The 57,671-nt window shown below is 58.3% G+C and carries 52 protein-coding genes (1 of these 52 running past the window's edge); 27 read left to right on the top strand and 25 right to left on the bottom strand.

The annotated features are described in order from the left end of the window. The 5 genes from ACWKWM_RS27270 to ACWKWM_RS27250 form a co-directional block, all read left to right on the top strand. Positions 1-1,326, top strand: the 3' portion of a protein-coding gene (locus ACWKWM_RS27270) for a sensor histidine kinase (RefSeq protein WP_483849078.1). The gene continues 165 nt to the left of window position 1, outside the view; the window shows 1,326 of its 1,491 coding nt (coding positions 166-1,491); its start codon lies beyond the left edge, outside the window; its stop codon occupies positions 1,324-1,326. After that, positions 1,323-1,940 carry a response regulator transcription factor gene (locus tag ACWKWM_RS27265; RefSeq protein WP_483849077.1) on the top strand — a complete coding sequence of 206 codons (618 nt, stop codon included), beginning with the start codon at positions 1,323-1,325 and terminating at the stop codon, positions 1,938-1,940. The genes ACWKWM_RS27270 and ACWKWM_RS27265 overlap by 4 nt, the downstream gene beginning before the upstream one ends. A gap of 654 nt (positions 1,941-2,594) precedes the next feature. Beyond that, entirely contained in the window at positions 2,595-2,960 is a 366-nt protein-coding gene (locus ACWKWM_RS27260) for a response regulator transcription factor (RefSeq protein WP_483849076.1), read from the top strand. 751 nt (positions 2,961-3,711) lie between these two features. Further along, the gene (locus ACWKWM_RS27255; RefSeq protein ID WP_483849075.1) at positions 3,712-4,725 is read left to right on the top strand and encodes a response regulator; all 1,014 of its coding nucleotides are present in this window, start codon (positions 3,712-3,714) and stop codon (positions 4,723-4,725) included. A 3-nt stretch (positions 4,726-4,728) separates the two neighbouring features. Beyond that, complete coding sequence (locus ACWKWM_RS27250) at positions 4,729-5,688, top strand: GGDEF domain-containing protein (RefSeq protein WP_483849074.1); 960 nt, start codon at positions 4,729-4,731, stop codon at positions 5,686-5,688. Between the two features lie 132 nt (positions 5,689-5,820). On the opposite strand, the gene ACWKWM_RS27245 is transcribed toward ACWKWM_RS27250, so the two are convergent. The 8 genes from ACWKWM_RS27245 to ACWKWM_RS27210 all read right to left on the bottom strand — a co-directional run bounded on the left by ACWKWM_RS27245 (position 5,821) and on the right by ACWKWM_RS27210 (position 13,873). Continuing rightward, positions 5,821-6,636, bottom strand: a complete 816-nt coding sequence (locus tag ACWKWM_RS27245) for an ABC transporter ATP-binding protein (protein WP_483849073.1) — start codon at positions 6,634-6,636, stop codon at positions 5,821-5,823. A gap of 24 nt (positions 6,637-6,660) precedes the next feature. Beyond that, positions 6,661-7,449 (bottom strand): ABC transporter permease, encoded by a 789-nt coding sequence (locus ACWKWM_RS27240; protein WP_483849072.1) that lies wholly within the window; start codon positions 7,447-7,449, stop codon positions 6,661-6,663. Continuing rightward, a complete protein-coding gene (locus tag ACWKWM_RS27235) occupies positions 7,446-8,357 on the bottom strand; it encodes an ABC transporter permease (RefSeq protein ID WP_483849071.1) in 912 nt (303 codons plus the stop codon). The genes ACWKWM_RS27240 and ACWKWM_RS27235 overlap by 4 nt, the downstream gene beginning before the upstream one ends. Positions 8,358-8,361: 4 nt before the next feature. Further along, positions 8,362-9,489 (bottom strand): ABC transporter substrate-binding protein, encoded by a 1,128-nt coding sequence (locus ACWKWM_RS27230; protein ID WP_483849070.1) that lies wholly within the window; start codon positions 9,487-9,489, stop codon positions 8,362-8,364. Between the two features lie 33 nt (positions 9,490-9,522). After that, positions 9,523-10,434, bottom strand: a complete 912-nt coding sequence (locus ACWKWM_RS27225; protein WP_483849069.1) for a TauD/TfdA dioxygenase family protein — start codon at positions 10,432-10,434, stop codon at positions 9,523-9,525. A gap of 245 nt (positions 10,435-10,679) precedes the next feature. After that, complete coding sequence (locus ACWKWM_RS27220; RefSeq protein WP_483849068.1) at positions 10,680-11,441, bottom strand: hypothetical protein; 762 nt, start codon at positions 11,439-11,441, stop codon at positions 10,680-10,682. A 646-nt stretch (positions 11,442-12,087) separates the two neighbouring features. Next, entirely contained in the window at positions 12,088-12,975 is an 888-nt protein-coding gene (locus ACWKWM_RS27215) for an SMP-30/gluconolactonase/LRE family protein (protein WP_483849067.1), read from the bottom strand. Between the two features lie 70 nt (positions 12,976-13,045). Then, positions 13,046-13,873, bottom strand: a complete 828-nt coding sequence (locus ACWKWM_RS27210; RefSeq protein ID WP_483849066.1) for an NAD-dependent epimerase/dehydratase family protein — start codon at positions 13,871-13,873, stop codon at positions 13,046-13,048. Positions 13,874-14,230: 357 nt separating this feature from the next. Between ACWKWM_RS27210 and ACWKWM_RS27205 the strand changes: the two genes are divergently transcribed. From ACWKWM_RS27205 to ACWKWM_RS27180, 6 genes are all read left to right on the top strand, one after another. Further along, positions 14,231-15,178: a substrate-binding domain-containing protein gene (locus tag ACWKWM_RS27205; protein WP_483849065.1), complete on the top strand. Its 948-nt coding sequence runs from the start codon at positions 14,231-14,233 to the stop codon at positions 15,176-15,178. A gap of 83 nt (positions 15,179-15,261) precedes the next feature. Next, a complete protein-coding gene (locus tag ACWKWM_RS27200) occupies positions 15,262-16,773 on the top strand; it encodes a sugar ABC transporter ATP-binding protein (RefSeq protein ID WP_483849064.1) in 1,512 nt (503 codons plus the stop codon). 4 nt (positions 16,774-16,777) lie between these two features. Then, positions 16,778-17,737 carry an ABC transporter permease gene (locus ACWKWM_RS27195; RefSeq protein WP_483849088.1) on the top strand — a complete coding sequence of 320 codons (960 nt, stop codon included), beginning with the start codon at positions 16,778-16,780 and terminating at the stop codon, positions 17,735-17,737. A 193-nt stretch (positions 17,738-17,930) separates the two neighbouring features. Beyond that, positions 17,931-19,022, top strand: a complete 1,092-nt coding sequence (locus ACWKWM_RS27190) for an alcohol dehydrogenase catalytic domain-containing protein (RefSeq protein WP_483839069.1) — start codon at positions 17,931-17,933, stop codon at positions 19,020-19,022. 149 nt (positions 19,023-19,171) lie between these two features. Next, complete coding sequence (locus ACWKWM_RS27185; protein WP_483849063.1) at positions 19,172-20,710, top strand: FGGY-family carbohydrate kinase; 1,539 nt, start codon at positions 19,172-19,174, stop codon at positions 20,708-20,710. Next, complete coding sequence (locus tag ACWKWM_RS27180) at positions 20,707-21,459, top strand: SDR family oxidoreductase (RefSeq protein WP_483849062.1); 753 nt, start codon at positions 20,707-20,709, stop codon at positions 21,457-21,459. The genes ACWKWM_RS27185 and ACWKWM_RS27180 overlap by 4 nt, the downstream gene beginning before the upstream one ends. A 119-nt stretch (positions 21,460-21,578) precedes the next feature. Here ACWKWM_RS27180 and ACWKWM_RS27175 read toward each other — a convergent pair whose 3' ends face one another. Continuing rightward, positions 21,579-22,448: an oxygenase MpaB family protein gene (locus ACWKWM_RS27175; RefSeq protein ID WP_483849061.1), complete on the bottom strand. Its 870-nt coding sequence runs from the start codon at positions 22,446-22,448 to the stop codon at positions 21,579-21,581. A gap of 142 nt (positions 22,449-22,590) precedes the next feature. Next, the gene (gene acs / locus ACWKWM_RS27170; RefSeq protein WP_483849060.1) at positions 22,591-24,528 is read right to left on the bottom strand and encodes an acetate--CoA ligase; all 1,938 of its coding nucleotides are present in this window, start codon (positions 24,526-24,528) and stop codon (positions 22,591-22,593) included. Between the two features lie 224 nt (positions 24,529-24,752). Between acs and ACWKWM_RS27165 the strand changes: the two genes are divergently transcribed. Further along, a complete protein-coding gene (locus ACWKWM_RS27165) occupies positions 24,753-25,325 on the top strand; it encodes a hypothetical protein (RefSeq protein WP_483849059.1) in 573 nt (190 codons plus the stop codon). A 77-nt stretch (positions 25,326-25,402) separates the two neighbouring features. Here the strand turns inward: ACWKWM_RS27165 and pgi are convergent, their stop codons facing one another. The 10 genes from pgi to dksA all read right to left on the bottom strand — a co-directional run bounded on the left by pgi (position 25,403) and on the right by dksA (position 38,156). Continuing rightward, entirely contained in the window at positions 25,403-27,067 is a 1,665-nt protein-coding gene (gene pgi, locus ACWKWM_RS27160) for a glucose-6-phosphate isomerase (protein ID WP_483849058.1), read from the bottom strand. Between the two features lie 277 nt (positions 27,068-27,344). Further along, positions 27,345-28,196, bottom strand: coding sequence for a pantoate--beta-alanine ligase (gene panC / locus ACWKWM_RS27155; protein ID WP_483849057.1), 852 nt, complete (start codon positions 28,194-28,196; stop codon positions 27,345-27,347). Further along, positions 28,193-28,993 carry a 3-methyl-2-oxobutanoate hydroxymethyltransferase gene (gene panB / locus ACWKWM_RS27150; RefSeq protein ID WP_483849056.1) on the bottom strand — a complete coding sequence of 267 codons (801 nt, stop codon included), beginning with the start codon at positions 28,991-28,993 and terminating at the stop codon, positions 28,193-28,195. Before panB ends, panC begins: the two co-directional genes overlap by 4 nt. A gap of 324 nt (positions 28,994-29,317) precedes the next feature. Further along, a complete protein-coding gene (gene folK / locus ACWKWM_RS27145; protein WP_483849087.1) occupies positions 29,318-29,806 on the bottom strand; it encodes a 2-amino-4-hydroxy-6-hydroxymethyldihydropteridine diphosphokinase in 489 nt (162 codons plus the stop codon). Between the two features lie 14 nt (positions 29,807-29,820). Then, the gene (locus ACWKWM_RS27140) at positions 29,821-31,227 is read right to left on the bottom strand and encodes a polynucleotide adenylyltransferase PcnB (RefSeq protein WP_483849055.1); all 1,407 of its coding nucleotides are present in this window, start codon (positions 31,225-31,227) and stop codon (positions 29,821-29,823) included. Positions 31,228-31,964: 737 nt separating this feature from the next. Next, positions 31,965-33,401 carry a sigma-54-dependent transcriptional regulator gene (locus tag ACWKWM_RS27135; protein ID WP_483849054.1) on the bottom strand — a complete coding sequence of 479 codons (1,437 nt, stop codon included), beginning with the start codon at positions 33,399-33,401 and terminating at the stop codon, positions 31,965-31,967. 22 nt (positions 33,402-33,423) lie between these two features. Then, on the bottom strand, positions 33,424-36,378 hold the full coding sequence (locus ACWKWM_RS27130; protein WP_483849053.1) for a sensor histidine kinase: 2,955 nt from the start codon (positions 36,376-36,378) through the stop codon (positions 33,424-33,426). Beyond that, positions 36,362-36,538 (bottom strand): hypothetical protein, encoded by a 177-nt coding sequence (locus tag ACWKWM_RS27125; protein ID WP_002552060.1) that lies wholly within the window; start codon positions 36,536-36,538, stop codon positions 36,362-36,364. The genes ACWKWM_RS27130 and ACWKWM_RS27125 overlap by 17 nt, the downstream gene beginning before the upstream one ends. Positions 36,539-36,664: 126 nt before the next feature. Next, the gene (gluQRS, locus tag ACWKWM_RS27120) at positions 36,665-37,552 is read right to left on the bottom strand and encodes a tRNA glutamyl-Q(34) synthetase GluQRS (RefSeq protein ID WP_483849052.1); all 888 of its coding nucleotides are present in this window, start codon (positions 37,550-37,552) and stop codon (positions 36,665-36,667) included. 160 nt (positions 37,553-37,712) lie between these two features. After that, positions 37,713-38,156, bottom strand: coding sequence for an RNA polymerase-binding protein DksA (dksA, locus tag ACWKWM_RS27115; protein WP_483839057.1), 444 nt, complete (start codon positions 38,154-38,156; stop codon positions 37,713-37,715). Between the two features lie 345 nt (positions 38,157-38,501). Here dksA and ACWKWM_RS27110 point away from each other — a divergent pair, with 345 nt between their 5' ends. Further along, positions 38,502-39,674, top strand: a complete 1,173-nt coding sequence (locus tag ACWKWM_RS27110; protein WP_483849051.1) for a pyridoxal phosphate-dependent aminotransferase — start codon at positions 38,502-38,504, stop codon at positions 39,672-39,674. Continuing rightward, on the top strand, positions 39,674-40,417 hold the full coding sequence (gene sfsA, locus ACWKWM_RS27105; protein WP_483849050.1) for a DNA/RNA nuclease SfsA: 744 nt from the start codon (positions 39,674-39,676) through the stop codon (positions 40,415-40,417). Before ACWKWM_RS27110 ends, sfsA begins: the two co-directional genes overlap by 1 nt. Here the strand turns inward: sfsA and ACWKWM_RS27100 are convergent. Beyond that, the gene (locus ACWKWM_RS27100) at positions 40,395-40,724 is read right to left on the bottom strand and encodes a Rieske (2Fe-2S) protein (RefSeq protein ID WP_483849086.1); all 330 of its coding nucleotides are present in this window, start codon (positions 40,722-40,724) and stop codon (positions 40,395-40,397) included. The two genes, sfsA and ACWKWM_RS27100, sit on opposite strands and share 23 nt — an antisense overlap. Positions 40,725-40,885: 161 nt before the next feature. Between ACWKWM_RS27100 and ACWKWM_RS27095 the strand changes: the two genes are divergently transcribed. From ACWKWM_RS27095 to deoC, 4 genes are all read left to right on the top strand, one after another. After that, entirely contained in the window at positions 40,886-41,785 is a 900-nt protein-coding gene (locus ACWKWM_RS27095) for a heme/hemin ABC transporter substrate-binding protein (protein ID WP_483849049.1), read from the top strand. Then, complete coding sequence (locus ACWKWM_RS27090; RefSeq protein WP_483849048.1) at positions 41,782-42,819, top strand: FecCD family ABC transporter permease; 1,038 nt, start codon at positions 41,782-41,784, stop codon at positions 42,817-42,819. The genes ACWKWM_RS27095 and ACWKWM_RS27090 overlap by 4 nt, the downstream gene beginning before the upstream one ends. Further along, complete coding sequence (locus tag ACWKWM_RS27085) at positions 42,702-43,580, top strand: heme ABC transporter ATP-binding protein (RefSeq protein WP_483849047.1); 879 nt, start codon at positions 42,702-42,704, stop codon at positions 43,578-43,580. Before ACWKWM_RS27090 ends, ACWKWM_RS27085 begins: the two co-directional genes overlap by 118 nt. A gap of 163 nt (positions 43,581-43,743) precedes the next feature. Then, on the top strand, positions 43,744-44,496 hold the full coding sequence (gene deoC / locus ACWKWM_RS27080; protein WP_483849046.1) for a deoxyribose-phosphate aldolase: 753 nt from the start codon (positions 43,744-43,746) through the stop codon (positions 44,494-44,496). Between the two features lie 242 nt (positions 44,497-44,738). Here deoC and ACWKWM_RS27075 read toward each other — a convergent pair whose 3' ends face one another. The 3 genes from ACWKWM_RS27075 to ACWKWM_RS27065 form a co-directional block, all read right to left on the bottom strand. Beyond that, entirely contained in the window at positions 44,739-44,990 is a 252-nt protein-coding gene (locus tag ACWKWM_RS27075; protein WP_483849045.1) for a TfoX/Sxy family protein, read from the bottom strand. Positions 44,991-45,203: 213 nt separating this feature from the next. Then, a complete protein-coding gene (locus tag ACWKWM_RS27070) occupies positions 45,204-45,548 on the bottom strand; it encodes a pentapeptide repeat-containing protein (RefSeq protein ID WP_483849044.1) in 345 nt (114 codons plus the stop codon). A gap of 101 nt (positions 45,549-45,649) precedes the next feature. Next, positions 45,650-47,185, bottom strand: a complete 1,536-nt coding sequence (locus tag ACWKWM_RS27065; protein ID WP_483849043.1) for a bifunctional aminoglycoside phosphotransferase/ATP-binding protein — start codon at positions 47,183-47,185, stop codon at positions 45,650-45,652. A gap of 135 nt (positions 47,186-47,320) precedes the next feature. On the opposite strand from ACWKWM_RS27065, the gene mrcB reads away from it, so the two are divergent. Genes mrcB through ACWKWM_RS27050 form a run of 3 tightly spaced genes read left to right on the top strand, consistent with a single transcriptional unit; the run spans position 47,321 to position 50,746 of the window. Beyond that, positions 47,321-49,639 carry a penicillin-binding protein 1B gene (gene mrcB, locus ACWKWM_RS27060; RefSeq protein ID WP_483849042.1) on the top strand — a complete coding sequence of 773 codons (2,319 nt, stop codon included), beginning with the start codon at positions 47,321-47,323 and terminating at the stop codon, positions 49,637-49,639. 16 nt (positions 49,640-49,655) lie between these two features. Next, positions 49,656-50,417 carry a tetratricopeptide repeat protein gene (locus ACWKWM_RS27055; RefSeq protein ID WP_483849041.1) on the top strand — a complete coding sequence of 254 codons (762 nt, stop codon included), beginning with the start codon at positions 49,656-49,658 and terminating at the stop codon, positions 50,415-50,417. Next, on the top strand, positions 50,417-50,746 hold the full coding sequence (locus ACWKWM_RS27050) for a YqcC family protein (protein ID WP_483849040.1): 330 nt from the start codon (positions 50,417-50,419) through the stop codon (positions 50,744-50,746). Before ACWKWM_RS27055 ends, ACWKWM_RS27050 begins: the two co-directional genes overlap by 1 nt. A 3-nt stretch (positions 50,747-50,749) precedes the next feature. Here ACWKWM_RS27050 and ACWKWM_RS27045 read toward each other — a convergent pair whose 3' ends face one another. Next, positions 50,750-51,175, bottom strand: coding sequence for a DUF4124 domain-containing protein (locus ACWKWM_RS27045; protein WP_483849039.1), 426 nt, complete (start codon positions 51,173-51,175; stop codon positions 50,750-50,752). 416 nt (positions 51,176-51,591) lie between these two features. Between ACWKWM_RS27045 and ACWKWM_RS27040 the strand changes: the two genes are divergently transcribed. From ACWKWM_RS27040 to msrQ, 6 genes are all read left to right on the top strand, one after another. Beyond that, entirely contained in the window at positions 51,592-53,316 is a 1,725-nt protein-coding gene (locus ACWKWM_RS27040) for an acetolactate synthase 3 large subunit (RefSeq protein WP_483849038.1), read from the top strand. Between the two features lie 2 nt (positions 53,317-53,318). After that, positions 53,319-53,810: an acetolactate synthase small subunit gene (gene ilvN / locus ACWKWM_RS27035; protein WP_032625001.1), complete on the top strand. Its 492-nt coding sequence runs from the start codon at positions 53,319-53,321 to the stop codon at positions 53,808-53,810. A 48-nt stretch (positions 53,811-53,858) separates the two neighbouring features. After that, the gene (ilvC, locus tag ACWKWM_RS27030; protein ID WP_483849037.1) at positions 53,859-54,875 is read left to right on the top strand and encodes a ketol-acid reductoisomerase; all 1,017 of its coding nucleotides are present in this window, start codon (positions 53,859-53,861) and stop codon (positions 54,873-54,875) included. Positions 54,876-55,034: 159 nt separating this feature from the next. Continuing rightward, complete coding sequence (gene pssA, locus ACWKWM_RS27025; protein WP_483849036.1) at positions 55,035-55,883, top strand: CDP-diacylglycerol--serine O-phosphatidyltransferase; 849 nt, start codon at positions 55,035-55,037, stop codon at positions 55,881-55,883. Positions 55,884-55,955: 72 nt separating this feature from the next. After that, a complete protein-coding gene (gene msrP / locus ACWKWM_RS27020) occupies positions 55,956-56,969 on the top strand; it encodes a protein-methionine-sulfoxide reductase catalytic subunit MsrP (protein WP_483849035.1) in 1,014 nt (337 codons plus the stop codon). Then, positions 56,969-57,589, top strand: coding sequence for a protein-methionine-sulfoxide reductase heme-binding subunit MsrQ (msrQ, locus tag ACWKWM_RS27015; protein ID WP_483849034.1), 621 nt, complete (start codon positions 56,969-56,971; stop codon positions 57,587-57,589). Before msrP ends, msrQ begins: the two co-directional genes overlap by 1 nt. Positions 57,590-57,671 lie beyond the last annotated feature (82 nt).

Below are 57,671 nucleotides of genomic sequence, written 5' to 3'. Positions count from 1 at the left end.
CTGATCTCCGGCGACCTGTTCACGCGCAAGGGCCTACTGGCGGTTTCGCTGACCTGTGGACTCCTGACATTGGCGGCGTACCTGCTGTCCCATGGCACGCAGTGGCTTACGCCAGCTTTTGCCCGCTGCATAGTCAGCCTGGCAGCCATCGCGATTACCTCGTATCTGGCGCTGAAGAATAAAGACGCGAAAGACGCTTTGCAGGCGCAGGTCCACCTGCTGCATCGCAGCGAAGCGTTTCTGGCCGAAGCGCAGCGATTGAGCCTGACCGGCAGCATCGGCCTGAAAATGCCCAGCGCCGATATGTATTGGTCAGACGAGGCCAAGCGGATTTTTGAATTCGAGCATTTGCATCCAACGCTTGAATGCGTAATCGGTCGCACGCACCCCGAAGACGTCGGCGCGCTCAAGTCATTCATCGAGATGGCGTATGCCGGGCACGCCAGCCTGGAAACCGAATTTCGCCTGTTGATGCCGGATGGCAGCGTCAAGTGCCTGCGCATGCTCGCCTGTCAGGTGCGCGATGCGAACGGTGAGTGCGAGTATATCGGTGCGCTGATGGACGTGACGGCGACCAAAAATGCCGAGGAAGCGCTGCATCGATCGCAGATGCAGCTGGCCCACATCACTCGGATTACGACCCTGGGTGAATTGGCGGCGTCCATTGCCCATGAGGTCAATCAACCGCTTGCAGCCATCACCACCAACGCCGAGGCCGGTTTGCGCTGGCTGAATCGTCCGGTGCCCGATCTGGATGAAGTGCGCAGCGCTACTGAGCGCATCATGAGTGAGGCGCATCGTGCCAGCGAAGTCATCCGCCGGATACGCGCGCTTTCGCGCAAGACCATCCCCCAGCACGTCCAGGTTGATCTGCGGCAAGTGCTGCAAGAGTCAGTTGAACTGGTCCGGCGGGAGATCCAGCGTCATCGCGTGACACTTGAGTTAAAGGTGGGTGATCGGGCGTTGTACGCCGATGGCGATCGCATTCAGTTGCAACAGGTGATCATCAATCTGCTGATCAATGCCATGCAGGCGATGTCGGGCATGCAGGCTAAAAGCCGAAAGTTGACAGTGCGCCTGTCTGTGCCGCCAGCCGGAGGCGTGCAGCTTGGCGTTCAGGACAATGGGCCGGGAGTGGCTGCGCAGAATCTGCCCAGCCTGTTCAACCCGTTTTTTACCACCAAGCCAGAGGGGATGGGCATGGGGCTATCGATTTGCCGTTCGATTATCGAGGCCCATGGCGGGCGCATCTGGGCGGAAAGTGAGTTGGGGCACGGTGCATTGTTGAGCTTCTCGCTCCCGGCCTGCGCGGAGGTTCAGCCATGACCGCTCCAGCACTGATTCCGACGGTGTTTGTGGTCGATGACGACCCGGCGCTGCGTACTGCACTCAATAGCCTGCTGCGTTCGGTGGGCATGCAAGTGTTCACCTACGCCTCGGGCGCTGAGTTTTTGCAGCATTCTTTTGACGACGCCCCGGCGTGTCTGATTCTGGACGTGCGGCTGCAGGGTGAGAGCGGGCTGGATTTCCAAGTGCGCCTGACCGAACAGAAGATCTGGATGCCGATCATTTTCGTCAGCGGCCACGGCGACATCGCCATGTCAGTCAAAGCCATGAAGGCTGGTGCGCTGGATTTCCTGGTCAAGCCGTTCCGCGATCAAGACCTGCTTGATGCGGTGTCGATGGCGCTGCAGCAGGACAGCAAGCGCCGAGAGACCGGCAAGTCCGCCGCCAACCTGCAAGCGCGCTACCAGACCCTGACCCCTCGGGAGCAGGAAGTCATGGCTTTTGCTGTGACCGGTCTGATGAACAAGCAAATCGCATCAGAAATGGGCCTCAGCGAAATCACCGTCAAGATCCACCGCGGCCATGCGATGAAGAAGATGCAAGCCAAGACCTTTGCTGATCTGGTGAAGATGTCGCAGGCGTTGGGAAGTTGAGCGTTGCCAATTTCGCGGGCGAGTCGCAATGCTGCCCACTCGCCCCAACGGCTTTCGGCCAGCATCAAAAACTGACGGGCGCAGCCTGAATATCTTTGCGCGACACACAACCCAGTAGGAGCTGACGAGCAGCGCGAGGCTGCGATGCGGTGTGTCTGATGAACCGCAATCGCAGCCTCGCGTTGCTCGTCAGCGCCTACGCCCTCCGGGCAGAAGCGCAAATGCGGGAATGTCGCGCTGTTGGTCCAGGAAGCACATCATTCGTTGGAGCGAGATTTGCCCGCGAAGCTTTTGATCCTGGCCGCAGGCCGTGGGAGCGGACCTGTCCGCGAAGAAGTTGGACAATCCTCCATGTGGTGCCTGGGCCACCGCATTCGCGGACAGGTCCGCTCCCACAGTCATTTGTGCAGCCCTCGCGTTTTTGTAGCAGCTGACGATCTGACAGGCGCTCCACCGGCCTTCGGCCAGAATCGAGTGAATGGTTGGCTTTGCTGAGCTGTCCATTCGGTCAGGAAACGCGCCGTTGGTCGCTAATGGCATTTAGTCATACACCTGTATAGTTCTTTGTTGGTGGTCAGCCCGGTACGGTGTCGGCAGCAGTCGTGTGCATCCGTGCACATGTTTCTTTTGCCTGTAACGCTCAAGGTGTTCCGCTTGCCCAGACTTCCCCTGATCGCAGTTGTCGACGACGACACTGCGGTGCGCGCCAGTATCGATAGCCTGATCCGTTCGCTGGGTTTCGTTGCTTGCCTGTTTGGCTCTGCGGAGGACTTTCTGCTGTCCGAGGATCGTGATCACGCCGATTGCCTGATCACTGACGTGCAGATGCCGAACATGAGCGGTGTGGAGTTGCATGAACAGCTGACGGCTCGTGGATACCAGATTCCGACCATCTTCATCACCGCCTTCCCGGAGGACGCCATTCGCAAACGCGCGATGACGGGCAGTGCAGTGTGTTTTCTCGGCAAACCTTTTCAGGGACAGGCGCTGATCGATTGCATCCAGTCCACACTTAGCTGATCCGCGCGGCCCTTGCGCGTTGCTCGTCCAACAGCAGCTGCAATCGCTGAATCAGCAATATGTCGGTGATCGTGGACATCGCAATTATTTGTGCTGATTAAACATACAGATCAGTACGGATCGGATATGGCCTGGCTCTGGCTTATATGCGCTCCTTGATAGCCAATGCCGTGAGCACCGTATTGGTCCATTCGGCTGATAATGCGCTAGGGCAGCTGCACTTTTTTATGGCTGCACATGGCGGTACATCTTCCTTTTACCCCCGTGGGCATTGATCCGACTTAGGTGCTTGAAACAGTAAATCAGAGCGAGCGATCTCACGCTTACAGTAATACCCCGCAGTACTGCTTGGGTTTGGCCGTTTAATATTTGTTTATATCCAGCCGCTCTTCCCGTGTCTGTTGGGCAAGACGAGGCAGCAAATTAAAAAACAGGATTTCAGACCAAACTCGCATGCCGACAACGAGATAACTTTTGACGCCATAAAACAGTCAGTTCCCGGCGCGAGGGTCTTGATAGTCGTCATCATCAAGATGCAGGTATGCCCTTAAGAATGCGGTCATCCCTGAGCACAGATATTGCATACAGCGCTGCATCGATACATTGAGGGGAAGAAACGACTCAATGCGGTGGGTTGATATAGATCTGAAAGATTTGTCTGCGATGATCGTTCGATGTTTGTCGCATCTTTATGAGTTAAACCGATACGCCGGGCTCTGCCTGAAACTCTTTTGCAGTGAGAAAGAAAGCAATGCCCATGATTCCCCTGTTGATTTGCGACGACTCCAATATGGCGCGCAAACAGCTGATACGGGCTTTACCCGCAGATTGGGGCGTGTCAGTCACCACCGCAACCAACGGCCGCGAAGGGCTTGAAGCTATTCGCCAAGGGTTGGGCCGAGTCGTGCTGTTGGACCTGACCATGCCCGACATGGACGGTTATCAGGCCTTGGCGGCGATGCGCGCCGAAAACCTGCAGGCCAGCGTCATCGTGGTCTCAGGCGATGTGCAGGAAGAGGCTGTGCGCCGGGTCATGGAACTGGGCGCGCTGGCGTTTCTCAAAAAACCGGCCGATCCCCTTGAGCTGCAACAGACCCTGGAGCGCCTGGGGTTACTTGGCGAGCCCAGCAAGGGCGTCGCCGTGGCGCCGAACGTTGCGCACGCTGCCATTACGTTTCAGGACGCCTTTCGCGAAACGGTCAACGTTGCCATGGGCCGGGCTGCGGCATTGCTGGCGCGCGTGCTTGGCGTGTTTGTGCAGTTGCCGGTGCCCAACGTCAACATGCTGGAAGTGGGCGAGTTGCACATGGCGCTGGCCGATGCCCAGAGCAGTGATCGTCTGACGGCGGTGTGTCAGGGTTATATCGGCGGTGGTATCGCGGGCGAGGCGCTGCTGCTGTTTCATGATTCCGAAATCGCCGACATGGCGCAGTTGATGAAGCTTGATTCCTCTGGCGAGTCGGCAGATGAAAGCTCCGACATGGAGATGCTGCTGGACCTCTCGTCGATCCTGATCGGTGCTTGCCTGAGTGGCATCGCTGAGCAAATCGATATCGCGTTCTCGCAAAGCCATCCGCAAGTGCTTGGCACGCAGGGCGGCATTGATGAACTGATCCGCATCAACGAGCAGCGCTGGAAGAAAACCCTCGCCGTGGAGATCAGCTACAGCCTGGAAGGCCACAATATTCACTTCGATCTGCTGCTGTTGTTCACCGAAGATTCGGTCGAGCGGCTGTCGCGCAAACTCGCCTACCTGATGAGCTGATGGATGAACGATCGAATTGATGTGCGCGAACTGCATTGGCTGCTGACCATCACTCAAAGCATTGATGTGGGCGTGGTGGTGGTGGACCAGCAATATTGCGTGCAGGTCTGGAACACCTTTATGGAAAACCGTTCTGGCGTGCTGCCGTACGAGGCGGCAAACCAGTCGTTTTTCGAGCTGTTCCCCGAGGTCAATCGGCAGTGGCTCAAGAGGAAAATCGACAACGTCATCACCCTTGGCACTCCCGCATTTACGATCTGGGAGCAACGGCCTTATCTGGTGCGGTTCAAGAGCTATCAGCCGATCACAGGGCTTGAAGACTTTATGTACCAGAACACCACGATGTTCCCGTTGCGCTCCACCAACGGCGAGGTCACGCATGTGTGTCTGGTGATCTATGACGTTACCGATGTGGCGACCAACCGCCTGCAATTGCAGGCCGCCAACCTGCAATTGCAGAAGCTCTCCAGCACCGATCGGCTGACCGGGTTGTACAACCGCGGGCATTGGGAAGAGGCGTTGCGCCTGGAGTACGCGCGGCATGTCCGCTACGGCACCTCGGCGGCGCTGGTGATGTTCGACATCGATCACTTCAAGCGGGTCAACGATTCGTACGGTCACCAATGCGGTGATCGGGTTATCCAGCGCGTGGCGGATGTGGTGCGCGAGCATATTCGGGATTCGGACATTGCCGGTCGCTATGGCGGCGAAGAGTTCGCCATCCTGCTGCCCGATACCGATAAATACGGCGCGGGGGTTTTCGCCGAACGTCTTCGCATCGCGATCCAAGCCCAGGAAGTCCCCCATGAAGGCCAGGCGATCCGCTGCACTGTCAGCCTGGGCGTCGCCGACCTGACCCTGCCGCTGGATGATCACAAAACCCTGATCGAATGGGCTGACCAGGCGTTGTATGCGTCGAAGAAGAACGGGCGTAATCAGGTGTCGGTGTATGAGCCCAATTGAAGTTCTGTTGGAGCGAGGCTTGCCCGCGAAGTTAGCGCCTCGGTATTACCTGACACTTCGCATAGTTAGCTTCGCGGGCAAGCCTCGCTCCAACGGCCTTCGGCCAGAATCAAAAGACCGTGGATATCTTTTTTAAGACAACTCCGCAAAATCACTCAGCACATCATCGCGCAGCGCAATGAAACGAGCATCGCTGCGGTTTCTCGGGCGGGGCAGGTCGATGTCGACGATGCGCCGGATCCGCCCAGGATTGGGCTGCATCACCACCACCCGATCACCCAGATACACCGCTTCATCCACATCGTGAGTCACGTGCACCATGGTGATTTTTTCGTGCTGCCAGATGTGTTGCAGCTCGCGTTGCAGACGGGTGCGAGTCAAGGCATCGAGCGCGCCAAAAGGCTCATCGAGCAGCAACACGCTGGGCCGATTCACCAGCCCGCGCGCGATAGCGACACGCTGTGCCATGCCGCCTGAGATCTGATGCGGGTAGGACGCGACAAAGTCCTGCAGCCCCACCAACTTGATGTGTTCGGTCACGGCTTCGCGTTTCTGTGCGGCGCTCAAGGGGGCGTTCTTCAAACCCACAGCGACGTTCTGCTCCACGGTCAACCACGGGAATAACCGGTGATCCTGAAACACAATGCCGCGCTCAAGCCCCGTGCCATGAATGGGCGTTTCGCCCAGCAATATCCGGCCGTCGTAGTCCTCGTCCAGCCCAAGGATCAGCCGCAGCAATGTCGATTTTCCGCAGCCGCTGGCGCCGACGATGGTGATGAACTCACCGGGTTCGATATCCAGCTGAACGTTGTCGAGCACCTGCAATTGCGTGTCGTCGCCCGTCGTCGACTGAAAGCGCTTGCTGATGTTTTCCAGTCGAAGGCCGTTCTTATTAGGTGAAGAGTTGTTGGATGAAGAGCCGGGCGAGAGATTAAGTGCATTGGACATATTGTCGATCCTGTCTGAAAACGATTAGCGCGGCGTGATGCCGTAGAGGCGCTGAATGCGACGTTCGACCTTGCGTGCCAGTGTGTTCAACGCCCAACCCACCAAGCCGATGACCACCATCCCGAACAACACCAGGTCCATCATGAAATGCTCGCTGCCGTCGATGAGCGTATTGCCGATGCCGTCGCCGGAGACCAGTAGATATTCCGCGCCAATGGTCGCCAGCCACGAATACACCAGCCCCAGATAAATGCCGGTAAAGATGGAGGGCAGTGCGGCGGGCAACATCACCCCGACCACCGTTTGCCAGCGCGTGAAGCGATACACCCGCGCGACTTCCAACAAATTGTCCGGCACGTTACGGATGCCGTCGCAGGTGTTGACCACCACCGGGACCAATGCCGCCAGCGACAGGAACACCACTTTGGCGACGTCACCCAGGCCGAACCACACCGAAATGAGCGGAATCCACGCAAACAGAGAGATCTGTTTGAAGGTATTGAAACTCGGCTCGACCAAGCGCTCGAACAGCCGGGAGAAACCCAGCAGACAGCCCAGCACCAGGCCCAATCCTGTACCGATGAAAAAGCCGCTGAGATTGCGCACCAGACTCGCCGAAATCGCTCGCCAGAATTGGCCGGAAGCCACTTGCGACCAGGCGGTTTCAGCGACCTTCTGCGGCGAAACCAACAGGCCTGAAGTGCTCCAGCCTTGATTCGCCGCCAGCCACCAGACCGCCAGCCCGAGAGTCGGCAGCACCCAGCCGCGATAGCGCTTATTGCCCTCTTTATAAGTCGAAGCGAAGGCGTTCATTGCAGCCTCCCGATTGTCAACGCACGGCCTTTGTTCAACCGTCGCTCCACGGCCTCAAAACCGCGATCAATCAGCAAGCCGACTGCGCCGACCACCACGACGGCAGCCATCACCAGGTCCAGCTGAAACAGCTGGCGTCCGTAGGCGATCAGGTAACCCAGGCCCTCGCTCGATGCCAGCAACTCGACCACCACCAACGACAACCAGGCTTTGGTGAAGCCCAGGCGCAGGCCGGTAAAAATAGGAGGGATGGCGGAGGGGATTACGATGTCAGTGACGATCTGCCGGCGGCTGAAACCGTAAGCAGCACCCACTTCCAGCAACCCTTTGGGCGCCTGTCGAAACGCTTGCAGCGTGCACAGCGTTACCGGGATCAATGCGGCATGGGCGATCAGCACATATTTGAGCGGCTCACCGATGCCAAACAGCAGCAGCGCGAACGGCAGCCACCCCAACACCGGAATCTGTACCAGCGCGTTGAACGTGGGAAACAGATAATCCTCGATGGTTTTTGACAGCCCCATCGCCAAGCCCAATGCCATGCCTAAACCCGCACCGAGCACAAACCCCACCAGCACCCGTTGCAGGCTGGCCGAGGCGTTCAGCCACAGGTCGCCGCTGGTGATCAGATCGGTGAGGGTCTGATAGACGAAGGCCGGGGGTGGCAGCACTTGCTCTGATAGCCAGCCACGTTCGGTGCCCACGTACCACAAGCCCAGCAGCGTGAGCGGCAGCAACCACGGCAGCGCGCTGTTGCTCAGCCTTGCGCGCCATTTGCCAGCTGTGTTTGGTCTCTCTTTAACGCGACGCGCTGGCCGGGCAGGGAAGGCGGGCAAGCGCTCGATGGATGCGCTCGATTGCGGCACATCATGATTCAGTTGGCGGGCAGAGGCGTGGGCGCGGGACATCGTCTCAGCCTCCGCTTTTTGCTGGCGTCGCCGATGGCTTGGTCGACGCCGTGGCGGTGTTAGCCGGTTGCTTGCCATCGGGGCCATACGGCGTCCAATAGTGCTCAAGGCCTTTGTTCTTCAGCGCCGTTTCCAGATAGCGGGTTTCAAACCAGCCGTCGACCGACACCGGGCGACGAATCATTTTCTCCTCCTTGGCCTGATCGGCGACCGCTTGATAGCGCGAGCGCAAAAACTCGTCCACCAGCGGCGAGGCGCTGTCGCGCAATGTCAGGTTGGCGAAGTCGGCTTTCAGAGAGTCCAGTGGCTCGTTGGTCTTGGCCCATTCGTTCAGCACCGCGTCGCGGTTGTGATCATCGGACTCCCACTTGGCCGCATCGACCAGTGTGTCGACCACCTTTTGCACGTTGTCCGGATGTTCTTGCTCGTACGGCCCGCGCACCACCAGCGCCAATTGGCGGGTGTAGCGCACATCGTTGGTCGGGTTGTCGAAAATGATGTCGATCAGGCCCTGATCACGCAGTTTGAACAGCTCGCGGCCGCCGAACGCTGCATCGACACCCTTGGACGCCAGCGCCGCCTGACTGCTGCCGCTGTCCAGATTGATCACTTTCAGATCACGCTCGCTCAGCCCGTGGTCAGCCAGCAGGTTGATCGAAACCAGGTGAGCGTTGGTGCCGCGGAAGACCGCGACTTTCTTGCCCTTCAGGTCCTCGATGCTTTTGATGTCCGAGCCCTTGGGCACCGCCAGATAAACGTTGGCGCGCACGCCGATGGCCGCGAGCAGCTTGGTGTCCAGCCCATTGGAACGGGCAACCACTTGCGGCAAATCACCTTCGTAGGCGAAGTCCAGTTGCTGATTGGAAAGGGCCTCATTCACCGCTGGCCCTGCGCCTTTGAAGAAGAACCACTGCACCTCGGTGCCGGTACCCGCGAAGGCTTTTTCCAGCAGTTGCTGGTTGCGCACGATGCTCAGTGGCGAACCGCTGAACGTGACTGGGTCGCCACCGCCTGCGTTCGCCACGCCGATGCGCAAGACGTCGGCTTGGGCCAAGGGAGTCATCAGCAGCGCCGCCAGTGCGGTAGCTACGCTTTTATTGCTGAACAACGATTTTCGCTTGGCCTGTGCCATGACGGTTCCATCCTGTGAAAGTGAAAAAGAGGTTCAGGCAGCCAAGTGTTTCTTGTCGGCTTCGGTCTTGGGCGACAGCGTTTCAGGGGAGGGTTTGATCGCCTGGCTCAAGCGCCCGTCGACGCCGTAAGGCACATCGCCTGCGACAGTGGTGCGACGCACGATGCGTTCGGCATCGCCGTAATCGTTGATGGCGATATGTTGAGTGGCGCGGTTGTCCCAGATCACCACATCACCAGCCTGCCAGCGCCAGCGCACGGTGTTGTCAACGTGAGTGATTCGCTCATGGAACAGGCGAATCAGCTGTTTTGAATCGTTGCTGCTGACGCCCTGAATCTGTTTGACGAAGTGCCCGAGCAGCAGAGTGCGCTCCCCGGTTTCAGGGTGAACCCGCACCAATGGATGTTCGGTTTCGTAGACTTCGGCGGTGAACTGCTCGCGGTAGCGTTTCAGGCCGGCGTCGCTGGTGTTGCGCGGTGCGGCGTAGTCATAAAGATTGGTGTGCAGCGCGCGCAGATTGTCAGCCAGCTGTTTGAGCGGCTCAGGCAAATCGGTGTAGGCGGTGGCGGTATTGGCCCAGACCGTGTCGCCCCCGTAGGGAGGAATGACCACGCCGCGCAGGATGGAAAGCTTGGGGTAGTTGGCGACGAAGGTGACGTCGGTGTGCCAGGAATTGGCGCGGGTTTCCTTGGCATCGAGGTGCAGGATGGCGTTGCTTTGTTCAGCTGAACGGACGGTGGGGTGCGGCACTTGATCGCCGAATCGGCGAGAGAAACTCTCATGCTGCTCGTCGCTGAGATACTGCTCGCGAAAGAACAGCACTTTGTATTTCAGCAGCGCTGAGTTGATGAAATCGAACTCTTGGGCAGAAATGTCACCGGACAATTGAACGCCACTCAATTGAGCGCCGATCCTGCCAGCCACAGGGTTGATCTGAATCGCCATGTCTGAATTCCTGTTTCAGGGTTGTTGTGGCTCAGATCATAAGGATATAAATACGGGTTTAGATAATCACATTTAGTTCTAAATATAGAAGCGTCTGTATGCCGAGGATTTATGAAGATAACCGCGGGATATAAGGTTATTCGTAAAACCTGTAGGAGCGAATTCATTCGCGAGACGGCTGCGAGTCGAGTGCTTTGGAAGGGCACTCTCGCGGATGAATTCGCTCCTACAGGACTTTGCCCGCCTCAGGTATGGGTTGCATCTGCCGGTGTCTGGGTTGGCTTGAACCCGTTCAACGAACGTCTTACCCGGCTGGCCAGCGAGCTGCTGCCGTGCACGTTGTGATAATGGAACACCGCAGTGGCGCGCAATGCGTCCGGGGCGACAGGCAGATTGGTATGCAGCGAGCGGTAGCCCCAGAACAAATACAGATTGCCGGGAAGCATGCGGATACGCGTAAACGCTTCGGCTTTTTTGGCGAAGCGCTTCGCCAGGCGGCGCTGCATCCAGCGGTTATCCACCAATAATTTGTCCAGCAGGTTCAAGGCGTAGTTGCGACGCAGCGGTCGACGACTGGGCAACATCAGCAGATCGCCGCTTTCGCCTTCATCGGGCATGCAAACCGGCATGATTGTCGTCAGCGCAAATGAGTCGTAATGGAAGATCAGCGATTCACGGCGGCCACCATCACCTGTCAGGCAGCGCAGGGTTTGTTGCAATCCCGAATCTCTGGATTCCTGCCCGGTTGCGCCAACAACGATGCGCCGACACAAATCGATGAACTCCCGCGAGTTGCCCCATTCCTGAAGCGGAGTTCCGGCAACCGCCTCGTTGCCCGCCAGCGCCACGTAATTATTGCCTGCCGCCGCCACCGCGCCGACGACGAGGTCCTGCAACTGCGCGAGTTGCTCGCTGTTCGCCCAGTCGGGAAGAACTGCGTAGCCGCAATGGTCAATGGTCTCGATCAGACTCTTGATCTGTGCCTCGGAAAAAGTCGTGTAAGGCATAGCGCCTCCTCGGTAAAACCACTGGACAAGCATCCTTGCATTCAGATTTGGTTAGCCCGGTACGACAGCGCCTGCATGCAGCGGCCCAGAGAGGTGGGACAGTGCTTACAACGGCAAATGCCGGGGATGTAATCGATGTCATTCAAGAAATATTCAACGGGGAATTGGCCGTCCCGTTGTTGTCCTGTTTCACAGACAACCGCTCAGGTAGCGGTGGAAAACCGGACCGTCCCGATCACCCGTCGCGGCCGGCGACGGAGCTTCAGATCGGAAGACTTCACTGTGATTGCCCCCAGGAAACGTCTCTTGTTACAGACTGTTTCAGCAGCGGCAAGGCGAGATACTAGCAGCTAGCACAGCGTTCGCTCGTTGCTGAATGAAAATATTTCAAACTATTTCTTTTTAGGCGTTTAACTGAAAAAAGTGTCCGTTTTTGATACAGATTGAGCGTTTTTCGCAGCGTATTCGGGGGGCGCTTCTGTACCAATTATGTGTCACTATTTATTGCGAAGGGTGCGGAGAGAGGTCGAAGGCGGGGTGACTGTCGGGGGCTGGCGCGGGATAAAAGCGCTTCTGCCCATCAGGATTGGAGTCAGCGCGGACAGGGCCGCGCTTCTGCCATGAAATGCCTGTGCAGCTGTTCAAATCAGCTTCCGAATGCGGGTTCTTGAAGCCCTTTGACCCCCGGTTGCAGCGCGAACACCCCGCCCGCAAGGGGCTGGTCGCTGATGTCGCCGTCAGGACGTATTGAGGTCACAAACAGGGTGTCCAGGTCCTTGCCGCCAAACGCGCACATGGCAGGCTTTTTCACCGGGACGGCCAAGGATTTATCCAGCTTGCCCGCAGGCGTGAAGCGATGAATCAGCCCCGCATCGTTGCCGCATATCCAATAGCAACCGTCGGCATCGACCGCTCCGCCATCGGGGCGTCCGGGGAACTGATTCATGTCGACGAAGAGACGGCGGTTGTGGGGCGTGCCGCTGTCGGTGTCGTAATCGAAAGCCCAGATTTTCTGAACGGTGGGGTGTGAATCGGAGAGGTACATGATCGTGCCGTCCGGACTGAAGCCCAAGCCGTTGGGTACGATAAAGTCGGTCAGTTGCGGTTGCAGCGGGGTGGGTTGCCCGGCGCTGTAGCGGTACATCGAGCCCACCACTGCGTTGGCCGCCATGTCCATGAACATGGTTCCTGCCCAGAAGCGTCCTTGGCGATCACAGCGGCCGTCGTTGAAGCGCATGTTACTGCGAGGATGATCAACGCCGATCAGAGGTGTGGTCGTGAGTGTCCCGTCATCGTTTGGACTGACGCGAAACAGGCCGCTTTGCATCCCGGCGATCCAGCTGCCATCCCCATAGCGGGCGATACAGGCGATCATTTCCGGCGCTTCCCAACTTTGCGTCAGGTTGTCTTGCGGGCTCCAGCGGTGCAGACGCCGCGCCGGGATATCGACCCAGTACAGCGCTTGTTCTTGTGGGTCCCACACAGGGCTTTCACCGGTGGCATTGCGTGCGTCGAGTATCAATTGGGCAGACATGGCGAATCATTCCGTCGTTTTCAGTTCGCCGACTGCTTCAGCCGGCGTTCCCGCTAGGCCCACTGCCGACTCACTCGTCGCCGAATGGCCCGGACTCAACAAACGCGCCGCCTTGATAGACCATCGCCGGGTCATTGGCGGCTGGCATCGGCTGAGCCTCCACCTTGGCGCGGAAGCGTTCGGAGCTGTCTTTCGGGGTGTAACCCAAGTGATTGGCCAGACGGTTATCCCACCACACATCCCGGTTGGCGGAAGCGCCATACACCACGGTATGTCCGACATTCGGCGTGGTCAGCCCTTTGTAGATCAGCTGCGTGAGGTCGTCGTAGCTGAGCCAGGTGCTGAGCATCCGGCGGTTTTGCGGTTCAGGGAACGAGGAGCCGATGCGTATGCTCACGGTCTCGATGCCATAGCGATCGAAGTAGAAACTGGCCATGTCTTCGCCATAAGACTTGGACAAACCGTAATAGCTGTCCGGACGGCGCGCGGCGCTGGCGTCGATGGTTTCGTCCTGGCGATAGAAGCCGATGACGTGGTTGGAGCTGGCGAAGATCACACGCTTGACGCCATGGCGACGCGCGGCTTCGTAGATGTGAAAGATACCGCTGATGTTCGCGCCGAGAATCTCTTCGAACGGCCGCTCAACCGACACCCCACCGAAATGCACGATGGCGTCCACGCCTTCCACCAATTGGTGAACAGCGTGTTTGTCGGATAGATCGCACGTCTGGATTTCTTCGTGGCTACCAGCAGCCGGGGCCATTTCCGAGATATCGGACAGACGAAGAATATTGGCGTAGGGGCGAAGGCTTTCGCGCAAGACTTTGCCCAAGCCACCTGCTGCGCCGGTGAGCAGCAGCCGATTGAAAGGAGTCTGGGCAGGCGTGGTATTGGTCATGGGGGGCCCTGGTCTGGATGTTGTTGTTATGAAGGTCGCTGGTTGTACGACAACTTGGAATTATCGGCAGGGGTTACAAAGTTTGTCAACGCGGGTGATGCCCGACCCGTATTGCCAGTGAGCCTGTAGGGGGGAGCTTGCTCGCGATAGGGGAGGTCAGACACTTTGTGATTGCTGGCACGCCTCCAATCGCGAGCGAGCTCAGTCCTACACTTCGACCGCTGGGCAGTTGGCACTGAATCAAATGATATCCGGCAGTCGGACGGCCTGTTGCACACCCCAATAATCTCTGCTAATTTCAAAAATGTTAACGATGACATTTCCGCTTTAAAAATAAAAACAACGGGATTTTTCGCCATGACAACTCGCCCCAAGAAAGGCTTCTCTTTAGGTCTGTGCTCGCTCGCTTTTGCCATCGCCTGCGGCAGTGCCGTGACCGTTCAAGCAGCTGATGCAGCCAAGACAGGCCCGCTGAAAATCGGCGCCTCGTTTCAGGAAATCAACAACCCCTATTTCGTGACCATGAAGGCCGCCCTAGAGGACGCCACCAAAAGCATTGGTGCGACCTTGCTGGTCACCGACGCCCGTCACGATGTCTCCAAGCAGCTCAGCGATATCGAAGACATGCTGCAAAAGGGCATCGATATCCTGATCATCAACCCGACCGACTCGGTGGGTGTGCAGTCCGCCGTTAAGCAGGCCCATGACAAGGGCGTCGTCGTAGTGGCGGTTGACGCTCAAGCCGATGGTCCGCTGGACTCCTTCGTCGGATCGAAAAACTACGACGCAGGCGTTCAGGCCTGTGAGTACCTGGCCAAGAACATCGGCGGTAAAGGTGACGTCGGCATTCTCGATGGCATCGCGGTGGTGCCGATCCTGGAGCGCGTGCGCGGTTGCAAAGACGCCTTGGGCAAACACCCCGACATCAAGATCGTCAGCATTCAGAACGGCAAACAGGAGCGCGATCAAGCGCTCAGCGTGACCGAAAACATGCTTCAGGCGCAGCCGAACCTGAAAGGGTTGTTTAGCGTTAATGACAACGGCTCGCTCGGTGCTCTGGCCGCCATCGAATCCAGCGGCATGGACGTCAAGCTGACCAGCGTCGATGGCGCACCGGAAGCCATCAAGGAAATCCAGAAACCGAACAGCAAGTTCATCGCCACCTCAGCGCAATATCCGCGCGATCAGGTGCGACTGGCGTTGGGCATCGCACTGGCCAAGAAGTGGGGCTCGCAAGTGCCCAAAGCCATCCCCGTCGACATCCTGCTGGTGGATCAGGCCCAGGCGAAAACCTTCTCCTGGTGATCCGCGTGTGAGCATCCGTCAGGCAGCTATTCTGCGTGACGGGGGTTCACTGTCCGAGCACGTTCTGGTTTGACGAGGTGCGCATGAGCAGCCTTCTGCAATTGGAAAATATCTGTAAGAGCTACCCCGGCGTGCATGCGCTCAAGTCGATCAATCTGCAGGTCGAACGCGGCGAGATTCACGCGTTGCTGGGCGAAAACGGCGCAGGCAAATCGACGCTGATGAAGATACTCGCGGGCGTCGAACATCAGGATCAGGGCAGCATCCGCATTGATGGCGCCGAACAGCATTTCGCCACGTACAACGAAGCCATCGCGGCCGGTATCGGCATCGTGTTTCAGGAATTCAGTCTGATCCCGTACCTGAATGCCGTGGAGAATATTTTCCTCGGCCACGAAATCGTCAACGGCTTCGGTCTGCTGCGTAAAAGCGAGATGCGGGAGAAGGCCATCGCGTTGTTCGATCGCTTGGGCGTGAGCATCAACCTGGATTGTTCGGTGCAGCATTTGAGCGTGGCCGAACAGCAGTTCGTCGAGATCGCCAAGGCACTGGCCCTCGAAGCGCGCTTGCTCATCCTCGATGAACCCACTGCGACCCTGACTCCGTCCGAAGCCGAGCTGCTGTTCGACATCATGCGCGAGCTGAAAAATCAGGGCGTGGCGGTGATCTTTATCTCGCACCACCTGGAGGAGATCTTTCAGGTCTGCGACCGCATCAGCGTGCTGCGCGACGGCAGCAATGTCGGCGCGTTGACCGTGGCCGACAGTGACATCGACACGCTGGTGGAAATGATGGTCGGGCGACGTCTGGAGTCCAGCTTCCCGGCCAAAACCTCGACGCCCACCAGTGAAGTACTGCTGGAAGTGCGCGATATCCAGCTGATCAAAAACGGTCCGCATAACAACTTCAAACTGCACAAGGGCGAGATTCTTGGCTTCGCCGGACTGGTCGGCTCCGGCCGTACCGAGCTGGCGCTGGGTGTGATCGGCGCGTTGTCGGTGGTGAGCAAGGACGTTTTGCTGCGCGGCCAATCGGTGAGCTTGAACGACCCTGCTGACTCCCTGGCCAACGGCATCGGCTTGCTGCCCGAAAGCCGCAAGAGCGAAGGGCTGATTGTGGATTTCAGCATCCGCGAGAACATTTCCCTGAACAACCTGGGCAAGTACGAAGGCCATGGCCACTTGCTTGACCGGCGCAAGGAAAACGACACCACGGCTGATCTCATGAAGCAGCTGTCGATCAAGGCGCCGACCTGTGAAAGCCGGGTGCTGAACCTCAGCGGTGGTAATCAGCAGAAAGTGGTGATCGCGCGCTGGATCAATCACCACTGCGACATCCTGATCTTCGACGAACCGACCCGAGGCATTGACGTCGGTGCCAAGGCCGAAATTTATACCCTGATGCGCAAACTCACTGAGCAAGGCTTCGCGATCATCATGATCTCCTCGGAACTGCCGGAAATCATCGGCATGTGCGATCGCGTGGCGGTGTTTCACAAGGGCGCCATCGTCAACGTGCTGGAGGCGGCGAACGTCAACCCGCAAGAGGTGATGCGCCACGCCACCGGGAGTCTGAACAGTGAATACGTCCATTAAAACCATGACCACACAACCCAACCGGATGAAGCTCAACTTCGCCCAACTGATTCGCTCGCCAGCGTTCTACCCGTTCGTGGGGCTGGTGGTGGTGACGATCTTCATGATCTTCGCCAGCGACAAATTCCTCACTGGCGCGAACCTTGAAAACATCGCCCGTCAAGTGTCGATCAACGCGATCATTGCCGTCGGCATGACCTGCGTGATCCTCACTGGCGGCATCGATTTGTCGGTCGGACCGGTGATGGCGCTGTCCGGCACCTTGACCACCGGCTTGATGGTGGCGGGGGTTCCGGCGCCGATTGCGATCCTCATCGGTTTGTTGATCGGCGTAGGGTTTGGCGTGGGTAACGGCATCTTCGTGGCGTACCTGAAGATGCCGCCGATCATCGTCACCTTGGCGACGATGGGCATCGCTCGCGGGCTGGGGCTGATGTACACCGATGGCTACCCGATTTCCGGTATGCCGGACTGGTTCTCCTGGTTCGGTCGCGGGACGCTGTTCGGAATCCAGGTGCCGATTCTGATCATGCTCGCCACTTATTTTGTAGCCTGGGTGTTGCTGCAACACACCCGCGTCGGGCGCTACGTCTACGCCATTGGAGGCAACGAAGAAGCGGTGCGTCTCTCGGGCGTTCGCGCGTCGCGCTTCAAGTTGCTGGTGTATTCGATCAGCGGGCTCACAGCAGCGATTGCCGGGCTGGTGTTGTCTTCGCGCCTGATGAGTGGCCAGCCCAACGCCGGTGTCGGTTTCGAGCTGGACGCCATTGCGGCTGTAGTGCTCGGCGGCGCCTCGATTGCCGGTGGTCGCGGTGTGATTGTCGGGACGCTGGTCGGTGCCATGCTTTTGGGTGTGCTCAACAACGGCCTGAACATGCTCGGCGTCTCGCCGTATGTGCAGAGCGTGATCAAAGGCGGGATCATTTTGCTGGCGATCTTCATCAGTCGGCAGCGGCATAAGTGAAAGCGATAGATCAACCCGGAGCCGTGGGAGCGGACCTGTCCGCGAAGATGCCAGTGCGTTCGCCACATCTCTAGCGATAGGAATGACGCATTCGCGGACAGGTCCGCTCCCACTGGGTAACTGCAACGCCTAAACATTTGTTAAACACGCCCACATAGGCGTGTACTTTCTGATAGCGAACAGGTGAAACGTCATGGAACAAAACACACAAAACACCATGCAAGCCGTCGTCTGCCACGCGCCAAAAGACTACCGTCTGGAGCGCGTCAGCATGCCTCAGGCCCGCGCCAATGAACTGGTTATTCGCATCGGCGCCTGCGGCATCTGCGCCAGTGACTGCAAATGCCATTCGGGCGCGGCGATGTTCTGGGGCGGCGAAAGCCCATGGGTCAAGGCACCGGTCATTCCGGGCCACGAGTTCTTCGGCTACGTGGAGCAAGTGGGCGAGGGTGCTGAAGAACACTTCGGCGTGAAGGTCGGTGACAAGGTCATCGCCGAGCAAATTGTGCCCTGCGAAAAATGCAAATTCTGCAAGACCGGCAAGTACTGGATGTGCGAAGTGCACAACATTTTCGGCTTCCAGAAAGACGTTGCCGAGGGCGGCATGTCGCAGTACATGCGCATCCCGAAAACCGCCATTGTGCACAAGATTCCTGAATCCGTTTCGCTGGAAGACTCAGCGCTGATCGAGCCGATGGCCTGCTCGATTCACACCGTCAATCGCGGCGACGTGCAACTCGATGACGTGTTGGTAATCGCCGGCGCAGGCACTTTGGGCCTGTGCATGGTGCAAGTGGCCGCGCTGAAAACGCCGAAAAAACTGGTGGTCATCGACATGGTCGACGAGCGTCTGGAACTGGCGAAGAAATACGGCGCCGACGTGGTGATCAACCCAAGTCGTGACGATGCCAAAGCGATCATCAATGGCCTCACCGACGGCTATGGTTGTGACGTCTACATCGAAACCACCGGCGTACCGATTGGCGTCACTCAAGGGCTGGATCTGATTCGCAAACTGGGTCGTTTCGTCGAGTTCAGCGTGTTCGGCGCAGAAACCAGCGCCGACTGGTCGATCATCGGCGACCGCAAGGAACTGGACGTTCGAGGCGCGCACCTGGGCCCCTATTGCTATCCGGTGGCCATCGATTTGTTCGAACGCGGGCTGGTGACTTCCAAAGGCATCGTCACTCACGATTTCGGCCTGGACGACTACGCCGAAGCCTTCGCGCTGGCCGATTCCACCAAATCGATCAAGGTGTTATTGAAACCAGTGACCGGAGCCTGATTTTGCGGTGTTGTTGACGGCCTCTTCGCGGACAGGTCCGCTCCCACGGTTGGATCTCGTTTTACCTGTGGGAGCGGACCTGTCCGCGAAGATGTCAGTTGAGACACCGCCTACCTGTGACAAGACCTATAACAAGAGAGACCACCCAGATGGACTACGTCATCGGCGTCGACATCGGCACCCAGAGCACCAAAGCCCTATTGGTGGACGCCGAGGGACGCATTGTCGCTCAGCACAGTCACGGCTACAAAGTCGACACCCCCAAACCCCGCTGGGCCGAACAATGGCCGCAGGTCTGGCTCGATGCCGTTCAAACCTGCGTCGCCTGCTGCGTGCGCAAAGCCGGCGTGCCCAAAGAGAGCATTAAATCCCTCTGCGTCAGCAGTCTGTATGGCGGCTCCGGCATTGCCGTCGATGCGCAGATCAAACCGCTTTATCCGTGTCTGATCTGGATGGATCGGCGCGCGGGCGAACAAGTCGAATGGGTCAACCAGCACATTGACCTTGAGCGCCTGTACGACATCACCGGCAATTCAGTGGACAGCTATTATGGCTTCACCAAAATGCTCTGGCTCAAGCAAAAGCAACCGCAAATCTGGGAGCAAACTCGCTACCTGCTGCCGCCCAATAGTTACATCAACTATTGCCTGACCGGCGAAGTGGCGGTGGACCACAGCTCCGCCGGCAACATCGGCGGCGTGTACGACGTCGCTCATCGGCAATGGTCGGTCGAGATGCTCGATGCGCTGGGCATACCGCTGTCGATGATGCCCGAGCGCCTGGTTCACTCAGGCGATGTGGTCGGTGGCTTGCTTGAAGAATGGGCCGACGAGCTCGGCCTGATGGCAGGCATCCCCTTGCTCGGCGGCGGTGTCGATGCGGCAATGGCTACCTTCGCCGCAGGCGTCACGCAAGCGGGCAACCACGTCGCCATGATCGGCACCAGCATGTGCTGGGGCTACCTCAATCAACAGGTCGATGCCCGCCACGGCTTGGTCAGCTTCCCCCACGTCTACAACGGCGCCAAAGACCTGTACATCTTCGGCGGCGCGATCACGGCGGGCGCTTCTGTCAGTTGGTTTCGCGAGCAGTTCTGTCAGGGCGAAGAACAGCAGGCCCGCGAAACCGGCGAAGACAGTCACGCCATTCTCGAGCGCGCAGCCAACAAGGTGCCCGCCGGCAGCGACGGCTTGGTGTTTCTGCCGTACCTGATGGGCGAACGCAGCCCGGTGTGGGACGCCAAGGCCAGCGGCAGTTTCGTCGGGCTCAATCTTTATCACACCCGCACCCACCTTTACCGCGCGGTGCTCGAAGGGGTGACATTTGCCCTGCGCCACAACATCGAAGCGGGCACCCGAGGCGCGCAATCCCTCGATCCGCGATTGATCGTCGTGGGTGGCGCCAGTCATTCGGACCTGTGGATGCAGATCATCGCTGACGTCACCGGCTACCCGGTTTACACCATCGTTCAGGAGGTGGAAGCAGCGCTGGGCGCGGCGTTGTTAGCAGCTCATGCAGTGGGGCTGGTTGACGATGAGCAAGTGCGAAAAGGCTGGGTCGAACTGGAACTGCGTGCAGAGCCCAATGCTGAAAACGTTGCGCTGTATTCAAAGATATTCGCCGAATACGTCGCGCTGTACCCGGCGCTGAAACCGATCATGCATCGCCTGCAAGGAGTGTCATCATGATTCGTCACCAACAGCCGAACGCCACATTTGATTTCAGTGGTCAGCGGATTCTGGTGACTGGCGCCAGCAGTGGCATCGGTTGGGAGGTTGCGCAGCGCTTGCTGAGCAGCGGCGCCGAGGTGTACGCCATGGGCCGTGACGCGTTGGCGCTGGAGAAACTTGGCGCCCAAGGCTGCCAGGTGTTGCAGGTGGACATGGCCGACAGCGCACAACTCGCAACTGCGTTGGAGGCATTGCCGGTGATGCAGGGCCTGGTCAATTGCGCGGGCGTTTCGGTACTGGAAGCGGCAGCCGATGTCAGTGTGGCGGCATTCGATCAGGTCATGGCTGTCAACGTGCGCGCAGCGGCGCTGGTGGCCGGATCAGTCGCCAAGGCTATGATCGAGGCCGGCGAGGGTGGCAGCATCGTCAACGTGTCGAGCCAGGCCTCGTTGGTGGCGCTGGACGATCATTTGATTTACTGCGCATCCAAAGGCGCGATGGACGCCATGACCCGCGTGCAGTGCGCCGAATGGGGCAAGTTCGGGATCAGGGTCAATAGCGTCAACCCGACCGTGACCCTGACACCGATGGCGATCATGGCCTGGAGCGAGCCGAGCAAACGCGACCCGGCACTGGCGGCAATCCCCTTGGGGCGGTTTGCTGAGACGGCAGAAGTGGCGGCGCCAATTCTGTTTCTATTGAGCGGCGCGGCGTCGATGATCAGCGGCGTGTCGTTGCCGATCGATGGTGGATACACCAGCCGGTAGATCCAGCGCAAACCCTGTTGGAGCGAGGCTTGCCCGCGAAGAGGCCTTCAGCTGCGATACAACTTCTTGGGGCTGAAAAGCTTCGCGGGCAAGCCTCGCTCCAACAGTGGCTGCTTATTTCAAACAATCCCCATACGCCGTTTCGCACGATGAACCGAAGCATTACGCACGGCCCAGCGCAGTACCGGGGCGCTGCGCTTGATACCCGCGCGGATCATTTTGCGTTTGAATGTCGTCTGGCGGATATCAAACATCCTGCTCGCCCAATCCGGCAGCAAATCGATCCCGGCCTGCATCATCAGATTCCCCATGGGCTTTGCCATGCGGCTGGGCGCGGGCGCGCCCTTGAGCACGCGCATGATTTCGAGTGTTCGTTGGCCGCATTCCAATTGCGGGCGCATGCGTTGCAGATAGTCTTCGATGGCTTGGCGGGATGTCGGCACATTCGCAGCGCCAAGACGCTCAGCGACCATGGCCGTTTCGGCGTAGTACATGTCTTGATCTGCGAGCGAAAGCTGCGGGTTGAGATAGCGCAAATGCGCGGCCATGAAGCTGCTGACTTCCGCTACATGCACCCAGGTCAGCAGGTCCGGGTCGCTGGCGGCGTAGTGGGTGCCATCAGGTGCGATCCCGCTAACTTGCAGGTGAATGGTGCGGACTCTGTCGATCAGCCAGTTCGCGTCCTTGGTGGAGCCGAAGGTCGTGCCAGAGATGAACTGCCCGGTCCGCCGCAGCCGGCCGAGCATGTCCTCGCGAAAATTGGAGTGGTCCCACACGCCAGCCAGCACGCGAGGGTGCAGCATCTGCAGCATGAGGGCGCAGATGCCGCCGATGAGCATGCTCGGGAAGTCGCCGTGCACCCGCCAGCAGATGGCGTCTGGCCCAAATAAACCCGGGTCGCCCTTGGGGTTTTCCATGTCCAGTTGACCCAAGGCCAGACCGGTCATGCTCATGACTTGCGTTTCGATGCGGGTGCGGATGAATTCCATGGGTGTCCGAAAAAGTGTGAGCCAAACTCGGAGATGTAGGAGCTGCCGAAGGCTGCGATGGATCCAGATATCTCGATGAGCTTACAGAATGATCGCAGCCTTCGGCAGCTCCTACGGGAATTGCATCAGTTCGGTTACCGGCTCACCGATTCAGCCGCTTCTCGATCAATCCTTCCACGACGCTGGAATCCGCCAGCGTCGAGATATCCCCCAGGCTGTCCAGTTCGTTGCAGGCGATCTTGCGCAGGATGCGCCGCATGATCTTGCCCGAGCGGGTCTTGGGCAATGCCGGCGCCCACTGTATTAGCTCTGGCTTGGCGAAACCGCCTATTTCTTTGCTGACATGGGCGAGTAGTTCCTTCTTCAGCGCTTCGCTCGGCTCCACACCGTCCATGACTGTCACAAACGCATAAATGCCCATGCCCTTCACGTCATGGGGATAACCCACCACGGCGGCCTCGGCGATGCTGTCGTGCAGCACCAGCGCGCTTTCAACCTCAGCGGTGCCGATCCTGTGTCCGGAGACATTGATCACGTCGTCCACCCGCCCGGTGATCCAGTAATGACCGTCCTGGTCGCGGCGTGCTCCGTCACCGGTAAAGTAATAACCGGGGTAGGGTTTGAAATACGTATCGACCATCCGTTGCGGGTCCCCATACACGCCGCGAATCTGTCCTGGCCAACTGGCCTTGATCGCCAGCAATCCGCTGGTGGCGCCTTCGAGTTCTTTGCCTTTGTCATCCAGCAGCACTGGCTGCACGCCGAACATTGGTTGAGTCGCGCAGCCGGGTTTCAGCGGGTTGGTGCTAACCAGCGGCGTCAGCATGATCCCGCCGGTTTCGGTCTGCCACCAGGTGTCGACGATGGGGCAGCGCTCTTTGCCTACGTGGTGGAAATACCATTCCCACGCTTCGGGGTTAATCGGCTCGCCTACGGAGCCGAGCAATCGCAGGCTCTCGCGCGATGTGGACTGCAACGGCTTTGGTCCCTCGCGCATCAATGCGCGCAAAGCAGTCGGCGCGGTGTAGAAGATATTGACGTGATGCTTGTCGATCACTTTCCAGAAGCGAGAGCTGTCCGGGTAATTGGGCACGCCTTCGAAGATCAGCGTGGTGGCGCCGTTGGCCAAAGGACCGTAGACGATGTAACTGTGGCCGGTAACCCAGCCCACATCGGCCGTGCACCAATAGATTTCGCCGTCGCGATAATCGAACACGTATTTGTGGGTCATCGCCGCTTGCAGCAAATAACCGCCGGTGGTGTGCAGCACGCCTTTGGGTTTGCCGGTGCTGCCGGAGGTGTAGAGGATGAACAATGGGTCCTCGGCATCCATCGGCTCTGGCGGGCAGTCGGCGCTGATGCCATGCAGCGCCTCGTGGTACCAGATGTCACGCCCTTCGACCCAATCAACCTCGCCCTGGGTACGTTCCACCACTAAAACAGTGCTGACGTCGGGGCAACTTTGCAGTGCTTGGTCGACGTTTTGCTTGAGCGATATGTACTTGCCGCCACGCACCCCTTCATCCGCCGTTATCACGGTTTGGCATCCAGCGTCGAGAATCCGGTCACGCAACGAATCTGGCGAGAACCCGCCGAACACCACCGAGTGCACGGCGCCAATCCGTGCGCAGGCGAGCATTGCGTAAGCCGCTTCGGGGACCATCGGCATGTAAATGCACACACGGTCGCCTTTATTCACGCCACGGCCTTTCAGCACATTGGCGAGGCGGGAGACGTTGTGATGAAGTTTTTTGTAGGTGATTTCAGCTGATTCTGAAGGATTGTCGCCCTCCCAGATGATTGCCACTTGCTCGCCGCGATCCTGCAAATGGCGGTCGATGCAGTTGTAACTGACATTGAGCGTGCCGCCCTTGAACCACTGCGCCGCGCCGGTCTTGATGTCGCAGCGCTGGACTTCGTCCCAAGGCGAGAACCAGTCAAGGAACTGATTGGCCTGTTCTGCCCAGAATGCATCGGGCTGTTCAATCGATTGCCGGTAAAGACGGGTGTAGTCGTCAGCGCTCAGTTGAGCCGCTTTGCGCACTGCATTGGCATGTGGGAAATCGCTGAGATTGAACATGGCCACTCCTTATTCTTTGGGCACAACTTCCCACCAGAGTAGTAGGAAACCTCGGGGTTCAGCCACGGCAACCCCCATCGTGACTAAAGGGTCATTGGCAATGTATGACAAATAATGACGACGGTTCCCACTGCCTTAAGGGATCGGGCTGATGGCTGCGCCTGATCATGACCTGAATAATCGCCTTCCATTTTTTGCCGCGCAAGCTAGGCAGGAGGCCCGTTTTGCCCAACGATAATCATGGCATTCAACACGGCGACAACAGCCTTAACGTCGGTGTCGGCGATTTCCGTGGCGCTCATGTGAGTATCAACCACAACGACCGGCAGACGTTTACACCCGAACAGCTGGAGATTCAGCGCCACCCGGCGTTTGGCGGACGCGGGTTCAGGAGCCAAAGCGTCTCGGTCTTTGGCTACATCACCGGAATTGCCGGTCTGCTTGGCCTTTACTTCACGCTGTTCCAGCCCGCTACCGGCTGGCGCAGCTCCTGGTCGACGTTGTTTATGTTCACTTTCATCGTCGGTCTGATGGCCGTTGTTTTTTCGGCAGTGCTGCACAGGCCACGATTCGATCATTTCTTCGGCGCCCGGCACTACCTTGAAATGGGCAATAACGGGAAGTTGTATGTGAACCGGTTCACGGCGGCGTGCCCTTGGTGTGGCTCCAGAATGCACTTGCGTCACGTCGGTCCGAAGGAGGGGCCGCACGCGGATCATTTTGTCTGCGTACGAAACCCCAGGCAGCACACCATTGACCTTGACCCAACAGTGCTGCCGGACATCGAGGCGTCCTGATATTTGCTATCCACAGACGTAAAAAACCCGCCGCCTCTTGCGAGACGGCGGGTTCCAGGGTGACGCTTAAAGCAGGATCAGCCGCGGTGACGACCACGGAAATAATTGATCAGGCCTTGAGTGGACGGATCTTCCGCCACTTCCTCGTTGCTGCCGGTAAGGCGCGAATACACGCCTTTGCCCAATTCCTTGCCCAACTCCACGCCCCACTGATCGAAGGCGTTGGTGCCCCAGATCACGCTTTGCACGAAGACCTTGTGTTCGTACATGGCCACCAGTGCGCCAAGACGACGCGGGCTGATGCGTTCGACCACAATCGTGTTGCTCGGACGGTTGCCCGGGATGACTTTGTGCGGCGCGACACGCTGCACTTCTTCCTCGGGAACGCCCTTGGCACGTAGTTCGGCTTCGGCCTCGGTGCGAGTCTTGCCCAGCATCAGCGCCTGGCTTTGCGACAGGCAGTTGGCGTACAGCCACTGGTGATGATCGGAAACCGGGTTGAAGCTAACGATCGGCACGATGAAATCAGCCGGAATCAACTGGGTGCCTTGGTGCAGCAACTGGTGATACGCATGCTGACCGTTGCAACCCACGCCGCCCCAGATGACCGGGCCAGTGTCAGTGTTGACCGGCGTGCCGTCCTGGCGAACGCTCTTGCCGTTGGACTCCATATCCAACTGTTGCAAGTGCTTGGTGATGTTGCGCAGGTAGTGGTCGTACGGCAGGATCGCGTGGCTTTGCGCGCCCCAGAAGTTGCCATACCAAACGCCCAGCGCTCCCAGCAGTACCGGCATGTTCTGTTCGAACGGCGCATTCTGGAAATGCTGGTCCATGGTGTAGGCACCGGACAGCAGCTCCTTGAAGTTGGACATGCCGATGGCCAGCGCGATAGGCAAGCCGATGGCCGACCACAGCGAGTAACGACCGCCGACCCAGTCCCACATCGGGAAGATGTTTTCTTCACGGATGCCGAAGGCCACGGCAGCGGCATTGTTGCTCGATACCGCGATGAAATGACGATAAAGCTCAGCCTCGGAACCGCCCTGAGCCAAATACCAGGCGCGTGCCGCGGTCGCGTTCTTGAGGGTTTCCAGGGTGGTGAAGGTTTTGGACGAGACGATGAACAGCGTGGTCTCGGCGCGCAGCTTCATGGTCAGTTCGTGAAACTCACTGCCATCGATGTTCGCCAAATAGTGACAACGCACGCCTTTCTGCGCGTAGGACAGCAGCGCTTCGGACACCAGCTCAGGCCCGAGGAACGAGCCACCGATGCCGATGTTGACGATGTCGGTGATCGGCTTCTCGGTGTAGCCGCGCCACAGGCCGTCGTGGATGCGTCCGACCAGATCGGTGATCTGATTCAGCACTTTGTGCACGTCGGGCATGATGTTGGTGCCGTTCACCAGCAGCTTGTCACCGACCGGGCGACGCAGCGCGGTGTGCAGTGCCGGGCGGCCTTCGGACCCGTTCACCAGTTCGCCGTCGTACTGAGCCTTGATCGCTTCTTTGAGGCCCACTTCGTTGGCTAGATCGATCAGCAGGGAGCGGGTTTCTTTGGTGATCAGGTTTTTTGAATAGTCGAGAAACAGCCCGGCGCTGCTGAGGGTGAAATCGCTGAAACGCTGGGGGTCTGCGTTGAACGCCTCGCGCATGCTGAAGTTTTGCATCGCTTCGCGGTGTTGATTAAGAGCCTGCCAGGCGGGCAGGGTAGTGACGTCATGAGGAGTGCGGTAGTACGCCATCGCTGCGGGTTTCCTTGTACTTGAACTGCCTTTTGGACACAAAAGCCAGGTTGAACACAGACTCGAATACTTGCAACGGAGGTTACGCCCCCGGACGCACTGCTGTCTGCGCCTCGCTTCACCTTTACTCGGTACTATTTTTCACCGGTACGGCCACCTTCAAGGCGAACTGTACCGATATGGCATTGCCGGTGTGGCTTAGTTCACTGCTCAGCGCGCTGATCATCAGCGCGGGGCGGCGCCTTTTGGCCAGGCACTGAGGCTTGAGCATAGGTATTTATTCGCGATCGAGATGCAGATTGTCGATCAGGCGGGTAGTGCCCAGGTAGGCGGCGCCCAGGATGACCAGATCGCGATCTACAGCCATGGCCGGACGCAACGTCACGGCGTGACGAATTTCGAGATAGTCGGGCCTAAAACCTGCCGCTTCCAGATCCCGCTTGCCGTTAACCAGCAACTGCTCAAAATTCTTGTCACCACTGCGTACAGCGTCGGCAATCACGTTGATCACGCGGTACAGCGCAGGGGCCGAGGCGCGCTGGGTTTCGTTCAGGTATCCGTTGCGCGACGACAGTGCAAGGCCGTCTGCAGCGCGAACGGTAGGCTCTCCGATGATCTGGATCGGCATGTTCAAGTCACGCACCAGGGCGCTGACCACTGCCAGTTGCTGGAAATCTTTCTGGCCGAATACCGCGATGTCCGGCTGGACCATGTTGAACAGCTTGCTGACAACCGTTGAAACACCATCGAAATGCCCAGGCCGACTGCCGCCGCACAGGCCTTCGGAGACGACGGGTACCCGGACGATTGTCTGATCGGCCATGCCATGGGGGTACATTTCTTCCACGTTCGGCGTGAACAGCAAATGGCAACCGGCCTGCAGGAGTTTTTCCTGATCGGCGGCCAGCGTGCGTGGATAGCTGGCCAGGTCTTCGTTCGGACCAAACTGCAGTGGGTTGACGAAGATGCTCGCCACCACGAAGTCGGCTCGCTGAGCGGCTTTGTTCACCAGCGCAATGTGGCCGCTGTGCAAGTTACCCATGGTCGGGACCAGCGCGATGCGTTTGCCTTCAGAGCGCGCGCGGGCGACGGCGGCGCGCAGATCGCGAACGGCTTTAACTGTGTTCATGCCGAAAATCCGTGTTCGGTGGCCGGGAAACTGACGTCTTTTACCGCGGCGACATAGGCCTGGATCGCTGACTGAATGTCAGGCTGGCCAGCCATGAAATTCTTCACGAACTTGGGCACGCGGCCGGTGATCGACAAACCGAGCATGTCGTGCAGCACCAGTACCTGGCCGTCTGTGCCACTGCCGGCGCCGATGCCGATCACCGGAATTTTCACTGCATGGGAGATTTCAAAGGCCAGTTCGCTCGGCACACACTCCAGCAGAATCATCGCCGCGCCGGCTTGCTCCAAGGCAATTGCATCGGCACGCATCTGCCGCGCCTGGGACTCGAGTCGGCCTTGCACCTTATAGCCGCCGAGCACGTTCACCGATTGCGGCGTCAGGCCCATGTGGGCACACACCGGAATGCCGCGTTCAGCCAGCAAGCGAATCGGCTCTGCCAGCCAGACCGCGCCTTCAAGCTTGACCATGTGCGCACCCGCCTGCATCAGCGCAGCGCTGTTGGCGAAGGTTTGCTCAAGGGTGGCGTAGGCCATGAAGGGGAGGTCGGCGAGAATCAATGCGCCCTGATTGCCGCGTTTGACGCAGGCCACGTGGTAAGCCATGTCGCCATTGCTCACGGGTAACGTGCTGTCGTGGCCCTGGAGGACCATGCCCAGCGAGTCGCCGACCAGCAACACTTCCACGCCGGCCTGGCTGGCGGCATGGGCGAAGGTTGCGTCATAGCAGGTCAGCATGGTGATTTTTTCACCTTTTTGCTTGAGCGCCTGCAGGGACGTAACGGTGATATCTGGCATCAAAAAGTCCTCATTCAGGCGCTGTGAACACGACGGCGAACCACGCGTGATTCATTCTGAAAAAGCAGGCACATCGTCGTTTTGCGATGTTTGCAAAGGCCTGTTTCGCGCCTTTCGGCCGGTAGTCCGGCTTTGGGACGCTTATATTCGTGAGGAGGGGGCGGGAAGTCAATTCCGGGTGTTACCGGTTTTGTCGGGATGTTACCGGGAGGGGCTGTAGGTGGTGCGTGTCCATGGATTGTAGGAGCGCGCTTGCCCGCGATACCGTTCGCCAATCCTATATCTGCGGCGCAGGTTCATCCGCAAACGCGGGCAAGCGCGCCCCTACAGGCACCGGGCCGGTAATTGCTCCAAGCCTTCGAAGGGGCAATCGGCAAGCAAGTCGTCTAGCACTCGCCCATCGGCCAGCACCAACCCAGGCGCCAGCTCTGCCAGCGGGTACAACACAAACGCGCGCGCTTGCATGTGGTAGTGCGGGACTTTCAGCCGAGGCTCGTCGACCAGGCGATCACCGAAAACCACGATGTCGAGGTCCAGCGTGCGTGGCCCCCAGCGTTCAAGCCGCTCGCGACCCTGATCGTTTTCGATGGCTTGCAGAGCGTCCAGCAGCGCCAGAGGCTCCAGCGATGTGTCCAGGCCTGCTACCGCGTTGGTGTAACGCGGCTGACCGGGGAGCAGCGAATCGCTGACGTAAAAAGAAGAAACACCCGACAGGCTGGTGTGGGGCAGTTGCGCCAGTGACTTGATCGCTTCATGCAACTGTTCGGCGGGGTCAGCCAGATTGCTGCCCAAGCCGATGTACACACGTTCCATGCTCAAGACCTAAATCATTCGCCCGAAGCGCTGGATGCATCAGCGCCCGTGCGCTTGCGTTTCGCGCCACTGCTGCGACGACGTTTGCGCGGGCCTTGGCCGGTTTCAGACTTGCTGCCGAGGTCGCGAATCATGTCGCGACGCCCGCTGTCGTTGGCTTCCTGGTACTCGGTCCACCAGTCGCCCAGGCCATCGGTCTCCTCGCCTGCGGATTCACGCAACAACAAGAAGTCGTAACCGGCCCGGAAGCGTGGATTGTCCAGCAACAGGTCCGCACGCTTGCCAGAACGGCGCGGTAGCCGTTCCTGCATGTCCCAGATTTCGCGGATAGGCATGGTGAAGCGTTTCGGGATCGCGATGCGCTGGCATTGTTCGGCGATCAACTCGTGCGCAGCTTCCTGCATGGCCGGGATCGGTGGCATGCCGCGTTCCTGCAGGCGGAGCACCCGAGCGGGCAGGGCGGGCCACAGCAGCGCGGCGAACAGGAACGCAGGCGTGACCGGCTTGTTCTGCTTGATGCGCAGGTCGGTGTTGGCCAAGGCTTCGCTGATCAGCGTATGGGTGTAGGTCGGGTTGTATTCCAAAGCCTTGTTGCTGGCGGGGAACAGCGGCTCGAACAGTTCGAGATCGACGAGCATTTCGAATGTCGCCTCGGCGTATCCCGACAGGAATAGCTTCAAGACTTCTTCGAACAAGCGCGCAGACGGGATATCGCGCAGCATAGGCGCCAGCGGACGAATCGGCGTAGCACTGTGTTTTTCGATACCGAAATCCAGCTTGGCGGCGAAGCGCACGGCACGCAGCATGCGCACCGGGTCTTCTTTATAACGCTGCTGCGGATCGCCGATCAGACGGATCAGGCGATTGCGGATGTCGTGCACGCCGTTGGCGAAGTCCAGCACACGCTCGGTGACCGGATCGTAATACAGCGCGTTGATGGTGAAGTCGCGACGTTGCGCGTCTTCTTCCAGCGTGCCGTAAACGTTGTCGCGCAAGATGCGCCCGCTTTCGTTGCGTGAGGACTGATTGCTGTCCTCGTCTTCATCATCCTGGGGGTGATTGGCGCGGAAGGTGGCGACTTCGATAATTTCACGACCGAAATGGATGTGAACCAGTTTGAATCGACGGCCAATGATGCGCGCGTTCCGGAATTCGGCGCGGACCTGCTCAGGCGTTGCGCTGGTGGCAACGTCAAAGTCCTTGGGTTCGATATTCAGCATCAGGTCGCGAACACAGCCGCCGACCAGATAGGCCTGGTAACCGGCCGTTTGCAAACGCTCGACGATGTTTACGGCGTAGCGGCTGAATTGGTTGCGCTGCAACGAATGCTGGCTGCTGCTAAGCACTTCAGGCGTTGTACGCACGTGTTGCTGCGGCTTGCGCAGAGGAGAACGGAATGACTGGAACAGCTTCTTCAGCATGGGATGCACTGTTTGAAGGGATATTCGGCCAATTTCAAAGAATGACCGCATGATGGGCGGGGATTCTAGCATTTAGTCGGGGGATGGTGTAGGACGCTGCGAAAAGCAGCTGGCGAAGCGAGGGAGCGGGGGATTACGGCTTTTGTTCCGCAAGCTACTGGGGGAGCCGAAGCTCCCCCAAGGTATGTGCTCTTATTCTTATTGTCTGTTGGGCTTTTTGTTTTTGTTGAGTGCCCAATTCACGGCTTTCGCCTGTGAAACCTCCCAATCGGGAGTCAAGAGCAAACGGATTGCTTTGGTCGCTGTGCGGCAATGATCATTCGATCCAACCAGTTCAGGCTCTACCTAAGGGTAGTTTTTGTTGTTCTCGGCCTGGTCGCGGGACAAGTCCCAAATGCAACGCCTCTCCAAAAGAATCAGTTAGCTGCGCCTCCGCCGTGTTGTTTTTATTATGCGTGAGTCGATTCATCTTGTTTTTATTGTGTTGTTTTGCAGGTGACTGGTTTTTGTTGTTCTTATACGAATAGATATAGCAGGACCTGTGCCAACTTCTGCGAAATGCGCTGCAGCCCCCAAAAAGCAGGGGTGTGGCAAATTGACGCTATTTTCAATGGCCGAAAAAAAGCCGGGGCTTCGTTACCGTACGCCCCGGCTTTTGTTACGTGCTTCTGGTGAGGTAACAGTTTTTTACATTGATCGGGAGGCTGCGTGCCAGAGCCTCCGGTTCAAAATCGCTCTCACGTTTCGCTGGCAACCCCTGTTTTGCGGCGAGGGATACCCAGTCGCTGACGACGCTCCCACAGACACTTGCGACTAACGCCCAGTTTGCGCGCCAGTTCGGTTTCGGTCATGTGATCCTGATGCTCAAGAACGAAGTGCTGGAAATAGTCCTCCAGCGAAAGATCCTCAGTCGGCTCGTGGGCTGTGGAGCTGGCGGAAGCCTGCTGCGGCGCCAAACCGATGAACTCCTCAACGTCGATGTCGCTCAGTTCGATATCGATGCCCAGCAGGTCGGCTGAAATATCCGGGCTTTCGCAGAGGATGACCGCGCGCTCCACGGCGTTTTCCAGCTCTCGAACGTTCCCTGGCCAGGAGTAGTGACGAATAGCCTGTTCGGCGTCCGGCGCGAATTTAAGATCGGTACGACCGATCTTGGCGCTTTGTCTGGCAAGAAAAGCATGAGCGATCTCGTTGACGTCTGGCCCGCGTTCACGCAGCGCCGGCAACTTGAGAGCGATCACATGCAGACGGTAATAAAGGTCTTCACGGAACTGGCCAATTTTGGCCAGGCCTTTGAGGTCTCGATGGGTTGCAGCGATCAGACGCACATCGACTTTTTGCGACTGCACCGAACCCACACGGCGAATCTCGCCTTCCTGCAGCACGCGCAGCAGTCGAGCCTGGGCTTCCAGCGGTAATTCACCAATCTCATCGAGAAACAATGTGCCGCCATCCGCCGCTTCGACCAGCCCCGCACGGCCAGCGCTGGCACCGGTGAAGGCGCCTTTTTCGTGGCCGAACAGTTCGGATTCGATAAGGGTTTCCGGGATGGCGGCGCAGTTGACCGAAATCATCGGCGCTTTAGCCCGGCGGGACAGGTTATGCAGGGCACGGGCAACCAGTTCTTTGCCGGTGCCTGACTCGCCCTGGATCAGCACGTTGGAGTCAGTGGGCGCCACTTTACGGATCTTGCTGTATAGATCCTGCATCGGCGGGCAAGACCCGATGATGCCGATCTCACCGTTGCTGTTGTCGGCCCCCGACTTGTCACCGCCGGGCAGCTTGGCGGTGGCGGCACGCTCGGCCTGCATGCTGACGACGGTCTGCCGATCCCGCAGGATCCGCGAGACGGCTTGCAGCATTTCGTCGTGGTCGAAGGGCTTGGCGATGTAATCCACCGCGCCCATTTTCATCGAGTCCACGGCAGATCGCAGGCTGGCGTAACTGGTCATGATCAGCACCGGTTTGCCTTGGCCCAGCTTTATCAGCTCGGTGCCTGGGGCTCCGGGCAAGCGCAAATCGCTGACGATCAGATCGAATGAGGGGATGCTGAATCGCTCCTGTGCCTCCTGCACCGAGCCTGCTTCGCTGACTTGGTATTGGTTACGTTCCAGCAGGCGACGCAAGGCAGAGCGGATGATGGTTTCATCTTCGACGATCAAAATGTGAGGCATTGATTCGATTCTCTCGACGGTCTCAGTTCACGGCGGACGTCGCTTCGACATGTCGCGGTAGTGTCACCCGAATTCGGGTTCCGCGTTGATGCTCGGGGTCAGCCGGGCTGTCGATGGTGATTTGTCCATAATGCTCTTCAACGATGGAATAGACCAGTGCAAGGCCCAGCCCTGTCCCTTCGCCCGGATCCTTGGTGGTGAAGAACGGTTCGAACAAGCGGTCCATAATTGCTTTCGGAATTCCAGTGCCTTCGTCTTCGACGATCAAATCGACCGTGTGTTCAGAGGCCTCGCTCTTGACCCGTACGGCGCTGCCTGCAGGCGAAGCGTCGCGCGCGTTGGAGAGCAGATTGATCAGCACCTGCGCCAGTCGCTGTGGGTCGCCATCGACCCAATGCTCGGGGTTGCACAGGTTATAGAACTGCACTTCAAAATTGCGCCGATTTAGCGCGAGCAGACCAATGGCATCCTGAGCGACTTCCGCCAGACACACCGCTTCGTCGCTGTGTTGATGGCCGCCTGCATGGGCGAAGCTCATCAGCGACTGAACGATGCGTGACACGCGTTTGGTTTGCTCGATGATCTGACTGCTGATTTCGGTCAGTTCGCTGTCGTCTTCGCGTTCCTCGCGCAGATTTTGCGCCAGGCAGGCAATGCCGGTGATCGGGTTGCCTATCTCGTGGGCCACCCCCGCGGCCAGGCGACCGATGCTGGCCAGACGCTCGGAATGCACGAGCTTGTCTTCAAGCATCTGCGTGTCAGTCAAGTCTTCTACCAGTAGCACCAGCCCGCTAGTCCCGGGTGCCAAAGGCTCGTCGATGGCGGCTTTGTGCAAATTGAGCCAACGGGTCTGGCCGTCCAGCCCCAGCCGCTGCTTGTGCAAGTGCTCGTCGGGGAGGTTGATGAAGCCCAACAGCAGCTCCTTCCACGGATCGGCGATGGTTGCCAATCGAGACCCCACCACGCGCTGGGCGCCAATCCCGGTGAGCTCCTCCATGGCCTTGTTCCACATCAGGATCTCCTGATCCTTGGCCAGGGAGCACACACCCATCGGCAATTCTTGCAGCGTCTGGCGGTGGTAACGGCGCAGTGCATCAAGCTCGGCAGCCAGGCCCGTCAGCCGGGAGTGGTAATCCTCAAGCCGGCTTTCGATGAAGTGGATGTCTTCGGTGACGTAATTTTCGCTGCCGGACTTGTAGGGCAGGAAGGTCTCGACCATGTCCTGAGCGACGCTCGGCCCCATCAACCCAGACAGGTTTGCCTCGATCCGGTCACGCAAGCGTCTTAGTGCATAGGGCCTGCGCTCGTCGAACGGCAGGTACAAATCACGAAGCGCTTGTTCGACTTCCTTTTGCGCGGCCTTGGCGCCCAGCGGTTTGGCCAGTTGCGTGGCGAATTCCTGGGGCGACACAGCGTGCAGCTCGCGGCGCTGCGGGCGGCGCACGTTGTCCACCGCGCACGCTTCGGCGGCACTGGCCTCTTCCGGGCTTGGGTTGCTGAACAGCGAAATCAGGGTGAACACCAAGACGTTGGCCGCCAACGAGGCAATCGCTGCCATGTGCCAGCTTGTGTCGTCCAGCACGTAAATCATGTTCAACAGCGGAATATAGAAGCCCTGAAGATTGCCGATCAGTGGCAGCAGCATGCTGACCACCCACACCGCCATACCGGCTAACAGACCCGCCATGAACCCGCGACGGTTAGCAGCCGGCCAGTACAGAACCGACAGCACGCCGGGCAGGAACTGCAAGGTAGCGACGAAGGCCACGATGCCGAGATTCGCCAGGTTCTGCTGCGCACCGAGCAGCAGATAGAAGCCATAGCCGGCCATGATGATTGCGACGATCAGTGCGCGGCGAGTCCATTTCAGCCAGCGGTAGATGTTGCCCTCGGCTGGGGGTTGATACAGCGGCAGCACCAGGTGATTGAGCGCCATGCCCGACAGCGCAAGCGTCGTGACGATAATCAGCCCGCTTGCTGCCGATAACCCTCCGACATAGGCCAGTAACGCCAGCGCTTTGCTGTTGGCAGCGATACCGATGCCGAGGGTGAAATATTCCGGGCTGGTGGTGGCGCCAAGTTTCAGGCCTGCCCACAGGATCAGCGGCACGGCCAGGCTCATCAGCAACAGAAACAGCGGTAAGCCCCAGCTGGCGCTGACCAAGGCGCGCGGATTGAGATTCTCGGTGAAGGTCATGTGATACATGTGCGGCATAACGATGGCTGACGCGAAAAACACCAGCAGCAGCGTGCGCCATGGTCCTTCTTGCAGCGGTGTGTGCAGGGCAGCGAGCGCGCTCTGGTTTTGCAGCAGCCATTGTTCCAGCTGTTGCGGGCCGTCGAATACGCCGTACAGCGCGTAGAGACCGATGCCGCCGATGGCGACCAGCTTGATCACCGACTCAAATGCAATGGCGAACACCAGCCCTTCGTGCTTCTCGCGGGTGGCGATATGGCGCGATCCGAAAAAGATCGTGAATAGGGTGATCAGTGCGCAAAACGCCAAGGCCACACGGTTCTGCACCGGTTCGCGGGTCAGGATGCCAATGGAGTCAGCGACGGCCTGAATCTGCAGGGCCAATAAAGGCAGTACGCCGATCAGCATGAAAATAGTAGTCAGCGCGCCTGCCCAGGTGCTGCGAAAGCGGAAGGCGAACAGGTCGGCCAGCGACGACAGCTGGTAGGTGCGAGTGATTTTAAGGATGGGATAGAGCAGTACCGGCGCCAGCAGGAAAGCGCCGGAAACCCCGAGATAACTGGAAAGAAAGCCGTAGCCGTACTCGTAAGCCAGGCCGACGGTGCCGTAAAACGCCCAGGCACTGGCGTAAACACCCAGCGACAGCGTGTAGGTCAGCGGATGACGGATAATCCATCGCGGGATCAGACCTCGCTCGCTGATCCAGGCCACGCTGAACAGCACAGACAGATATGCGGCGCTGACCAGAATCATCTGGGTCAGGCTAAAGCTCATCGGCATCTCGTTGGCTCTGCAGGATAAACGTCACCACAATGAGAATCAGCCACAGCATGTAGGGCCTGTACCAGGCGCCTGTTGCGTCGATCCACCAGTCCATGATGGCCGGGGAAAAAAGGTAGATACCTACCACCAGAAGCAGGACCAATCGGTATATGTACATTTGGCCTCCTACCGTGAATGACCGAGCCTGGACAGCCCGAAGGTGCGGCATGGTAACGGATGCCGATCAGGCTGCAAGTGGCGTTTCGGCCACCTTCGCAGCGCAGTGTGTAGCAACCGCTCTGGCTCAGTCTATTCGAGCCTCTTCGAGGGCGCCGACACGGGGGATGAAATCTGCATTCCAGTGAGTCACACCCCAGTCCAGCACTTCTCGTGCTGCGGCGTAGTTGAGTTCATTCGGCACGGGTTGTCCCAGCGCCCGCAAGGCCCGAAGCAGCAGCGGGGTCGCCTGATCGGCTGGCAGCGGCGCAGACCGGTAGGATTTGCCCAGCTTGTGGCCGTCTGGCTGAGTGATCAGTGGTACATGCAAATAGCGCGGCTGGGGCAGGCCGAGCAGTTCTTGCAGGTACAGCTGGCGCGGCGTGGAGTCAAGCAAGTCTGCACCTCGCACGATGTCGGTCACGCCCTGCCAGCCATCGTCCAGCACCACGGCCAGTTGATAGGCATACAAGCCGTCGCGCCGGCGAATCACGAAATCACCGACGTCGCGCCCCAGATGTTGCCGAAACTCACCTTGCACCCGGTCAGTGAAACGGTACTCCAGCTCGGGGACGCGAATCCTGATCGCTGCGTTTTCTGGCGAGTGACCCGCATCACGGCAGAAGCCCGGATAAATACCGTCGAAGTCTTCGAGTTGTTTGCGCGAGCAAGTGCAGGCATACGCCAGCCCATAACTGAACCAGCGATTGATGATGTCTTGGTAGGCGTCGTGGCGGTCGCTTTGTCTGACCAGCTCGCCGTCCCATTCAAAGCCGTAACTTTCCAGCGTCTTGAGAATGGCGGACTGTGCGCCGCGGACTTCGCGCGGTGGGTCCAGGTCTTCCATGCGTATCAGCCATTTTCCACCAACCGAGCGCGCATCGAGATAAGACGCAAGCGCTGCGACCAATGAGCCGAAGTGCAGATAGCCGCTGGGGGTCGGCGCAAAGCGCCCTATATAGGAAGAGGGTTTCATGGGGGCGATGGTACTGCACCGGAGCTGAGCTGTAGGAGCCAACTTGTTGGCGAGACGATGTCTGAACCGGAAAGCCTCGCGAACAAGTTCGCTCCTACAGACGGTCAAACTGAAACAACAAAAGGCGCCGAAGCGCCTTTTATTTCAGGAAAAGCTCAGATCACTTACCGACCTGTTTTTCCTTGATTTCAGCCAGTGTCTTGCAGTCGATGCACAGATCGGCTGTAGGGCGGGCTTCCAGACGGCGAACACCAATTTCAATGCCGCAGGATTCACACCAGCCATATTCTTCGTCGGTGATCAGCTGCAAGGTCTTGTCGATCTTTTTAATCAGCTTGCGCTCGCGATCACGGGCACGCAGCTCGAGGCTGAACTCTTCTTCCTGACTGGCGCGATCCGCCGGGTCAGGGAAGTTGGCGGCTTCGTCCTGCATGTGGTGCATGGTCCGATCAACCTCTTGCATCAAATCCTGCTTCCACTTGTTCAGGATTTTGACGAAGTGCTTACGCATGGGCTCGCCCATGTATTCCTCACCCTTTGTTTCAACGTAGGGTTCGAAACCACTGATCAGTTGACTGCTTTTTTGCTTTTCTGGGGTGGGCATGAAGGGACCGCCTCTCACTCATCTATCCATTGCGCAGGATTATCATTCGGTGCCGACACCTGCCGGCCCTGCGGCTGCAAGCGGGCGAACTTACCAGATCAAATCAGAGCGCGCTACTCCCGGTTGTCGAGCATGGCTCTACAGCGCGCATATGGTTATGACCGCAGCGCCCGCGAGTTGGTTTGAAAATAGTGAAGCGGACTGAGTCTAGCTCCGGTCTGGTACCGGCGCCGGCTTTGCAGACGGTAGGCCACCATCGCGATATCGCGCTTTTTAAACCTGTACCCACGTGACCGGTTGGGTAGAATCTCGCCGTTGCTCCAGCACCTATTAAAAGGAAGAACAATGCCTCAGCCCTACAGTGCGCGCAGCCGCGCCATCGAACCCTTTCATGTCATGGCGCTGCTGGCGCGGGCCAATGAACTGCAGGCGGCGGGGCATGACGTTATCCATCTGGAGATTGGCGAGCCTGATTTCACGACAGCTGAGCCCATCATCAAGGCCGGCCAAGCCGCGCTGGCCGCTGGCAAGACCCGCTATACAGCGGCCCGTGGCTTGCCGGAATTGCGCGAAGCCATCGCCGGGTTTTATAACCAGCGCTACCGCGTCAGCGTCGATCCGGAAAGGATTCTAATCACCCCTGGCGGTTCTGGCGCCTTGTTGCTGGCTGCGAGCCTTTTGGTCGATCCCGGCAAGCACTGGCTGCTGGCCGACCCGGGTTATCCCTGTAATCGTCACTTCCTGCGGTTGGTTGAAGGCGCTGCGCAGTTGGTGCCGGTCGGGCCGGACGTGCGTTACCAGTTGACGCCCGATCTTGTGGCGCGCCATTGGGACAAAGACAGTGTGGGTGCGCTGGTTGCTTCCCCCGCCAATCCCACCGGCACGCTGCTGCATCGCGAGGAGCTGGCTGCACTGTCCGCGTCGCTCAAGGCACGCAACGGTCATTTGGTGGTGGACGAGATCTACCACGGCCTGACCTATGGAACCGATGCTGCCAGCGTGCTCGAAGTGGACGACGACGCGTTCGTCCTTAACAGTTTTTCCAAGTATTTCGGCATGACCGGCTGGCGCCTGGGGTGGCTGGTCGCGCCCGAAGACGCGATTGGCGAGTTGGAAAAGCTGGCGCAGAACCTCTACATCAGCGCGCCGAGCATGGCGCAAAGTGCTGCGCTGGCCTGCTTCGAGCCGCAAACGCTGGAGATTCTCGAAGAGCGCCGGGCCGAATTTGGTCGTCGGCGGGATTTTCTGCTGCCAGCGTTGCGCCAACTGGGCTTCACCATCGCGGTAGAACCTGAGGGCGCGTTCTATCTGTATTCCGATATCAGCGCGTTCGGCGGGGATGCGTTCGCTTTCTGCAGGCACTTCCTCGAAACGGAGCACGTCGCGTTCACGCCAGGTTTGGATTTTGGACGTTACCAGTCGGGGCACCACGTACGTTTCGCTTACACCCAAAGCCTGCCGCGCCTTCAGGAAGCGGTTGATCGCATTGCGCGTGGCTTGCGGAGCTGGCAAGGCTGATGCGGTTTTCTCCTGAGCTCGAAGAAGGTCGTTTGCTGATTCGTTACAAGCGGTTTCTGGCTGATATTGAGACTGCCAGCGGCGAACGCCTGACCATTCACTGTCCCAACACCGGCTCGATGTTCAACTGCATGATGCCAGGCGGACGTGTGTGGTTCAGTCGCTCCAATGACCCCAAGCGCAAGCTGCCGGGGACGTGGGAAATCAGCGAGACACCCCAAGGCCGTTTCGCCTGCGTCAATACGGGGCGCGCTAACAAACTGGTAGAAGAGGCGTTGCTGGCAGGGGTGATCACAGAGTTGAACGGTTTCACTGCGCTCAAGCGTGAGGTGGCCTACGGGACGGAAAACAGTCGCGTCGACTTCCGTCTGGATTATCCCGATGGCCCTTTGTTTCTGGAGGTCAAAAGCGTCACGCTGGGCTTTGATGAGACTGCGGTGGCGGCATTTCCGGACGCCGTGACCCAGCGTGGCGCCAAGCATTTACGCGAGCTAGCGGCCTTGGCCCGAGACGGCGTTCGCGCGGTGTTGCTGTACTGCGTCAACCTGACCGGCATTGAAGCGGTACGTCCGGCAGAAGAAATAGACTTGGCCTACGCCAATGCGCTTCGTGATGCGGTCGCAGCGGGTGTCGAGGTGCTGGCATATGGCGTGCAACTGACCCCGGAAGAGGTACGTATCGACCGGCGTCTGGAGGTTCATCTGGGCCATGTGGCAACTGTCAGTCCGCTGCGGGCGGATTGACCCAGATCCCCTGCGCGTCTTCGCGACACGCGATGGCGGTCAAGGATTTTCCCTCGCAGGGCCCGGCGACGCATTCGCCGTCTTCGATCAAAAACAGCGCGCCGTGAGTGGCGCACTGGATCAGGCTGGCGCTGCTGTCCAGAAACTGATCAGGCATCCACTCCAGGGCGACGCCGCGATGGGGGCAGCGGTTTTTGTAGATGAACACTTGTCCGGCTCGCCGCACCGCCAGCAATTGAACCCCGGCCAGTTCCAGGCCACGGCTTTGTCCTTCAGGAACGTCGCTGCCTTCGCACAGGAATTTCAGGCGGGTCTCCTTAACGCTTGACGCGTAAATGGTAATAATTATCAAATGAATTGGATGTCGATGGCTGCGTAGTTTGGCATCTCTTGACCATATCCGGCCCCACTTTGTCTTGTCATATCCGTTCCACGCTTGATCCCTTCTTTTTAATAGGACTTCCGCTGATGCGCCTTACCGCCAAGCTGACCGCCATGCTGATCGGGCTTTCATTAACAGGTTTGGCGTTGGCCGATGCGCAACAGAGCTCACGCTGGGTCAGTGCGGGCGGTGCGTTGACCGAGTGGATAGTTGCCTTGGGCGCAGAGCCCCGTCTGGTGGGCGTCGATACCACCAGCCAACACCCGGAGTCACTCGCCTCTCTGCCTAAAATCGGCTATCAGCGACAGCTTTCGGCGGAGGGAATCCTGAGCTTGCGTCCGAACATTCTGGCGGGCACCGAAGAAATGGGGCCGCCCCCTGTGCTTGAGCAGTTGCGCGCTGCCGGGGTGCAGGTGGAGGTGTTGTCGGCCAAGGCTGATCTGACAGCGCTCAAAAGCAATCTTCAAAGACTGGGCCTCTTATTGGGTGCGCAGGAGCAGGCCGGTCAACTGATTAACGGTTATGAGCAGCAATTGCAGCTTCAACACACTTGGTTGTCTCAGGCGCAGCAGCATCAAGCAGTACCGGGCGTATTGCTGCTGGTCAGTCATGCCGGAGATAAACCAATGGTGGCGGGCGTCGACACGGTAGGCGACTGGTTGATCAAGCAGGCTGGTGGCCGAAACCTGGCGACCCACAGTGGCTATAAAGTGTTTTCGGTAGAAGCCATGGCCGGGCTGAATCCCGAAGTGTTGGTGTTCACAGACCGCGCGCAAGGTGGCGCACCTTCCCTTGACGCTCTTTTAAAGCAAAACCCGGTGCTGGCAGCGACCCGTGCTGCGCGTGACGGACGCTTGGTTGAAGTTGACCCGACGCTGCTGGTTGGTGGCCTGGGCCCTCGTTTGCCGGCCACCCTCAAAACACTCTCAAAAGCCTTCTACCCTGAAGATCCGGCACTTCACGCCCAGGCGCCTTCATCACCATGAAAAACCACTTACGGCCGAGAACGCTGTTTATCGGGCTGTCGATAGCCTGCTTCCTGGCGTTCTGGCTGTCACTGGCGTTGGGGCCAGTCCGCTTGCCGCTTGAAGATCTGATGCGTGCCAGTCTGCGTTTGATGGGATTCCCGGTGGCGGGTGACAATCTGCAGCAGGCTGAATTGATCCTCGGACAGATTCGTCTGCCGCGAACGTTGTTGGGGCTGGCGGTAGGTGCGGTGCTGGCGCTGGCCGGGGTGGCGATGCAGGGACTGTTTCGCAATCCGCTCGCTGATCCGGGGCTGGTCGGCGTTTCCAGTGGCGCGGCACTGGGCGCTGCGGTGGCCATTGTTGCGGGCGCATCCTTCGGCGGGCTTCCCGAAGTCTTCGCGCCCTATCTGCTATCGGCTTGTGCATTTGCCGGCGGGCTGGGTGTGACGGCTATGGTTTATCGGCTCGGGCGCCGGGACGGGCAGACCAGCGTTGCGATCATGCTGCTGGCCGGCGTCGCGATGACGGCGCTGGCCGGATCAATCATCGGCCTGTTCACCTATCTGGCAGACGACGCTACCTTGCGCACGCTGACTTTTTGGAACCTGGGCACGCTAAACGGCGCCAGTTACGCGCGTCTTTGGCCGCTGCTGATTGTGTGCGCGCTGGTCATCGCCTGGTTGCCGAGAAGGGCCAAGGCACTCAATGCGCTTCTGCTGGGCGAGTCGGAAGCACGGCATCTGGGCATCGACGTCGAGCGTCTCAAGCGCGAACTGATTTTGTGTATTGCGCTGGGTGTAGGCGCGGCAGTTGCGGCGGCCGGGCTTATCGGTTTCATCGGTTTGATCATTCCGCATCTCATGCGCTTGCTGGTGGGTCCGGATCATCGGGTGGTGTTGCCTGCGTCGGCGTTGGCGGGGGCGACATTGCTGTTGTGCGCCGACATTTTCGCCCGATTGGTGCTGGCGCCTGCCGAACTGCCCATCGGCATTGTCACGGCCTTTCTCGGGGCTCCGTTCTTTCTCTTTTTGCTGGTCAGGGGGCGAACCTGATGCTGCGAGCAGAAGACCTACGGATTGAGCGGGGCGGCAAGGTGGTGTTGAGCGATATCAACCTGAGCCTGCAACCCGGTGAAATGCTAGGCGTGCTGGGACCCAACGGCGCGGGCAAAAGCACGTTGCTCGGCGCGCTGTGTGGCGAACTCAAGACCGGGCAAGTGTGGCTGGACGACAAACTGCTTGAGCGATGGAGCCCGGCGCAACGGGCGCAACGTCTGGCGGTATTGCCGCAAAGCTCCACGCTCGGTTTTGCGTTCAAGGTGCAGGACGTGGTGGCGATGGGGCGATTGCCTCATAACTCTGGGCAACAACGTGATGCCGACATCATTCAGGCCGCGCTCGATGCCGCGGATGCATCTCATCTGGTAGATCGCAGCTATCTGGCGCTGTCTGGTGGCGAGCGGCAGCGGGTGCACTTGGCACGGGTACTGGCGCAGGTGTGGCCGGGTGAAGCCGGACAATCCCTGCTGTTGGACGAACCTACTTCCATGCTCGATCCGCTGCATCAGCACACCACTTTGGAGGCCGTTCGCCAATTCGCCAATCGCGGCGGCGCGGTGATGGTCATCCTGCATGATTTGAACCTCGCGGCCCGTTATTGCGACCGGTTACTGCTGCTGGAAAGCGGATCGTCGGTTGCTTTTGGATTGCCTCAAACCGTGCTGGTACCCGATACGCTGAGGGCCGTTTTCGGTCTCGAGGTGCTGGTGCAAAGTCATCCGGAGCGCGGTCATCCGCTGATCATCGCTCGCTGAGTTGGCCTGAGGCAGGCAGTTGAGTCTGGAGTTGCAGGAAGTTTCCTAAGGACATTTCCTGCAATCATGTCGTCCGCGTCCTTTGTAACCGTTTGCCTGCTCACTGCGGTCCTCGCTCGTTTATGGTTCGCCCTTGATTGGCAGCGCTTTGAAGGGAGATGCAATGAGCGGCAGCAGCGAAGATGTGGCACGGCAAATGATCGGTTTGCTTGAGTTGACATCACTCAACAATGACGACACCGCGCAGCGGATCATCGCGCTGTGTCGTCGCGCGATCACACCCTACGGGCCAGTCGCCGCGGTGTGCGTTGCGCCTCGGTTTGCCGGTCTGGCGAGGCGGACGCTGGACAGTTTGCACGCACGCGATATCAAAGTAGTCGCCGCGATCAACTTTCCGGGCGGGACGGGAAGCGTGCTGTCAGTTGAATCCGAGACCCAGGCCGCACTGATGGCAGGTGTCGATGAGATTGATCTGGTGTACCCGTTCCGGGCGCAATTGGCAGGTAACAAACTGGCGGGGGCAGAACTGATAGCCGCCTGTAAAGCTGTGTGCGGCGGCCGGGCCGGGCTGACCGTTACGCTGGAAACGGGCGTGTTGAGAGATCCGCAGATTACTCATGACGTTTGCCGGCAAGTCATTCAGGTCGGGCCCACATTCATCAAGACCAGCACTGGCAAAGTGCCTGTCAATACTACCGCTCAAGCGGCTCGCATCATGATCGAGGCCATTGCCGAGGTGGGCGGGCAAGTCGGGTTCAAAGCATCGGGCGGCGTGCGGACGTTGGCCGAAGCCAAGGTTTATCTGGATATGGCGCGGGCAAGACTTGGGCCGCTTTGGCTGCAGCCAGGCAGGATGCGTATCGGTGCTGCAAGTTTGCTGGACGACCTGCAAGTGCATCTGGGCCTGTGTGAATAAAGCTTGGATCGCTAATGGAAAGATGGGTGCGTCAGGGTTTTATAGGCAAAAAAAGACCCGGCAAAGTGCCGGGTCAAAAACCGTGATTAGCCTGATGAGGAGATAATCTGAAAGTCCGAACCAAGGAGCATTTCAAGTTATCGTCCAGTCTCGCGACTGGATGTGATAATCATAGTGATTCTCATTTGTAAGTCAACAGGCAACGCAAAACTATTTTCAAACCCTATTTCGGCGAAGCCAACTTACCCATCGATTTCCAGCTTCAGGGCTTTTTTTCGTTCGACGGAAAGAGCATTCCAGTGTTGGTCCTCCAGCGCACCTTCAATCGCATATAACAGCGTTTTCGAAACATTGAAGCCTCTGGTCCTCACCGCACGATACGCTTGCACTGCACCAAGCCTGCGCAAATCGGCGCTGTTGTGAATGCCTGCCGCGTGCAGCCATTGGGCCGAAGTTTTGCCGAGGTTTTTCATCCGTTGCAGTTCATCGTCCATTTCGCCTCCATGCATTGTCCTGCTCCATTAACACTCTATAGCCGGTGTCCACTGCACAACCAAGCGTGCTTTAAGTGTAGGAAATACCTATCCGGATCGCTAAGCCGCAAGAGGATTAGGCGCCAGACGGTAAGCAAACTCGCTGGAGATGTCGCGAGACCCGAGTGCCCGCGAGCGCGAGCAATCTGAGTACGGGCCGAAGGGTTGAAACGGTCAGCCTGCGCGATAGCGCAGCCGGGTGCCGAAGTTGACTGACATCAAGATCTCATCGGCAGTGAGTTCGACAGGGAAGTAGGCGCCGGATATTTGGGCATGGGCGATGCTGGCACCTTCAAGTCTTGCGGTGCTCAGGTCGACGCCACGAAGGTCCGCTGAACGGAAGTAGGCATCTGTAAAGTCGATGTCTGCTGCATCAATCTCGCGCAGATCGAGGCCGCGAAAGTCACCTGCGACCATATCGACCGTTCCTGGTTTAGGACGCTGGAGATTGAAACCTGCGACGTCGTCACTGTGCAGTAACTCGTAGAGTGGGGAATTAAGCCGTTTGGGATGGCTCATGATGCGCCTCCATTATTGGAATTCTGGCGCCAGTATAATGCCACTATTGCCGAGCCGTGAAGGACTAGCCTTCACGATGCGACTGCCGGTCAGCCACCGGGTTAGAGCCCGGGAAGTCGCTGGCGAATATGCGCTACCAACCCGTCCAGGTCGGAGCTGACATTGGTTTCGACGTGTTTGCTGCTCAACACTTCCTCAGCGGTCAATGGCTCACGATTGGCCTGCTGGGCTTGGATAACGGCAATTGTTGCGTCAGATGGATCTTCATTGATCGCCTGACGTTGCTTCAGCCATCCCTCAATTACCGCCTGCGGAGCTGAGCAATCCAGAATCGAAAACGGGGTGCCGGTGGCTTCCGCCACTTTCGCCGCGGCTTCACGCTGCGAGCGTTTAAGATAGGTTGCATCGATCACTACCGGGAAGCCTGCGTGCAGCACGATATCGGCCAACTCATGCAGACGCTCGTAAGTCGCCACGCTGACTTCATTGGCGTATAGGTCTTCTTTATCGGCGAACAGACGCTTGCGCTCCACATCCGAGCGCAAGCGGATTGCGCCCAACGCCTCTACCAAACGCATGGCAACATGGCTTTTACCTACTGCGGAGACGCCATGGGTAATCGCCAGAAATCGCGAAGGAATGGCGCTGTAGCTTTCGGCCAGGTTGGCGTAGTTGCGGTACTGGCGCATGGTGGTGCCGCGCTGCACAGCATCAGCGTCCGCAGGCAGACTGAAGAGCGAGACCTTTGCGCGAACCAAAGCGCGATAGGCTTTATAGAAGTTCAGCAACTCGAGCCCAGCGTAGTCTGCGGTGATCTCCAGATACTGGCTGATCAGGCGGCGCGAGTGGACTTTTAGGCCACGGTCCTCGAGGTCCATTGCCAGAAACGCGATGTCAGCGTAGACGTCGGTCATGCGGAACGGCTCATTGAACTCGATGCAGTCGAAGATCACGACCTTGCCGTCGATCAATGTGGCGTTGCCCAAATGAATGTCGCCGTGACACTCGCGAATGAAGCCGTCGGTCTTGCGCTGAGTCAGCAGTGGTTTCAGGCGCTCGAAGTTGGCGTCGGCCCATGCTTGTAGAGCTTCAAGCTGAAGGATGTCAGCCTTTTCTGTGAGAAAAGGGCGAATCTGTTCGAAGTTCTGAGTGACTGGCGCCATCACCGCTTCCGGTGTGCCCAAAGGATGATCGTGGGGAACGCGCGGGGCGTTGAGATGAAATTCAGCGATCTGGCTGGCGAGCTCATCAATCTGAGCTGTGGTCAGCTCGCCATTGGCTTGCAATATGCTGAGCAAGCCTTCCTGCGGGAACTGGCGCATTTTCAGGACGTATTCGATCGCTTCGCCTGTACCGCCCAACTGGGGCGCGTCGACGCTGCCGGTGATCGGTAAGACTTCCAGGTACAAATCCTGTGTCAGGCGCTGGTTCAGCCGCAGCTCTTCATTACAGAAATGCTCACGCGCTGAAAGGGTGGTGAAGTCCAGAAAACCGAAATTGGCTGGCTTCTTCATTTTGTAGACGTATGGGCCAGTGAGCAGAACCCACGAGATATGCGTCTCGATGACCTGGAAACGCTCGATCGGGTGAGAGAACAGGGCAGGGTTCTGCAGGGCGGCGATCAGTGACTGGCTCACGGGCGATCCTTCAAAGAGGTAGTAGTCGGCAACAGACGGCTAAAAAAGAGGGCCATTATGGCCGCTTGGCGCATTGCTGCAAACCGCAATGAGGTGGTCTGCCGATCATCCTGAAAGTGCGTATAATCCGCCGCCATGACCCGAACCCGCACCCCCAAGAAGTCCCAAAAACCCACCAACAGTCGCCTGCGCTCCCTGCTGGGTTGGGCATTGAAGCTCAGTCTCGTCGGTCTGGTGATCCTCGCCTGCTTTGCCGTTTACCTCGATTCGATCGTGCAGGAAAAGTTTTCCGGCAAGCGTTGGACGATCCCGGCCAAGGTTTATGCGCGCCCTCTTGAGTTGTTCGTCGGACAAAAGCTGTCCCGAGACGATTTCCTCATTGAACTGGATGCCTTGGGTTATCGCCGTGAAAGCGTGGCCAACGGTCCCGGCGCGGCGGCTGTCAGCGGCAATACCGTCGATCTCAATACCCGTGGCTTTCAGTTTTATGAGGGGGCCGACGCTGCTCAGCAGATTCGCGTGCGTTTCTCTGGCGATTACGTCGCCGATCTGACGTCCGCCAACGGTGCCAAGCTTGCCGTCGCTCGGTTGGAGCCGCTGCTTATTGGCGGTCTGTACCCGAAGAATCTTGAAGATCGCATTCTGATCAAACTTGATCAGGCGCCGCCTTATCTGCTCGACACGCTGGTGACAGTGGAAGATCGGGATTTCTACCACCACTTTGGTGTGTCGCCGAAGTCGATTGCGCGGGCCTTCTGGGTCAACGCATCGGCGGGGCAGATGCGCCAGGGCGGCAGTACTCTGACTCAGCAGTTGGTCAAGAACTTCTACCTGACCAATGAGCGCAGCCTCACTCGCAAGCTGACCGAAGCGATGATGGCGATCCTGCTGGAGATCCATTACAGCAAGCAGGAGATTCTGGAGGCATACCTCAATGAGGTGTTTGTCGGTCAGGACGGCCAGCGCGCGGTGCACGGTTTTGGATTGGCCAGCCAGTATTTCTTTAGCCAGCCTCTGTCCGAGTTGAAGCTGCATCAAGTCGCGTTGTTGGTCGGCTTGGTCAAAGGTCCGTCTTATTACAACCCCCGTCGCAACCCTGAGCGCTCGCTTGAGCGGCGTAATCTGGTGCTCGACCTGCTTGAGCAGCAGGGCGTTGCTACGCCGGAAGCGGTTGCGGCGGCGAAGAAAATGCCGCTGGGCGTAACCAAGCAAGGTTCTTTGGCGGACAGCTCATTTCCGGGGTTCCTCGATCTGGTCAAGCGTCAGTTGCGCGAAGACTATCGCGACGAAGATTTGACCGAAGAAGGCCTGCGGATCTTCACCAGCTTTGATCCGATCCTGCAAATGAAGTCGGAATCGGCGATGAAGGAAACCTTCGCCCGTCTTGCAGGCCGCAAGGGCTCGGAGGAAATGGAAGGGGCAATGGTGGTGACCAACCCAGAGACGGGTGAGGTCCAGGCGCTGATCGGCAGTCGTCAGGCCGGGTTTGCCGGGTTCAACCGCGCTATCGATGCCGTTCGGCCTATAGGCTCGCTGGTCAAACCGGCTATTTACCTGACCGCGCTGGAGCAGCCGAGCAAATACACGTTGACCAGTTGGGTGGCGGACGAGCCATTCTCGGTTAAGGGCGCTGATGGTCAGGTGTGGAAGCCGCAGAACTTTGACCACAAGGCCCACGGCAATATTTTCCTGTATCAGGGCCTCGCGCATTCCTACAACCTGTCCAGCGCCAAGCTGGGTCTGGATCTGGGCGTGCCGACGGTGTTCAAAACGCTGAACAAACTGGGTGTCACTCGCGAGTGGCCGACTTATCCCTCGATGTTGTTGGGGGCGGGCGCGCTAAGCCCGATGGAAGTTGCAGTCATGTATCAGACCATCGCCAACGGCGGCTTCAACACGCCGATGCGCGGGATTCGTAGCGTGCTGACCGCAGAGGGCGAGCCACTCAAGCGCTATCCTTTTCAGATACAGCAGCGTTTCGATCCGGGCTCGATCTATTTGTTGCAAAACGCGATGCAGCGGGTGATGCGGGAAGGTACTGGCAAGTCGGTCTACAACACGTTGTCGGCTAACCTAAATCTGGCAGGCAAATCCGGCACGACCAACGATTCTCGCGACAGCTGGTTCGCAGGTTTCAGCCAGGATCTGCTGGCCGTTGTCTGGCTGGGACGTGACGATAACGGCAAGACACCATTCACCGGCGCCACCGGGGCCTTGCAGGTCTGGACCAGTTTCATGAAAAAAGCAGATCCGCTGCCGCTGGACATGGCGCTACCGGATAACGTTGTGCAGGCTTGGGTGGACGCCAGCACCGGGCAGGGCAGCGACGCTGGATGCCCGAACGCCGTACAGATGCCGTATATTCGCGGCAGTGAGCCTCAGCCCGGTCCTGCGTGTGGTGGCAACTCCGCGCCCGCCGAAGTGATGGATTGGGTCAAAGGCTGGTTGAACTAAGCAAAGAGGGTGTGAAGTGAACAAGTGGTGGATTCCAGCTTTAACGGCTCTGGCTTTGCTCAATGGTTGCGCCAGTCAGACGCGCAGCGCGATCCCGGTGGTTGACTCCGGCTCGCGTGTTTCCAACGGCGAGCGCGTGTCAGCGACGCGTAACAATACCTATCCAGCCGCGGTGCAGAATCGCGCGCCGCAGGCAATTACAGAAGACTCAGGCGTTGTGGTCATGGTGCCAGGTGGCGGTGCGACGACCAGCGCCGCGCCTATTCAGTCGTTTACTCCGCCCATCAACACGGCGCCGATCAATACCGCGCCTATTGACACATCTCCGGTCAATCAAGCCCCGGCTGGCACGACGTACAACATGCCGGCGCCGGCAAATAACACCTACAGCGCGCCAGCCCCGACTGCGCCAAGCGGTATCCCGTCTTCTGGCGGTTTGTCTGCCGATGAGCAACTGGACGGACCGGTGCTGGCGCTTCTGACCACCGCTCAAAAGCAGCAGAGCAGCGGCGATCTCAATGGTGCATCGTCCAGTCTTGAGCGCGCGCAGCGGGTCGCACCTCGAGAGCCGCAGGTGCTTTATCGTCTTGCTCAGGTTCGTCTGGCCCAGGGTGATGCCGCCCAGGCAGAGCAACTGGCCCGACGTGGGCTGACGTATGCCAATGGCCGCGCCAGTCTGCAGGCCAGTCTTTGGAATCTCATCGCTCAATCTCGCGAGAAGCAGGGTGATGCATCAGGCGCAGCGCTTGCGCGTCAGAAAGCCAAGGTCAGCCTCTGATGGATAAGCGGTTTCCGCAAATCGCTGAACAGTTGCTGTTGATCGAGCGCGAGCTTCGGGTGCTGGGCATGTGGAAAGCGGTCCCGCCGAGCGATGATGATCTGTCCAGTCGTGAGCCGTTTTGCGTCGACACGCTGGACTTCGATCAGTGGCTGCAATGGATATTTCTGCCGCGCATGAAGACTATTCTTGAGCAGGACCTGGCGCTGCCGAACGCATCAGGGATTCTGGAAATGGCGGAGATGGTCTACGCCAGCCAGCTCGGGGAGACGAGAACCCTGCTATCGCTGCTGGCGCAATTCGATCGCTTGATTACCGAAGCGAGCTGACGCTCACAGGCAGTTTTCGGTAATGGCCTGCTTGAGCTCAGTGATGCGAGCCTGGCGCTCCTCTTCAGTGAAGCGTTTGAGCTCGCCGTTCACTTCCTCGCGTACCCGAGGATTGTTCTGGAATTGCGCCAGATTGGTCCTAGCGGTGGTGCAATACTCGGCACGCTTGGCTTCCTGCATGGCGACCTGTTTCTTCACTTTTGCGTCAATCGCCTGTTGCTCGCCGTTGGGGTCAGCTATAGGTTTTGAAGCCGGGGCGGGTGGCGGCACCGGTCTTTGCGTGTCGATCTCCTGAACTTGCTGACCTGCTGGCGGCTGGGCATCGAAATGAGTAATGCCCTGAGCGTCGACCCATTTGTAGATCTGGGCTGCCTGTGAAAGTGGGCTGGCGACCATTGCCAGCGCGGCCGCAAAAATCATCCAACGCATACTGCTTCCTTGATTCCGATGGCTATAACGGTGCCCGGTCACGCTATCACAAGCGTGGTTCCTCGACTGCCATTGGGTACGATTTCATGTGGCTGCGCAGAAGAAAGCTCACGGATGACTTGACTTGAGAGAGTCGAATAACAACAATCCAAAGTTCGCTGTAGAAGGACTGCCAGAAGCAGGCCATCTCGGTAGATCATGAGGCGCACATCCGCGCCGACCTGTAACACCCGCAACGCGTTACCTCGCGCTGGGTGGGAAAGCCCCGAAACACTTATGGGGGGATCCCAATACTTGCTCAGTCAGTGCTGACGTAGTCGGCGACCACCGTCGCTCATGCTCTGCTTTGCAGTAAACCTATTAAGACCCGTCTCCCCAAGTGTGGACGGTATTCTGGCGTTTTAGAGGTGAACAACGTGGAGCTTTTATCTGGCGCTGAAATGGTCGTCCGCTTTTTGCGTGACGAAGGCGTTGAGCATATCTATGGGTACCCCGGCGGTGCCCTCCTGCATATTTACGATGCTCTGTATAAAGAGCCGTCACTGAGCCACATCCTCGTTCGTCACGAACAGGCTGCGACCCACATGGCGGACGGTTATGCGCGCGCCACTGGCAAAGCAGGCGTGGTGTTGGTGACATCCGGTCCGGGTGCTACCAACGCGATCACCGGTATTGCCACGGCCTACATGGACTCCATCCCGATGGTGGTTTTGTCCGGTCAGGTGGCAAGCACGCTGGTCGGCACCGACGCGTTCCAGGAGACCGACATGATCGGTATCTCCCGCCCGATCGTGAAGCACAGCTTTATGATCAAGCACCCGTCGGAAATCCCGGAAGTCCTGAAAAAAGCCTTCTATTTGGCGCAATCTGGTCGTCCTGGTCCTGTCGTTGTCGACATTCCCAAAGACATGACTAACCCGGCCGAAAAATTCGAGTACATTTTCCCAAAGAAAGCCAAGCTGCGCTCTTACAGCCCGGCCGTTCGCGGACACTCGGGCCAGATTCGCAAAGCCGTGGAAATGTTGCTGGCCGCCAAGCGTCCCATCATTTACGCAGGTGGTGGCGTGATCATGGGCAACGGCTCTGCGCCTTTGACCGAATTGGCTCAAGCGCTGAACGCTCCTGTGACCAACACGCTGATGGGCCTGGGTTGCTACCCCGGTTCCGATCGCCAATTCGTCGGGATGCTCGGCATGCATGGCAGCTACACCGCCAATCTGACGATGCACCACGCTGACGTAATCCTGGCTGTCGGTGCACGTTTCGATGACCGGGTGATCAATGGCGCGGCCAAGTTCTGCCCGAATGCCAAAGTCATTCACATCGACATCGATCCGGCATCGATCTCCAAGACCATCAAGGCCGACGTGCCTATCGTTGGACCGGTGGAAAGCGTACTGACCGAAATGGTCGCCACGCTGAAAGAGATCGGCGAGACACCGAACAAGGAGTCCGTCGCCAGTTGGTGGAAGCAGATCGAAGAGTGGCGTGGCGATCGGGAAATGTTCCCGTACAACCACGGCGACGGCAGTGTCATCAAGCCGCAGACCGTCATCGAGACCTTGTGCGAAGTGACCAAGGGCGATGCCTACGTGACCTCCGATGTCGGGCAGCACCAGATGTTCGCTGCTCAGTACTATCGCTTCAATAAGCCGAACCGTTGGATCAACTCAGGCGGTTTGGGCACGATGGGCTTTGGCTTCCCGGCGGCCATGGGCGTCAAACTGAGTTTCCCGGAAGCTCATGTGGCGTGTGTTACCGGTGAAGGCAGCATCCAGATGAACATTCAGGAGCTGTCGACCTGTTTGCAGTACGGGTTGCCGGTCAAGATCATCCTGCTCAACAACGGTGTGCTTGGCATGGTTCGCCAGTGGCAGGACATGAGCTACAGCGGTCGTCACTCGCACTCTTACATGGAGTCGCTGCCTGACTTCGTGAAGCTGGTCGAAGCGTATGGCCATGTAGGCATGAAGATCACCGATCTGAAAGACCTCAAGCCGAAGATGGAAGAGGCCTTTGCCATGACCGATCGACTGGTGTTCATGGACATTCAGGTCGATGTCTCCGAGCACGTTTATCCGATGCAGATCAAAGACGGCTCCATGCGCGATATGTGGCTGAGCAAGACGGAGCGGACTTAATCATGCGGCACATTATTTCGCTGTTGCTGGAAAACGAACCGGGTGCGTTGTCCCGAGTGGTCGGCCTGTTTTCGCAGCGCAACTACAACATCGAAAGCCTGACCGTGGCGCCAACCGAAGACCCGACTTTGTCGCGTCTGACGTTGACCACTGTAGGGCATGATGAGGTGATCGAGCAGATCACCAAGAATCTCAACAAGCTGGTGGAAGTGGTCAAGCTGGTCGATTTGTCGGAAAGCGCGCATATCGAGCGGGAGCTGATGCTGATCAAGGTGAAAGCCACAGGCGCTCAGCGCGCCGAGATCAAGCGCACTACTGATATCTTCCGCGGCCAGATCGTTGATGTGTCCGCCAGCGTTTATACCGTGCAGCTGACCGGTACGAGCGACAAGCTCGACAGTTTCATTCAGGCGATCGGCACTGCCGCCATCCTGGAAACAGTACGCAGCGGCGTTACGGGCATTGCCCGCGGCGACAAAGTGCTGAGCATCTAACTCAAATTTAGCGAATGGCCTGAACGGCCAAGATAACAGGGGTATTTCATGAAAGTTTATTACGACAAAGACTGCGACCTTTCGATCATCCAGGGCAAAAAAGTTGCCATCATCGGTTACGGTTCCCAGGGCCACGCTCAAGCGTGCAACCTGAAAGACTCCGGCGTTGATGTCACTGTTGGCCTGCGCAAAGGTTCTGCCACTGTCGCCAAGGCTGAGGCCCATGGCCTGAAAGTGACTGACGTTGCTTCCGCCGTTGCTGCTGCTGACCTGGTCATGATCCTGACCCCGGATGAGTTCCAGTCCGCGCTGTACAAGAACGAAGTCGAGCCGAACCTCAAGAAGGGCGCCACCCTGGCCTTCTCTCACGGCTTCGCGATCCACTACAACCAGGTTGTGCCGCGTGCTGACCTCGACGTGATCATGATCGCGCCGAAAGCTCCGGGCCATACCGTGCGTACCGAATTCGTGAAAGGCGGCGGTATTCCTGACCTGATCGCGATCTACCAAGACGCTTCGGGCAACGCCAAAAACGTTGCACTGTCTTACGCTTCGGGCGTTGGTGGCGGCCGTACCGGTATTATCGAAACGACGTTCAAAGACGAAACCGAAACTGACCTGTTCGGCGAACAAGCCGTACTGTGTGGCGGTACCGTCGAGCTGGTCAAAGCCGGTTTCGAAACTCTGGTGGAAGCAGGCTACGCGCCAGAAATGGCTTACTTCGAGTGCTTGCACGAGCTGAAACTGATTGTTGACCTCATGTACGAAGGCGGTATCGCCAACATGAACTACTCGATCTCCAACAACGCCGAGTATGGCGAGTACGTGACCGGCCCTGAGGTCATCAACGCCGAATCCCGTCAGGCCATGCGCAATGCTCTCAAGCGCATTCAAGACGGCGAATACGCCAAGATGTTTATCACTGAAGGCGCAACCGGCTATCCGTCGATGACCGCTAAGCGTCGCAACAACGCTGCTCACGGCATCGAGATCATTGGCGAGCAACTGCGCTCGATGATGCCTTGGATCGCGGCGAACAAAATCGTCGACAAAGACAAGAACTGAGTCTGGTTCTGGCTCAGGGCGTTTGAAGCCCTGCTAAAAAAACGCGACCTTAGGGTCGCGTTTTTTTGTTATGGGGGCTCATCTGGTATAAAGCTGCATCGTTTGTCGACGTAGCGTCGCAAGCACCAGTCGAAAATTCACAGCTGCAAGGTATTGTTTATGAGCGAACGTCCCGAAGAGCCAAACAAGGCCTCTGACGCCGAAAGCCTGTTACCGATCGATGAGCATATTGAAGAAGGACACGATGACGAGGGGCGCAAGGTCCGCCATCGCGGCATTTATCTGCTGCCGAATTTATTTACTACTGCCAACCTGTTCGCCGGTTTCTACGCGATCATCAGTTCCATGAGCGCTCAAAGCGCGATGAGTGCGGGCGATCCTGCTGGCGCGAGTAAGTACTTCGCGTTTGCTGCCATTGCCATCTTCGTGGCCATGGTGCTTGATGGGCTGGATGGGCGCGTTGCCCGCATGACCAACACGCAAAGCGCGTTCGGCGCCGAGTACGATTCTCTTTCTGACATGGTGGCTTTCGGTGTTGCCCCGGCATTGCTAGCGTTTGGTTGGGCGTTGGGCGACATGGGTAAGGTCGGCTGGATGGTTGCCTTCATCTATGTAGCGGGCGCGGCTTTGCGCCTGGCGCGTTTCAATACCCAGGTGGGCAAGGCTGACAAGCGGTACTTCATCGGGCTCGCCAGCCCTGCCGCTGCGGGTGTAGTGGCGGGTACGGTCTGGGCATTCAGTGACTTCGGTATCCAGGGCTCGAAGATGTCGTTCCTGGTGGCGTTGTTGGTGGCGGCTGCAGGGATGCTGATGGTCAGCAACATCAAGTACAACAGCTTCAAAGAGCTGGATCTGAAGGGACGCGTTCCCTTTGTTGCCATTTTGGCTGTGGTGTTGGTCTTTGCTGTGGTGTTCAGCGATCCCCCGCGCATCCTGCTGCTGATTTTCCTCGCCTACGCAGCATCCGGTCCTATTCAGTACTTGCTTCGCTTGCGTCGGCAGAAATAAAAACACCGATTCAATTTCCCGCATACTCCGCAGTCTATTGGTGCATCAGTTCCCTCTAGCTGCGGAGTCATCATGCTGATCAAATTGCCCTCAGCGTCCGATTGTAAAGAATCGGACGTCACGCCTGAATCTATCTACGTCACCCGACGTGCATTGCTCGGAGCTTCTGTTACCGGGCTTGCACTGAGCGCGTTGCCCCGTTGGGCGAGCGCGGCTGATGCGTCCCAGTATTCCGATGTAGAGCCAGGCGCCGCGCCGCAGTGGTTCAAAGACAAATTACCTTCGACCAAGTGGCAGGCGGTAACTGTCAAAGACGAGGCGATCACGCCTTTCAAGGATGCAACCCACTACAACAACTTCTATGAGTTCGGCACAGACAAGGGGGACCCGGCTCAGAATGCGGGGTCCCTGAAAACCGAACCCTGGAGCGTAGTGATTGATGGCGAGGTGGGTAAGCCGGGCCGGTACGCCCTGGAAGACTTTATGAAGCCTTATCAGTTGGAAGAGCGAATCTACCGATTGCGTTGCGTGGAAGCCTGGTCGATGGTGATCCCCTGGATGGGCTTTCCAATCTCCGAACTACTCAAGCACGTTGAGCCGACGTCGAATGCTAAATACATCCGGTTCGAAACCCTTGAAGATCCAAAAGTCATGCCCGGACAGCGTTCGGGTTTCGCCTTGATCGACTGGCCTTACGTCGAAGGCCTGCGTCTGGATGAGGCAATGAACCCGTTAGCTATCCTTGCCGTCGGTATGTATGGCCGCGAGCTGCCAAACCAGAACGGCGCTCCGCTAAGATTGGTCGTACCTTGGAAATACGGATTCAAGAGTGTGAAGTCCATCGTCCGTATCAGTCTGGTCAGTGAGCAACCCAAGACGACTTGGCAGAGCATCGCGGCTAACGAGTACGGCTTCTATGCGAACGTGAACCCGGCGGTTGACCATCCCCGTTGGACACAAGCACGAGAACGTCGTCTGCCAAGCGGACTCTTTAGTCCCAATGTGCGCCAGACAGAAATGTTCAACGGCTATGGGGAGGAGGTTGCCTCTCTTTATACGGGCCTGGATCTGCGGAAAAATTACTGATGCGTTTTTTGTTCTGGCGGCTGGGTGTGTTTGTGGCGTGCTGCGTTGCACCCGTTTTATGGGTGTACCAAGCCTGGATCTTTGCGCTGGGGCCTGATCCTGGGAAAGTGCTTGTAGATCGCTTGGGGCTGGGGACGTTGATCCTGCTTTTAATTACCTTGGCAATGACGCCTTTGCAGCGTCTGACTGGATGGCCGGGCTGGATCGTGGTGAGGCGTCAGCTGGGCCTTTGGTGTTTTGCCTATGTAGTCATGCATATGACCGGGTATGCCTTCTTTATCCTGGGGCTGGATTGGGGACAATTGGGCGTTGAGCTGGTGAAGCGTCCGTACATCATTGTGGGTAGCTTAGCGTTTTTGTGTTTGCTGGCGCTTGCTGTGACTTCTAATAGATACAGTCAGCGACGTCTAGGAGCGCGTTGGAAGAAGTTGCACCGGCTGAGCTATTTGATTTTAGGACTGGGTTTGCTGCACTTTCTTTGGATTGTCCGGGCAGATTTGAAGGAGTGGTCCTTATATGCCGGGATTGGGGCTTTGTTGATTAGCCTACGAGTCCCCGCAATTGCTAGGCGAATCCCCCGTCTCTCCAGCCGAAAGTCAGTCACTGGCACAAAAGTTTAAATTAGCTGTTGACGGCCCTGATGATCTGTCTATAATTCGCCCCACTTCCGGCGCAGACGAAACGGAAAACTTCTTGAATATC

It is taken from the genome of Pseudomonas rosaeacicularis (assembly GCF_057128745.1).
This window is presented reverse-complemented; position numbering and strand designations above follow the sequence as displayed.

Excerpts from the sequence above, each read along its gene's own strand:
- ACWKWM_RS27265 (WP_483849077.1), top strand. The coding sequence starts at position 1,323 with ATGACCGCTCCAGCACTGATTCCGACGGTGTTTGTGGTCGATGACGAC.
- ACWKWM_RS27255 (WP_483849075.1), top strand. The coding sequence starts at position 3,712 with ATGCCCATGATTCCCCTGTTGATTTGCGACGACTCCAATATGGCGCGC.
- ACWKWM_RS27250 (WP_483849074.1), top strand. The coding sequence starts at position 4,729 with ATGAACGATCGAATTGATGTGCGCGAACTGCATTGGCTGCTGACCATC.
- ACWKWM_RS27245 (WP_483849073.1), bottom strand. The coding sequence starts at position 6,636 with ATGTCCAATGCACTTAATCTCTCGCCCGGCTCTTCATCCAACAACTCT.
- ACWKWM_RS27240 (WP_483849072.1), bottom strand. The coding sequence starts at position 7,449 with ATGAACGCCTTCGCTTCGACTTATAAAGAGGGCAATAAGCGCTATCGC.
- ACWKWM_RS27235 (WP_483849071.1), bottom strand. The coding sequence starts at position 8,357 with ATGTCCCGCGCCCACGCCTCTGCCCGCCAACTGAATCATGATGTGCCG.
- ACWKWM_RS27230 (WP_483849070.1), bottom strand. The coding sequence starts at position 9,489 with ATGGCACAGGCCAAGCGAAAATCGTTGTTCAGCAATAAAAGCGTAGCT.
- ACWKWM_RS27225 (WP_483849069.1), bottom strand. The coding sequence starts at position 10,434 with ATGGCGATTCAGATCAACCCTGTGGCTGGCAGGATCGGCGCTCAATTG.
- ACWKWM_RS27220 (WP_483849068.1), bottom strand. The coding sequence starts at position 11,441 with ATGCCTTACACGACTTTTTCCGAGGCACAGATCAAGAGTCTGATCGAG.
- ACWKWM_RS27215 (WP_483849067.1), bottom strand. The coding sequence starts at position 12,975 with ATGTCTGCCCAATTGATACTCGACGCACGCAATGCCACCGGTGAAAGC.
- ACWKWM_RS27210 (WP_483849066.1), bottom strand. The coding sequence starts at position 13,873 with ATGACCAATACCACGCCTGCCCAGACTCCTTTCAATCGGCTGCTGCTC.
- ACWKWM_RS27205 (WP_483849065.1), top strand. The coding sequence starts at position 14,231 with ATGACAACTCGCCCCAAGAAAGGCTTCTCTTTAGGTCTGTGCTCGCTC.
- ACWKWM_RS27200 (WP_483849064.1), top strand. The coding sequence starts at position 15,262 with ATGAGCAGCCTTCTGCAATTGGAAAATATCTGTAAGAGCTACCCCGGC.
- ACWKWM_RS27195 (WP_483849088.1), top strand. The coding sequence starts at position 16,778 with ATGACCACACAACCCAACCGGATGAAGCTCAACTTCGCCCAACTGATT.
- ACWKWM_RS27190 (WP_483839069.1), top strand. The coding sequence starts at position 17,931 with ATGGAACAAAACACACAAAACACCATGCAAGCCGTCGTCTGCCACGCG.
- ACWKWM_RS27185 (WP_483849063.1), top strand. The coding sequence starts at position 19,172 with ATGGACTACGTCATCGGCGTCGACATCGGCACCCAGAGCACCAAAGCC.
- ACWKWM_RS27180 (WP_483849062.1), top strand. The coding sequence starts at position 20,707 with ATGATTCGTCACCAACAGCCGAACGCCACATTTGATTTCAGTGGTCAG.
- ACWKWM_RS27175 (WP_483849061.1), bottom strand. The coding sequence starts at position 22,448 with ATGGAATTCATCCGCACCCGCATCGAAACGCAAGTCATGAGCATGACC.
- acs (WP_483849060.1), bottom strand. The coding sequence starts at position 24,528 with ATGTTCAATCTCAGCGATTTCCCACATGCCAATGCAGTGCGCAAAGCG.
- pgi (WP_483849058.1), bottom strand. The coding sequence starts at position 27,067 with ATGGCGTACTACCGCACTCCTCATGACGTCACTACCCTGCCCGCCTGG.
- panC (WP_483849057.1), bottom strand. The coding sequence starts at position 28,196 with ATGAACACAGTTAAAGCCGTTCGCGATCTGCGCGCCGCCGTCGCCCGC.
- panB (WP_483849056.1), bottom strand. The coding sequence starts at position 28,993 with ATGCCAGATATCACCGTTACGTCCCTGCAGGCGCTCAAGCAAAAAGGT.
- folK (WP_483849087.1), bottom strand. The coding sequence starts at position 29,806 with ATGGAACGTGTGTACATCGGCTTGGGCAGCAATCTGGCTGACCCCGCC.
- ACWKWM_RS27140 (WP_483849055.1), bottom strand. The coding sequence starts at position 31,227 with ATGCTGAAGAAGCTGTTCCAGTCATTCCGTTCTCCTCTGCGCAAGCCG.
- ACWKWM_RS27135 (WP_483849054.1), bottom strand. The coding sequence starts at position 33,401 with ATGCCTCACATTTTGATCGTCGAAGATGAAACCATCATCCGCTCTGCC.
- ACWKWM_RS27130 (WP_483849053.1), bottom strand. The coding sequence starts at position 36,378 with ATGCCGATGAGCTTTAGCCTGACCCAGATGATTCTGGTCAGCGCCGCA.
- ACWKWM_RS27125 (WP_002552060.1), bottom strand. The coding sequence starts at position 36,538 with ATGTACATATACCGATTGGTCCTGCTTCTGGTGGTAGGTATCTACCTT.
- gluQRS (WP_483849052.1), bottom strand. The coding sequence starts at position 37,552 with ATGAAACCCTCTTCCTATATAGGGCGCTTTGCGCCGACCCCCAGCGGC.
- dksA (WP_483839057.1), bottom strand. The coding sequence starts at position 38,156 with ATGCCCACCCCAGAAAAGCAAAAAAGCAGTCAACTGATCAGTGGTTTC.
- ACWKWM_RS27110 (WP_483849051.1), top strand. The coding sequence starts at position 38,502 with ATGCCTCAGCCCTACAGTGCGCGCAGCCGCGCCATCGAACCCTTTCAT.
- sfsA (WP_483849050.1), top strand. The coding sequence starts at position 39,674 with ATGCGGTTTTCTCCTGAGCTCGAAGAAGGTCGTTTGCTGATTCGTTAC.
- ACWKWM_RS27095 (WP_483849049.1), top strand. The coding sequence starts at position 40,886 with ATGCGCCTTACCGCCAAGCTGACCGCCATGCTGATCGGGCTTTCATTA.
- ACWKWM_RS27090 (WP_483849048.1), top strand. The coding sequence starts at position 41,782 with ATGAAAAACCACTTACGGCCGAGAACGCTGTTTATCGGGCTGTCGATA.
- deoC (WP_483849046.1), top strand. The coding sequence starts at position 43,744 with ATGAGCGGCAGCAGCGAAGATGTGGCACGGCAAATGATCGGTTTGCTT.
- ACWKWM_RS27075 (WP_483849045.1), bottom strand. The coding sequence starts at position 44,990 with ATGGACGATGAACTGCAACGGATGAAAAACCTCGGCAAAACTTCGGCC.
- ACWKWM_RS27070 (WP_483849044.1), bottom strand. The coding sequence starts at position 45,548 with ATGAGCCATCCCAAACGGCTTAATTCCCCACTCTACGAGTTACTGCAC.
- mrcB (WP_483849042.1), top strand. The coding sequence starts at position 47,321 with ATGACCCGAACCCGCACCCCCAAGAAGTCCCAAAAACCCACCAACAGT.
- ACWKWM_RS27050 (WP_483849040.1), top strand. The coding sequence starts at position 50,417 with ATGGATAAGCGGTTTCCGCAAATCGCTGAACAGTTGCTGTTGATCGAG.
- ACWKWM_RS27045 (WP_483849039.1), bottom strand. The coding sequence starts at position 51,175 with ATGCGTTGGATGATTTTTGCGGCCGCGCTGGCAATGGTCGCCAGCCCA.
- ilvN (WP_032625001.1), top strand. The coding sequence starts at position 53,319 with ATGCGGCACATTATTTCGCTGTTGCTGGAAAACGAACCGGGTGCGTTG.
- ilvC (WP_483849037.1), top strand. The coding sequence starts at position 53,859 with ATGAAAGTTTATTACGACAAAGACTGCGACCTTTCGATCATCCAGGGC.
- pssA (WP_483849036.1), top strand. The coding sequence starts at position 55,035 with ATGAGCGAACGTCCCGAAGAGCCAAACAAGGCCTCTGACGCCGAAAGC.
- msrP (WP_483849035.1), top strand. The coding sequence starts at position 55,956 with ATGCTGATCAAATTGCCCTCAGCGTCCGATTGTAAAGAATCGGACGTC.
- msrQ (WP_483849034.1), top strand. The coding sequence starts at position 56,969 with ATGCGTTTTTTGTTCTGGCGGCTGGGTGTGTTTGTGGCGTGCTGCGTT.